The sequence below is a fragment of the Serratia sp. CY52157 genome (assembly GCF_052168495.1).
Classification (GTDB): Bacteria; Pseudomonadota; Gammaproteobacteria; order Enterobacterales; family Enterobacteriaceae; genus Serratia; species Serratia ureilytica.
In genome coordinates, this window is the sequence record NZ_JBJNMO010000001.1 from 56,329 (window position 1) to 113,999 (window position 57,671).

Genomic DNA, 57,671 nt, shown 5'->3' on the forward strand with positions numbered 1-57,671 from the left:
GTTCTGGAAACCGACCGACAGCATGGACATCACGCCGCCGGTGTTGGAGAAAGAGCCGTACATCGTGGTGATGGTCGACGAATTCGCCGATCTGATCATGACGGTCGGCAAGAAGGTCGAAGAGCTGATCGCCCGTCTGGCGCAAAAAGCGCGTGCGGCGGGCATCCACCTGGTGCTGGCGACCCAGCGTCCGTCGGTGGATGTGATCACCGGCCTGATCAAGGCCAACATCCCGACGCGTATCGCCTTTACCGTGTCGAGCAAGATAGACTCCCGCACCATCCTCGATCAGGGGGGCGCCGAGTCCTTGCTGGGCATGGGTGATATGCTTTATCTGGCGCCGAACTCCTCGATCCCGGTGCGCGTACATGGCGCATTCGTGCGCGATCAGGAAGTGCACGCGGTGGTCAAGGATTGGAAAGCGCGCGAGCGGCCCCAATATAAAGAGGGCATTCTCAGCGGCGGTGAAGACGGCGAGGGCGGTGCCGGCGGCGGTATGGACGGTGACGAAGAGCTGGATCCGCTGTTTGACCAGGCGGTGGATTTCGTGGTGGATAAACGCCGCGCCTCCATCTCCGGCGTACAGCGCCAGTTCCGCATCGGCTATAACCGCGCCGCGCGCATCATCGAACAGATGGAAGCGCAGGGCATCGTCAGCGAGCAGGGGCACAACGGCAACCGCGAGGTGCTGGCGCCGCCGCGGCACGATTGATGGTCGTTTAGCCATTGCAACTCAATAAGAAAGGGCCGCTTAAGCGGCCCTTGTGCAAAGAAGCGTAAACCCGTTTCTTCTCGGAACATTGGCCTACCGGCCGTTCGCCGGCTTCGGGTAAAGTAACGGGGTAAAGGGTTGATTTGACCCGCACGGCGCCGCCTTGCGGTTAACGCATTTCATAAGGTATCTGGAATAATGAAAAAACTGTTAGTTGCCTGCTGTCTGCTTTCGGGATTCGCTTCTACCTCCGTGCTGGCCGACGCCGCACAGGATCTGCAAAGTCGCCTGGCGAAGGTGAACAGTTTCCACGCCAGCTTCTCGCAAACCGTGACCAGCGCCGACGGCGCCGCGGTGCAACAGGGTGAAGGCGAGCTGTGGGTGAAGCGGCCGAACCTGTTCAACTGGCACATGACGTCACCCGATGAGAGCGTGCTGGTCTCCGATGGCCAAACCCTGTGGTTCTATAACCCGTTCGTTGAGCAGGTGACGGCGACCTGGCTGAAGAACGCCACCGGCAATACGCCGTTTATGCTGATCACCCGCAACAATGCCAGCGACTGGAAGCAGTACAACGTGAAGCAAAAGGGCGATGATTTCGAGCTGACGCCGAAATCCGCCAGCGGCAACCTGAAGCAGTTCGCCATCAGCGTGACCAACAGCGGCACCATCCGCAGCTTCGCCGCGGTGGAGCAGGACGGCCAGCGCAGCGCTTATACGCTGAAAAGCCAGCAGAACGTCACCGCCGATCCGGCCAAATTCAAATTTACCCCGCCGAAGGGGGTGACGCTGGACGACCAGCGCCAGTGAGGTGCAAGTGAGTAATAATCTGTCGCTCGATTTTTCCCAGAACGAGTTCCAGCCGTTGGCCGCGCGTATGCGGCCGAGCACGCTGGCGCAGTATATCGGCCAGCAGCACCTGCTGGCCGCCGGCAAGCCGCTGCCGCGCGCCATCGAGGCCGGGCAGCTGCACTCGATGATTCTATGGGGGCCGCCGGGCACAGGGAAGACGACGTTGGCAGAGCTGATCGGCCGTTATGGTCAGGCGGACGTCGAACGGATCTCCGCCGTGACCTCCGGGATCAAGGAGATCCGCGAGGCGATCGAACGGGCGCGGCAAAACCGCGACGCCGGCCGCCGCACTATTCTGTTCGTCGATGAAGTGCACCGCTTCAACAAAAGTCAGCAGGACGCCTTCCTGCCGCACATTGAAGACGGCACCATCACCTTTATCGGCGCCACTACCGAAAACCCGTCGTTCGAACTGAACTCGGCGCTGCTGTCGCGCGCCCGCGTCTATTTGTTGAAGGCGCTGACCGCCGAAGACATCGGCCAGGTGCTGGATCAGGCGATGAACGACAAGGCGCGCGGTTTTGGCGGCCAGAACGTCGAGCTGCCGGCGGAAACGCGCCGCCTGCTGTCGGAGCTGGTGGGCGGCGATGCGCGCCGGGCGCTGAACAGCCTGGAAATGATGGCGGACATGGCGGAGCTCGACGCCAAAGGCGTGCGGGTGCTGACGCCGGAGCTGCTGAAGGAGGTGTCGGGCGAGCGCAGCGCGCGCTTCGACAACAAGGGCGACCGTTATTACGACCTGATTTCCGCGCTGCATAAATCGGTGCGCGGTTCGGCGCCGGACGCCGCGCTGTACTGGTATGCGCGCATCATTACCGCCGGCGGCGATCCGCTCTATGTGGCGCGCCGTCTGTTGGCGATTGCCTCTGAAGACGTGGGCAACGCCGATCCGCGCGGCATGCAGGTGGCGATCGCCGCCTGGGATTGTTTCACCCGCGTGGGGCCGGCGGAGGGCGAGCGCGCCATTGCGCAGGCGATTGTTTACCTGGCCTGCGCGCCGAAAAGCAACGCGGTTTACACCGCGTTCAAGGCCGCCATGCGCGACGCCAAAGAGCAGGCCGATTATGACGTGCCGGAGCATTTGCGCAACGCGCCGACCAAGCTGATGAAGGAAATGGGGCTGGGGGCGGAATACCGTTACGCTCACGACGAACCCAACGCCTATGCCGCCGGCGAGAACTACTTCCCGCCCGAAATGGCCAACACGCGCTACTACCAACCGACCTCGCGCGGGCTGGAAGGGAAAATCGGCGAAAAGTTGGCATGGCTGGCTGAGCAGGATCAAAATAGCCCGACAAAACGCTACCGCTAGCGTGGCCGTTGCGGTAAGGTTAGCGGGTATCACTCTTCTTTTATGCGGCTATAAATCAGCCGCATAGAACAACAACACTTCTTTCAATAACAACAAGCACAGGATTAGCATGCTCGATCCCAATCTGCTGCGTAATGAGCTAGACGCAGTCGCCGTCAAACTGGCTCGCCGAGGCTTTAAACTCGATCTGGATCTGCTGCGTTCGCAGGAAGAACGCCGCAAAGTTCTGCAGGTAGAAACTGAAACGCTGCAAGCGGAACGCAACTCCCGATCGAAATCCATCGGCGCGGCCAAAGCGCGTGGGGAAGACATCGAGCCGCTGCGTCGCGAAGTGAACGAGCTGGGTGACAAGCTGGATGCCGCCAAGGCGGAACTGGATGCGCTGCAGAGCGAGATCCGCGATTATGCCCTGACGCTGCCTAATTTGCCGGACGACGCCGTGCCGGACGGTAAAGACGACAGCGAAAACCTGGAAGTCACCCGCTGGGGTGAACCGCGCCAATACGACTTCGCGGTGCGCGATCATGTCGATCTGGGCGAAATGGCCGGCGGGCTGGATTTTGCCGCCGCGGTTAAGCTGACCGGTTCGCGCTTCGTGGTGATGAAAGGGCAAATCGCCCGCATGCACCGCGCGCTGTCCCAGTTCATGCTGGATCTGCACACCGAACAGCACGGCTACCTGGAGGCCTACGTGCCTTACCTGGTCAACCACGCCACGCTGTACGGCACCGGCCAACTGCCGAAGTTCGGCGAAGACCTGTTCCATACCCGCCCGCTGGAAGAAGAAGCCGACAGCAGCAACTACGCGCTGATCCCAACGGCGGAAGTGCCGCTGACCAACCTTGTGCGCGACGAGATCGTGGAAGAGGAAACTCTGCCGCTGAAGATGACCGCGCACACGCCATGCTTCCGTGCGGAAGCCGGTTCTTACGGCCGTGACACCCGCGGTTTGATCCGTATGCACCAGTTCGACAAGGTCGAAATGGTGCAGATAGTCCGTCCGGAAGATTCGATGGATGCCCTGGAAGAGCTGACCGGCCATGCGGAGAAAGTGCTGCAGCTGCTGAACCTGCCTTACCGCAAGGTGCTGCTGTGCACCGGCGACATGGGCTTCGGCGCCTGCAAGACCTACGATCTGGAAGTGTGGCTGCCGGCGCAGAACACCTACCGCGAGATCTCGTCCTGCTCCAACATGTGGGACTTCCAGGCGCGCCGCATGCAGGCTCGCTGCCGCAGCAAGGCCGACAAGAAGCCGCGTCTGGTCCACACGCTGAACGGCTCCGGCCTGGCGGTCGGCCGTACGCTGGTGGCGGTGCTGGAAAACTACCAGCAGGCCGACGGTCGCATTCAGGTGCCTGAAGTGCTGCGTCCTTATATGGGCGGCCTGGAATACATCGGTTAAACGGCAAAGCATTTGAAAAAAGCGCCTGCGGGCGCTTTTTTTATGTCGGAAATTCAGTCTGTCGCCAGTGCGTAGGCCTGTTTAATGTAGTCCGCCAGGTGCTTGCTTTTCACTTCGGCGGGCGTGTGGAGCTTGATGTGCCGCCGATATTGGCCGTTGCCTTCAAGTTGCTGATAGCGATCTTCCAGTCGGTGCCCTTGGCCGAATTCCACCGTGACGTGACTGCGGTAGGCGAAAACGCCGCAGAAAAATTGAGTATGCGAGAACATGATGCCGCCGTATTTGACCGATTCGGTGACGCCACTGCCGCTCGCCGTGGCGACCCGGCGCACCTGTTGTACGATCTCCAGCAGCTCGCCGTGCGTGCTGCCGATGTCTGCCAGCAAGGTCTCGACCGCCGCATTATTTGCCTGACTCATCTCGCTTCTCCGTCGTTAAATCCGCTCTGCGCTGAGCATAGCGCTTTTTCAGCCGCTTAGCCGGAAACAAATCGTGCGCTGGAATGATAAGAGGCGATTGACTTTTTTATCGCCAGTGGCATGATGCGCGCACTCTCAATGCGCGTTCGGTCACAATTTCACTATGTCCGCTTACTCCCGCCCGGTGCTCTTATTGCTCTGCGGCCTTTTGCTGCTTACGGTATCCATTGCCGTTTTGAATACGTTAGTGCCGCTTTGGTTAACCCATGCTCAGCTGTCGACCTGGCAAGTGGGTATGGTCAGCTCCTCTTATTTCAGCGGCAACCTGTTGGGCACGTTGGTAGCGGGCAAACTGATCCAGCGCGTCGGCTTCACCCGCAGCTATCATCTCTCTTGTTTGCTGTTCGCCGCCGCGACCGCCGGCATGGTGCTGTCGATCGATTTCTGGAGCTGGCTGGGCTGGCGCTTCTTCGCCGGCGTCGGTTGCGCCTGGATCTGGGTGATCGTGGAGAGCGCGCTTTTGCGCAGCGGCAATTTGAGCAACCGTGGCCAGCTGCTGGCGGCCTATATGATTGTCTATTACCTCGGTACGGTGACCGGCCAATTACTGTTGAGCATGACCTCGACCGAATTGCTGCATGTGGTGCCGTGGGTGACCGCGATCGTGATCAGCGCCATGTTGCCGATGTTGTTCGCGCGGGTAAACCGCCATGAAGACGAGCCGCAGCAGGCGGCGGTATGGACAATGTTGAGACGCCGCAGCGCGCGCCTGGGCATCAACGGCTGCATCATCTCCGGCATTGTGCTCGGTTCGCTGTATGGCCTGATGCCGCTGTATCTCTCTCATCAGGGCATGAGCGACGCTAACGTCGGTTACTGGATGGCGCTGTTGGTCAGCTCCGGCATCGTCGGCCAATGGCCTGTCGGGCGCCTGGCCGATCGTTACGGGCGCCTGCTGGTGCTGCGCATTCAGGTGTTTGTGGTGATCCTCGCCAGCGTGGCGATGCTCGGCAACTACGCCATGGCGCCTTCACTGTTCATCCTCGGCTGCGCCGGCTTTACCCTGTATCCGGTGGCGATGTCCTGGGCCTGTGAGAAGGCAATGCCGCACGAACTGGTGGCGATGAACCAGGCGCTGCTGATGAGTTACACCATCGGCAGCTTGCTGGGCCCATCGATGACGGCGCTGCTGATGCAGAACTATTCCGACCGAGTGCTGTTCGTGATGATAGCCGCCGTGGCGCTGGTTTACCTGCTGATGCTGCTGAAAAAGCAGAAGCCGGATCGCCATCACACGCCGTTCGCCGCCGCCTGAGCATAAAAAAACCGGCCATGAGCCGGTTTTTTCTTTGGCGCTGCGTCAGTCAGTAAATCACTTTGTGGCCGTAGCTTTCCAGGATGCCTTTGACGCGATCCATGGTCTCGGCCTTCGGCGGATGCACGCCGTCCAGTTTGTACTCTTCCCCCATCGCTATCCATTTGTGCTTGCCCAGCTCGTGGTAAGGCAGCAGCTCGATTTTCTCGATGTTGGTCATGTCTTTGGTGAACTCGCCCAGCAGGTGCGCCGATTTATCGTCGTCTGACCAGCCCGGCACCACCACGTAACGGATCCAGGTGCGCTGGTTGCGTTTCGCCAGATAGCGGGCGAATTCCAGCGTGCGGTGGTTGGAGACGCCGACCAGATTCTGGTGGATCTCGTCGTTCATCTGTTTCAGATCCAGCATCACCAGATCGGTGGTGTCCAGCAATTCGTCGATCACCGGATCGTAGCGGCGCACGAAGCCATTGGTGTCCAGGCAGGTGTTGATGCCTTCGGCATGGCAGGCGCGGAACCAGTCGCGCACGAATTCAGCCTGCAGGATCGCCTCGCCGCCGGACGCGGTCACGCCGCCGCCGGAAGCGTTCATGAAGTGGCGGTAGGCCACCGCGTCTTTCATCAGCTCTTCGACGGTCACTTCTTTGCCGCCGTGGGTGTCCCAGGTGTCGCGGTTATGGCAATAGAGGCAGCGCATCAGGCAGCCCTGGAAGAAGACGATAAAGCGGATCCCGGGCCCATCGACGGTGCCGCAGGATTCGAAGGAGTGGATGCGACCAGTTACTGACATTGCGGGGTTTTCTCCAATATGGACTGTCAAACGCAGTCTAAAAATAGGCGCGTGGCCGCCGGCCAGGTATCTGCGATGCAGCGGCGGGGGATCCGCCACCGGGGGTAATGATGCCTGTCGGCCGGTCAGTTGCCGGATAACTGTTTTGCCGGCTATCCATTCAGTATAGATATCCGGCAAAACAGACTCGCACAGAGTCAGGGGAGAGCGGTGGGAGAAAAGGGCCGGCAGAACCGGCCCCGACGTTGGCACCGGGCGGTTTCCCGCCCGGTCGGCGTTATTACATCGTTTGAGTGAAGGTACGAGTAATGACGTCCTGCTGTTGCTCTTTGGTCAGCGAGTTGAAGCGCACGGCGTAACCGGAGACGCGGATGGTCAGCTGAGGGTATTTCTCAGGATTTTCCATCGCGTCCAGCAGCATTTCGCGGTTCATTACGTTGACGTTCAGATGCTGACCGCCTTCGATGGAGGCTTCATGGTGGAAGTAACCATCCATCAGGCCCGCCAGGTTGGCTTTACGCACGTCGTCGTCTTTACCCAGCGCGTTAGGCACGATGGAGAAGGTGTAGGAGATCCCGTCTTTCGCGTAGGCAAACGGCAGTTTGGCTACCGAGGTCAGGGAGGCGACTGCACCTTTCTGGTCACGGCCGTGCATCGGGTTGGCACCTGGGCCGAACGGTGCGCCTGCGCGGCGGCCATCCGGGGTGTTACCGGTTTTCTTACCGTACACCACGTTGGAGGTGATGGTCAGTACGGACTGAGTCGGTACCGCGTTGCGGTAGGTGCGCAGTTTCTGAATTTTCTTCATGAAACGTTCCACCAGGTCGCAGGCGATGTCATCGACGCGGGCGTCGTTGTTACCGAACTGCGGATACTCGCCTTCCACTTTAAAGTCGATAGCCAGGCCGTCTTCGTCGCGAATGGTGGTGACTTTCGCGTACTTGATGGCGGACAGGGAATCGGCCGCAACGGACAGACCGGCGATGCCGCAAGCCATGGTGCGATAAACGTCACGGTCATGCAGCGCCATCAGCGCAGCTTCGTAGCTGTACTTGTCGTGCATGTAGTGAATGATGTTCAGCGCGGTCACGTACTGCTTGGCCAGCCAATCCATAAAGTGGTCCATGCGGGCCATGACTTTGTCATAGTCCAGCACTTCGTCCATCATCGGCGCTTCTTTCGGGCCGACCTGCATTTTCAGTTTCTCGTCAACGCCGCCGTTGATGGCGTACAGCATGGTTTTCGCCAGGTTGGCGCGGGCGCCGAAGAACTGCATTTGCTTACCGACGATCATCGGGCTGACGCAACAGGCGATGGCGTAGTCATCGTTGTTGAAGTCAGGACGCATAAGGTCGTCGTTTTCGTACTGTACGGAAGAGGTGTCGATGGACACTTTCGCCGCGAATTTCTTGAAGTTCAGCGGCAGCTTCTCAGACCACAGGATGGTCATGTTCGGCTCCGGAGACGGCCCCATGGTGTACAGGGTGTTCAGGAAGCGGAAGCTGTTTTTGGTGACCAGGGTACGGCCGTCGACGCCCATACCGGCCAGGGATTCAGTCGCCCAGATTGGGTCACCGGAGAACAGTTCATCGTACTCAGGGGTACGCAGGAAGCGCACCATACGCAGTTTCATCACCAGGTGGTCGATCAGTTCCTGCGCTTGCTCTTCGGTCAGTTTGCCCGCCTTGATGTCGCGTTCGATGAACACGTCGAGGAAGGTAGACACGCGGCCGAAGGACATGGCGGCGCCGTTCTGGGATTTCACCGCGGCCAGGTAGCCGAAGTAGGTCCACTGCACTGCTTCTTGGGCGCTGGTGGCCGGGCCGGAGATGTCGTAACCGTATTTGGCGGCCATCTCTTTGATCTGAGCCAGAGCGCGATGCTGTTCAGCGATCTCTTCGCGCAGCTGGATGGTCATTTCCAGGTCTTCGCCGTTTTCCAGTTTTTCCTGCAGCGATTTGAACTGGTTCAGCTTGTCGGCCATCAGGAAGTCGATGCCGTACAGCGCCACGCGGCGGTAGTCGCCGATGATGCGGCCACGGCCGTAAGCGTCTGGCAGACCGGTCAGCACGCCGGATTTACGGCAGTTCAGGATGTCTTTGGTGTAAACGTCGAATACGCCCTGGTTGTGGGTTTTACGGTATTCGGTGAACACTTTTTTCAGCTGCGGATCCAGTTCGCGGCCGTACACTTTGCACGAACCTTCGACCATTTTGATGCCGCCGAACGGGATCAGCGCGCGTTTCAGAGGGGCGTCGGTCTGCAGACCCACGATGGTTTCCAGCTCTTTGGCGATGTAACCCGCGTCGTGAGAAACGATGGTTGAAGCAACGTTGGTGTCGAAATCAACCGGCGCATGAGTGCGGTTTTCCAGTTTGATCCCTTCCATAACCTTGTCCCACAAGGTGGTGGTGGCTTGAGTTGCGCCAGCCAGGAAGGATTCGTCACCTTCATAAGGCGTGTAGTTTTTCTGGATGAAGTCACGAACGTTGACTTCATTCTGCCAGTCACCCTTGCTGAAACCTTCCCAAGCGTTGGCTAATTTCTCGTTAAGTTCGGTCATTGTACACCTACCTTTGATTGTGGATTTCTAACTCTGCACGCGGTAACTCACAGCTTAGTGCTGTTCGCGGCCCCCGCGCAGATAAATTACCCAGTAAGTCAACCCAACCAGCAGACCGCCGCCGATGATGTTACCAATGGTGACCGGAATCAGGTTGTCGATGATGAAGTTGCTTACTGTCAGATGAGCGAATTGCTCAGGTACCGCCCCTACGGCTTGCCAGAATTCCGGCGTGGCGAAGTGTTTGACCACGATGCCCATAGGGATCATAAACATGTTGGCGATGCTGTGTTCGAAGCCGCTGGCGACAAACATACCGACCGGCAGCACCATGGCGAGCATCTTGTCGGTCAGGGTACGGCCGGAGTAGCTCATCCAGACCGCCAGGCAGACCATCAGGTTAGCCAGAATGCCAAGGCAGACGGCTTCGATAAAGGTGTGATGCAGCTTGTGGTCCGCGGTTTGCAGAACATTCAGGCCCCACTGGCCGTTGGCGACCATATACTCGCCGGAGAACCAGATCAGCGCCACGAAGAACAGCGCGCCGACCAGGTTGCCGAGATAAACGTTCAGCCAGTTGGCGCCCAGTTGGCCCCAGCTGATGCGGCCGCTGGCCTTGGCGATGACGATAAGCACGGTAGAGGTGAACAGGTCGGCGCCCGACACCACTACCAGCATTAACCCGAGAGAGAAGCAGATGCCGCCGACCAGTTTCGCCAGCCCGAAAGGCACGCCGGCGGTGCCGGTGGTCGCCGTAATGTAGAAAACGAAGGCGATGGAAATGAAGACACCGGCGGTGATCGCCAAATAAAACGTTTTCAGCGGATGTTTGGTGGCTTTATACACGCCGGCATCTTCAGCGATTTTCGCCGTTGCCGCAGGTAAAATCAGATCGAATGGGCTGTCAGTTTTCAAACTAACTCTCGCTCTTAAGGGTTAAAACAACGCAATGAGATACTAGCAAAGCAGTATAGGGGAAAATTTGATTTGGATCATAAGGCGGGGAAGTAGAGCGCCAAAATGGCATGTTTTCTGTGTGGTTTTTATGGTTAATTTATTGAATTTAAACAAAAAACAATTTTTTAATGTTTGCAATTTTTTTTGAATTCACCCGATGTGCCGAGGGTGTCAAAGTTAAATTTTTAGGCGTTTTGTCGCCGTTCGTCGCTGAAAGTTTAATTATCGGTTAATTATTATTTCACCGTCCGGCAACAATCGCCGGTTTATTTATTCTTATGCTCGTTTAACCGCCTATTTTCCTGCGGGAAAATAAAACAGAATGCGTTGAAATAAACCGCAAAATGAAAACGCCGCAGCGGAGTGCGGCGTTTGACCGGGGAGGGTACCCCAAAAGTGGCGGTACCCCCAATGGCGATTAGGCCTTGGCCCAGTGACGGCGCTTGGCCGCCTGCAGTTTCTCGTAGGCCGCCAGCAGCGCCTGATGGGCCGGCAACGCCTTCAAATCGGCATCGACGGCGAACAGCCCGTTGAAGCGCTCTTCACCGCTGATGGCGGCCGAGGCCGCGTCCACCGCTTCCTGGCCGTACATTTTCACGAACGCGGTATAGTATTGCGCCGCTTCGCGCTCAGGCTCCTGTGCCAGCAGCAACAGCGTTTGCAGGCAACGGTAGTAGTTGCTGCGCGCCGGGCTCAGCACCGAGGCGTTGAAGTCCTGCGTCCATTCGGTCCAAATCAGCGCCTGATCCAGATCGCCGCCCGCCAGCGCCAGCATCGACTTCAGCTCGCCCACGCGCAGGGTATACCAGGCGTTGTCTTTGCCGCTGGCAATGCCCAGCAGTTCGCGTACGCGGGTGAAATCGTCCAGCCCTTCGTCGTCCAACTGCTCGATCAGCGCCAGGTATTCTTCCGGCTCCCACTCGCTGCCCGGCAACGCCAGCAGCGTATCGCGCAGGTGCGCGCCCATGCTGTTGTTGGCCAGCAGCAGGTCTTCCGCCGGGTAGATATCGGACATGCCCGGCACGATGATGCGGCAAGCGTAGACGCCCAGGTGTTCGTAGTCGGCGATGTACACTTCCGCGTCTTCTTTGTCGAAGATGCTCATCAGGGTGGCGAACTCTTCCTGCGTGCTGCCGCTGAAGCTCCAGTCAACGAACGGATAGTCCGCGTCCTGCTTGAACAGATCCCACGAGATCAGGCCGCTGGAGTCGATGAAGTGCGTTTCCAGGTTGGTGTGTTCCGCCACTTCTTCGTCATCGAAGGTCGGCGCGGTGAACACGTCGAGATCTTTCAGGCTGCGGCCCTGAAGCAGTTCGGTCACCGTGCGCTCCAGCGCCACGCCGAAGTCCGGGTGCGCGCCGAACGAGGCGAAGCAGGTGCCGTTGGTCGGGTTGAACAGCACCACGCAGATCACCGGGTAGTTGCCGCCCAGCGAGGCGTCGTAGGAGAGGATTGGGAAACCTTCCTCTTCCAGCTTGGCGATGGCTTCCACCACGCCCGGGTAGCGGTTCAGCACCTCTTCCGGGATCGCCGGCAGGCTGATGGATTCGGCGATAATGCGGTTTTTCACATAGCGCTCGAACACTTCCGACAGGCCCTGCACGCGCGCTTCGTTGGCGGTGTTGCCGGCGGACATGCCGTTGGAAACATACAGGTTGCCGATGATGTTCATCGGAATGTACACCGTTTGCTGATCGGACTGACGGGTGAACGGCAGCGCGCAGATGCCGCGATCGGCATTGCCGGACTGCAGATCGACAAGATCGCTGGCGCTCAGCTCTTGTTGCGGATCGTAGAAGGCGTGCAGACGCTCGTCGAGGATGCCGGCCGGCAGCGCATCGTCCGCCGGGATCGGGAACCATTTCTCATTCGGGTAGTGCACGAAGTCGCCTTCGGCGATCTGCTTGCCCAGATAGAAATCGGCGAAGAAGTAGTTGGTGGACAGGCGCTCGAAATATTCACCCAGCGCAGAGGCCAACGCGGCTTTTTTGCTGGCGCCTTTGCCGTTGGTGAAGCACAGCGGACAATCGCGATCGCGAATGTGCACCGACCATACGTGCGGCACCGGGTTCAGCCAGGAGGCTTCTTCGATGTTGAAACCGAGATCGCTCAGTTTCTGCTGGAAACGGGCGATGGAATCTTCCAGGGCGGCGTCTTTACCGGGGATAAAAGTTTGCGTCATTGTCTTCACTTTTTGCGCGTACTAAAAACGCGCAATGATACGGGGTTTTACGCTGGAGCTCCACGTATTCCTAAAGCGGCGGCAAAGTCACAGTTTTTTTAAGGATAAAGGCCATAATTCAGCGAGTTATCTGTCACGGAGAAATCTAATGAAATCAGTGAAACTCAGCGTGTTAACCCTTTTGTTGACCGGCGTCAGCGCCTCGGCGCTGGCGCTGCCCAACATCACCCTGCTGGCGACCGGCGGCACCATCGCCGGCGGCGGCGATTCGGCGACGAAATCCAACTATACCGCGGGCAAACTGGGCGTCGAGGCGCTGGTCGATGCGGTGCCGGCGCTGAAGAACATCGCCAACGTGCAGGGGGAGCAGGTGGTTAACATCGGCTCGCAGGACATGAACGATCAGGTCTGGCTGACGTTGGCGAAGAAAATTGACGCCGACTGCGGCAAAACCGACGGCTTCGTCATCACCCACGGCACCGATACGCTGGAAGAGACGGCCTATTTCCTCGATCTGACGGTGAAGTGCGACAAGCCGGTAGTGCTGGTCGGGGCGATGCGGCCGGCGACGGCGATGAGCGCCGACGGCCCGTTCAATCTGTATAACGCGGTGGTGACGGCGGCGGATCCGCAATCGGCCAACCGCGGGGTGCTGGTGGCGATGAACGACAGCGTGCTGGACGCACGAGATGTCACTAAAACCAGCACCACCGCCGTGCAAACCTTCCAGTCGCCGAACTTCGGCCCGCTGGGATACATCCACAACGGCAAGATCGATTATCAGCGTTCGCCGCAGCGCAAGCACACCCGGGAGACGCCGTTCGACGTCAGCAAGCTGAACGAACTGCCGAAGGTCGGCATCATTTACAACTACGCTAACGCCTCCGATGCGCCGGCCAAGGCGCTAATCGCCGAAGGGTACCAGGGTATCGTCAGCGCCGGGGTCGGCAACGGCAACCTGTATAAAACCGTGTTCGACACTCTGGCGACGGCGGCGCACAACGGCGTGGCGGTGGTGCGTTCTTCGCGCGTGCCGACCGGCGCGACCACCGAGGATGCGGAAGTGGACGACGCCAAATACGGTTTCGTGGCCGCCGGCACGCTGAATCCGCAAAAAGCGCGCATTCTGCTGCAGCTGGCGCTGACGCAAACCAAAGACGCGAAGCAGATCCAGCAAATGTTCAATCAGTACTGATCGTTTTCTCTCCTGCGGGGGCCGTCCGGGCTCCCGCAGCCATCTCGGCTGAATACAGCATAAAACACCGCGTTAACCCGCTGAATTTCCCCATGTCGCAGGGTTTTATCGTCCAAAAAAACGCGCCGGCCGCAGAGCCTGTCATAACCCGGCGCGCCTGTTTGCCGCCGGCGGGCGAATAAGCGTTGCAGCCATGGGGCGTGAGTGATAAAACCGAAGGGTTGGTTAACGCGAGCGTTAGCTTCGGGCATCTTTTCGACAGGTCGCTTTTCTGCGGCGAACAGTGAATGTGGTGAGGGGAAATGACTCAGGTTTATAATTTTAGCTCTGGCCCGGCGATGCTGCCGGTGGAAGTGTTGCGTCGTGCGGAACAGGAACTGTGCAATTGGCACGGCCTGGGCACGTCAGTGATGGAGATCAGTCACCGCAGCAAAGAATTCATCGCCGTTGCCGAGCAGGCGGAACAGGATCTGCGCGATCTGCTGAAAGTCCCCTCCAACTATAAAGTGCTGTTTTGCCACGGCGGCGCCCGCGCGCAATTCGCCGCGCTGCCGCTGAACCTGCTGGGCGACAAGGCCACCGCCGACTACATCGACGGCGGCTATTGGGCGCACAGCGCCATCAAGGAAGCGGAAAAGTATTGCACCCCGAACGTCATCGACGTGAAAACCCGCATCGACGGCCTGAGCGGCATCAAGCCGATGAAAGAGTGGCAGCTGAGCAACGACGCGGCTTACGTGCATTATTGCCCGAATGAGACCATCGACGGCGTAGCCATCGATGAAACGCCGGACTTCGGCGACAAAGTGGTGATCGGCGATTACTCCTCGACCATTCTGTCCCGCCCGCTCGACGTCAGCCGCTTCGGCGTGATTTACGCCGGCGCGCAGAAAAATATCGGCCCGGCCGGTCTGACGCTGGTGATCGTGCGTGACGATCTGTTGGGCAAGGCGCGTAAAGAAGTGCCGTCGATCCTCGATTACACCGTGTTGGCCGAGAACGATTCGATGTTCAACACCCCGCCAACCTTCGCCTGGTACTTGTCCGGGCTGGTGTTCAAATGGCTGAAAGAGCAGGGCGGCCTGGTGGAGATGCAAAAACGCAATCAGGCCAAGGCCGAGCTGCTGTACGCGACCATCGATAAATCCGACTTCTACCGCAGCCAGGTTGCCATCGCCAACCGCTCGTGGATGAACGTGCCGTTCCAGCTGGCCGATGCGGCGCTGGACAAGGTGTTCCTCAGCGAAGCCGAGGCCATTGGCCTGCAGGCGCTGAAAGGTCACCGCGTAGTTGGCGGCATGCGCGCTTCTATTTACAATGCGATGCCGCTGGCCGGCGTACAGGCGCTGACCGACTTTATGACCGATTTCGAGCGTCGTCACGGTTGATTCCGTCAGCTCGCCGGGCGCGGGCTGACCAGGCTGTTGTCCTTTTGCATTAAAGCGGCTCCGGCATTATTCCGGAGCCGTTTCGTTTATCAGAATTGGAGAGTTTTGTTCACATGGTGGATTCCCTGACGTTACAACCGGTCGCCCTGGTCAATGGCACCGTCAACTTACCCGGCTCGAAGAGCGTTTCTAACCGCGCTCTGCTGCTGGCGGCGCTGGCGGAGGGAACGACCCGGCTGACCAACCTGCTGGACAGCGACGATGTGCGTCATATGCTGAATGCGCTGCAGGCGTTGGGCGTGAACTACCAGCTTTCCGCCGACCGCACCGTGTGTGAAGTGACCGGCGTGGCCGGGCCGCTGGTGGCCGACCAGCCGCTGGAACTGTTCCTCGGCAATGCCGGCACCGCGATGCGCCCACTGGCGGCGGCGCTGTGCCTTGGTGAAGGTGATGTGGTGCTGACCGGGGAACCCCGCATGAAAGAACGCCCGATCGGCCATCTGGTGGACGCGTTGCGCCAGGGCAGGGCGCAGATTGATTACCTCGAGCAGACCGATTACCCGCCGATTCGCCTGCGCGGCGGTTTCCAGGGCGGCGACGTCACCGTTGACGGCAGCGTCTCCAGCCAGTTCCTGACCGCGTTGCTGATGACTGCGCCGCTGGCGCCGCAGGATACGCAAATCCACATCAAAGGCGAGCTGGTTTCCAAGCCGTACATCGACATCACGCTGCACCTGATGCGCACCTTCGGCGTATCGGTGAGCCACGACAATTACCGGGTGTTCCATATTCAGGGGCACCAGACGTATATCGCGCCGGGCGACTATCTGGTTGAAGGCGACGCTTCTTCTGCGTCCTACTTCCTGGCGGCGGCGGCGATCAAAGGCGGCACCGTGCGCGTGACCGGCATCGGTCGCAAAAGCGTGCAGGGTGACACCAAATTCGCCGATGTGTTGGAGAAGATGGGGGCGCGCATCACTTGGGGCGACGATTTTATCGAGTGCAGCCGCGGTGAACTGCGCGGCATCGATATGGACATGAACCACATTCCGGATGCGGCGATGACCATCGCCACCGCGGCGCTGTTCGCCGAGGGGCCGACCACCATCCGCAATATCTACAACTGGCGGGTGAAGGAAACTGACCGTCTGGCGGCGATGGCCACCGAGCTGCGTAAAGTGGGGGCGGAAGTTGACGAGGGCGAAGACTACATTCACGTCGTGCCGCCGGCCAAACTGCAGTTCGCCGAGATCGGCACCTACAACGATCACCGCATGGCGATGTGCTTCTCGCTGGTGGCGCTGTCGGATACCCCGGTCACGATCCTCGATCCGAAATGCACCGCGAAAACCTTCCCGGACTATTTCGAGCAGTTAGCGCGCATCAGCCAGCCGGCGTAACCGTCAGATCATTTCTTTTAAGGCCCCTTTGCGGGCCTTTATCGTTTTTAACCCCCGGCGACCGGCGTTTCTTCTATACTTTTTCGCGGTTGTGCGCTTATTTTCAACAACCGGACAGTTCCAGGGTAACAGATCGCCGTAGGGCAGCGTATAATACGCCACCGTATTTGCCCCTGATTGGGCAGGTGACAGAGCGCCCGGGCTTCGAGTCGAAGCGCGCCGTGTCTCTGTGAGGTTTTCTACCTGAAGGAGAGAGAAATGACGGCTACAGCCCCGGTGATAACCGTTGATGGACCAAGTGGCGCAGGCAAAGGCACGCTGTGTAAAGCGTTGGCCGAGTCCCTTGGTTGGCGTTTGCTGGATTCCGGCGCGATCTATCGCGTGCTGGCGCTGGCGGCGTTGCATCATCAGGTGGATATCACTTCTGAGGAAGCGCTGGTTCCGCTGGCCGCACATCTCGATGTTCGCTTCGTTGCCCAGGACGGCAAGCTGCAAGTGATTTTGGAAGGTGAGGACGTCAGCAATGAGATCCGCACCGAAACCGTCGGCAACACCGCGTCGCAAGCGGCGGCGTTTCCGCGCGTGCGCGAGGCGTTGCTGCGCCGCCAGCGCGCTTTTCGCGAGGCGCCCGGCCTGATTGCCGATGGCCGCGACATGGGCACGGTGGTGTTCCCGGACGCGCCGGTCAAGATTTTCCTCGACGCCAGCTCGGAGGAGCGCGCGCACCGCCGCATGCTGCAGTTGCAGGAAAAGGGCTTTAATGTTAACTTTGAACGTCTTTTAGCCGAGATAAAGGAACGGGACGACCGTGACCGTAATCGGCCTATCGCGCCTCTGGTGCCCGCTTCTGACGCCCTCGTGCTGGATTCTACCAGCATGTCGATCGAAGAAGTGATCCGGCAGGCGTTGACGTATGCACAGAAAGTGTTGGCGTTGCCGCAGCAATAAGCGCGGCGGCGCTATTGGCTTTTTGTCATATTTGTCATAGCGGTATCGCAATATATCGGGTAAAATTTTACCCCTGTAACCTTAAACCCTGTCGGCATGGAGCCAATGGCGGGGTATGTGAAACAACCCCATTCGGCGGGACGCTAAATGGACGTTAAACTAAAGAACCCTGAAGATTAACAACATGACTGAATCTTTCGCTCAACTCTTTGAAGAATCCTTAAAAGAAATCGAAACCCGCCCGGGTTCCATCGTTCGTGGCGTCGTTGTTGCTATCGACAAAGATATCGTACTGGTTGACGCCGGTCTGAAATCTGAGTCTGCCATCCCGGCTGAGCAATTCAAAAACGCCCAGGGCGAGCTGGAAATCCAGGTTGGTGACGAAGTTGACGTTGCTCTGGATGCTGTTGAAGACGGCTTCGGTGAAACCCTGCTGTCCCGTGAGAAAGCTAAGCGTCACGAAGCTTGGATCACGCTGGAAAAAGCCTACGAAGAAGCTGAGACTGTAACCGGTGTTATCAACGGCAAAGTGAAGGGTGGCTTCACCGTCGAGCTGAACGGCATCCGCGCGTTCCTGCCAGGTTCCCTGGTTGACGTGCGTCCGGTACGTGACACTCTGCACCTGGAAGGCAAAGAGCTTGAGTTCAAAGTCATCAAGCTGGATCAGAAGCGCAACAACGTTGTCGTTTCTCGCCGTGCGGTTATCGAATCCGAGAACAGCGCTGAGCGCGATCAACTGCTGGAAAACCTGCAGGAAGGCATGGAGGTTAAAGGTATCGTTAAGAACCTCACTGACTACGGTGCATTCGTTGATCTGGGCGGCGTAGACGGCCTGCTGCACATCACTGACATGGCTTGGAAACGCGTTAAGCATCCAAGCGAAATCGTCAACGTTGGCGATGAAATCACTGTTAAAGTGCTGAAGTTCGACCGCGAGCGTACTCGTGTATCCCTGGGCCTGAAACAGCTGGGCGAAGATCCATGGGTTGCTATCGCGAAACGTTACCCAGAAGGCACCAAGCTGACTGGCCGTGTAACCAACCTGACTGATTACGGCTGCTTCGTGGAAATCGAAGAAGGCGTTGAAGGTCTGGTACACGTTTCTGAAATGGATTGGACCAACAAAAACATCCATCCGTCCAAAGTTGTTAACGTGGGCGACGTAGTGGAAGTGATGGTTCTGGACATCGATGAAGAACGTCGTCGTATCTCCCTGGGCCTGAAGCAGTGCAAATCCAACCCATGGCAGCAGTTCGCAGAGACCCACAACAAGGGCGACCGCGTTGAAGGTAAAATCAAGTCTATCACTGACTTCGGTATCTTCATCGGCCTGGACGGCGGCATCGACGGCCTGGTTCACCTGTCTGACATCTCCTGGAACGTTGCAGGCGAAGAAGCAGTACGTGAATACAAGAAAGGCGACGAAATCGCTGCGGTTGTTCTGCAAGTTGACGCAGAGCGCGAGCGTATCTCCCTGGGCGTGAAGCAACTGGCTGAAGACCCGTTCAATAACTACCTGTCTATGAACAAGAAAGGTGCTATTGTTACTGGTAAAGTCACTGCAGTTGACGCCAAAGGTGCTACAGTTGAATTGGCAGGCGGCGTAGAAGGTTACCTGCGTGCATCTGAAGCCTCTCGCGACCGCATTGAAGATGCAACTCTGGTTCTGAACGTAGGTGACGAAGTTGAAGCTAAATTCACCGGCGTTGACCGTAAGAACCGCGTTGTAAGCCTGTCCGTACGTGCTAAGGACGAAGCTGACGAGAAAGACGCCATCGCAACTGTTAACAACAAACAGGAAGAAGGCAACTTCTCTAACGCAATGGCTGAAGCTTTCAAAGCGGCTAAAGGCGAGTAATGACGGGGGGCGGTCTCTGACCGCCCCGATACGGTAGTTTAGCTGCAAAGCTTGGAGGTACTATGACCAAGTCTGAACTTATTGAAAGACTTGCTGGCCAGCAATCTCATATTCCGGCGAAGGCCGTTGAGGATGCAGTGAAAGAGATGCTTGAGCACATGGCCGCTACGCTGGCCGAGGGCGAACGCATTGAGATCCGCGGATTCGGCAGTTTTTCTCTTCACTACCGTGCCCCGCGTGTAGGTCGCAACCCGAAAACCGGTGACAAAGTTGAGCTGGACGGCAAGTACGTTCCTCACTTCAAACCAGGCAAAGAGTTGCGTGACCGCGCCAATATCTATGGCTAGTCGCTGACTGCTCATAGCGTTGTTGCTTGAAAAGAATATAAAACGGTGCCTGTAAGGCGCCGTTTTTTTTCGCCTGCAATTCTCCGCGATACGCTCGCGAGTTGCGTACTGCGCCGCATTGACGATGTGGCTCCTGCAAAGATCTCTCTTATCCTGCCATGTTCAGCGCATCTTCGTTAAAGCCCGCTGGCGGCGACATGTCGCCTGAATGATCCTGCTTGCTTGCCGTGACGCGTCTTTGCTCATGGCGGAGCCGATGGGAGAAAAGCGATCAAAATTTCGCTGGATCTGGCGATATTCGCCGTTATCTGCGGCATCCTGCCGCTGTTGGTTTTACCGCAGTTGCCTGAGCAATGGCTGCTGTGGCCGCTTTTGCTTTTTGTCTGTTTACTGCTGCGCAGGCCATTCTGCCGTTATTTGGCCTGCCTGGGGTTGGGGGTCGCGTGGGCGGTTTTCAATGCCGGAAGCCTGATCGGGCAAATGGAGCGTTTGAGCCGCGGGCCGGAAGTGACGGCGGTGGTGCAGGTAAGCAGCATCGCGTTGAATCCGGCCGTCAGCAAGCAGACGCTGATGCGTATCGAGCGGATCGATGGCCATTGGCTGGCGCCTGCATTGATGTTTACCACACTATGGGCCCCGGAACAGCAGCGGCTGTGCGCCGGGCAGCGTTGGCAATTGAAACTGCGCTTGCGGCCGGTGCACGGCAAGCTCAATGAAGGGGGCTTCGACAGCCAACGTTGGGCGATCGCACAGCGCCAGCCGTTGACGGGCCTGGTCAGGCAGGCCCGTTTGCTGGATGGCGATTGTAGCCTGCGTCAGCGCATAATCAGCCATGCGGAAACCAACATCGGTGAGCTGCGTTACAAGGCGGTATTGTTGGCGCTGGCGTTTGGGGAGCGAACCGCGCTGGAACAGCCTTTACGCACGCTGATGTTGAAAACCGGCATTGCGCATTTAATGGCCATTTCAGGGCTTCATGTGGCGATGGTCGCCATTTTGTTCTGGGCTACGCTGCGGGCGCTGCAGTTTTTTCTGCCCTCCCATCTGATTGGCTATCGTTTTCCCCTGGTCGCGGGCTGGGTGGCGACGCTGATCTATGTCTGGTTGGTGGGCGCCCAGCCGCCGGCGGTGCGTACCGTGTTGGCCATGACATTGTGGATGTTGCTGCGCCTGCGCGGCGTTCATTGTTCTTCCTGGCAGGTGTGGCTATGGTGTATCGGGCTGATTTTGCTGTGCGATCCGCTGGCGGTATTGTCAGACAGTTTCTGGCTATCGGTGCTGGCGGTAGGTTGCCTGATTTTTTGGTTTGAATGGGCGCCGCTCGGTGAGCGATTCCGGTCGGCCTGGTATTGGGCACCGGTGCGCTGGCTGCATATTCAGCTCGGCATGACGCTGCTCTTGGTGCCGATGCAGGCCGCGCTGTTTCTGGGCCTGACGCTGACCTCGCTACCCGCCAATCTGTGGGCGGTACCTATTGTCTCATTGGTGACGGTGCCGCTGATTTTGCTGGCGGTGATATTTGGCTTCTTTCCCTCGTTAAGCTACGGGCTATGGTGGCTGGCGGACTTCACGCTGTACTGGGTGTTTGTGCCGCTGCATTACCTGCAACGCGGTTGGGTGGATCTGGGGGCTGCCTCGCTGCTGGCCAGCGCGGCGGGGTGGCTCATCGTCGTCTGTTGGCGCTTTCATTGGTGGCGGCGTTATGCACCGGGGCTGGCGACGATAGCGATATGCTGTGTGCTGTGGCGGGAAAAAGAGCCGGGATACCGCTGGCGAGTCGATATGCTCGATGTCGGGCACGGTTTAGCGGTGGTCATTGAGCGAAACGGCAAGGGAATACTGTACGATACCGGCGATCGTTGGCCGGGCGGCAGCGCCGCCGAACGGCATATTTTGCCAATGTTGAACTGGCGGGGGATTGAATTGGAACAGATCATTATCAGCCATGATCATCTCGATCATACCGGTGGCCTGCCGACGGTGCGACGGGCGTTTCCAGGGGCTACGATACGCAGCCCGATACGCGGGGAGGGGCACTTGCCCTGCGTCGCCGGTGAGCGCTGGCGCTGGCAGGGGTTGCAATTCGAAGTGCTGTGGCCGCCGAAAACGCGTAAAAAGCCGGGCAATGACGACTCTTGCGTGATCCGTATCGACGACGGGAAACACAGTCTGCTGCTGACCGGCGACGCGGAAAAAAAGGCGGAGGCGCAGCTGCTTCGATTGCGGCGCGATCGCTTGGCGGCGACGGTGTTGCAGGTGGGGCATCATGGCAGCAAAACCTCTTCCACGCCGCCGTTTCTGCGTGCGGTCAATCCTCAGGCGGCATTGGCGTCAGCATCTCGTTACAACAAATGGCGTTTGCCGGCGCGTAAAGTGGTCGCCAGATACCGGGCAAATGGCATTATATGGCGCGATACGACGCGCTCCGGCCAGTTATCGGTACTTTTTTTCGACAACGATTGGCAAATTAAAGGCTTTCGCGAACAATTAATGCCCCGTTGGTACCATCAGCGGTTTGGCGTAGAGGGTGATAATGAGTAAAATAGGCCGCTATTTCTTCCGATGCTGGTATTTGCATGATGAATGATAAAGATCTCTCGACCTGGCAGACATTCCGTCGACTCTGGCCGATGATCACTCCTTTTAAGACCGGGCTGATTGTAGCCGCCATTGCGTTGATTATGAACGCAGCGGGGGACACGCTGATGCTGTCTCTGCTTAAACCGCTATTGGACGATGGGTTTGGAAAAACCGACAGCAGCGTGCTGGTGTGGATGCCGTTGGCCGTCATCGCGCTGATGTTGATGCGCGGCGTAACCAGCTTTGTTTCAAGCTACTGCATTTCCTGGGTTTCCGGCATGGTGGTGATGCAGATGCGCCGCCGCCTGTTTGGCCACATGATGAGAATGCCGGTGGCCTTCTTCGATCAACAGTCCACCGGGACCCTGTTGTCGCGCATTACCTATGATTCCGAACAGGTGGCTTCCTCCTCTTCCAGCGCGCTGGTGACCGTGGTGCGCGAAGGGGCTTCGATCATTGGCCTGTTCATCATGATGTTCTATTACAGCTGGCAGCTGTCGGTGATCCTGATCGTGCTGGCGCCGATCGTCTCCATTGCCATTCGCCTGGTGTCCAAGCGTTTCCGCAACATCAGCAAAAACATGCAGAACACGATGGGGCAGGTGACCACCAGCGCCGAACAGATGCTGAAAGGCCATAAAGAAGTGCTGATCTTCGGCGGCCAGCAGGTGGAAACCGAGCGCTTTAATTCGGTCAGCAACCGCATGCGTCAGCAAGGCATGAAGCTGGTTTCCGCGTCTTCGATTTCCGATCCGATCATTCAGCTGATCGCTTCGCTGGCGCTGGCGTTCGTGCTGTTTGCCGCCAGCTTCCCAAGCGTGATGGAAACCCTGACCGCCGGTACCATTACCGTGGTGTTCTCGTCGATGATTGCGCTGATGCGTCCGCTGAAGTCGCTGACCAACGTCAATGCCCAGTTCCAACGCGGGATGGCGGCTTGCCAGACGCTGTTCTCCATTTTGGATATGGAACAGGAAAAAGATACCGGCACCCGCGAAGTGAAGCGCGCGAAAGGCGATATCGAATTCCGCAATGTCACCTTCTACTACCCGTCGAAGGAAACGCCGGCGCTGCGTGATATCAACCTGAACATCGCCGAAGGCAAGACCGTAGCGCTGGTGGGCCGTTCCGGTTCGGGGAAATCGACCATCGCCAACCTGTTGACGCGTTTCTATGATATTCAGGAAGGCGAAATTCTGATGGATGGCCACGATCTGCGCGAATACACCCTGGCCTCACTGCGTAATCAGGTGGCCCTGGTTTCGCAAAACGTGCACCTGTTCAACGACACCATCGCCAACAATATCGCCTATGCGCGTGAGAGCGAATACAGCCGCGAGCAGATCGAGAAAGCGGCCGAAATGGCGTACGCGATGGACTTCATCAACAAGATGGAAAACGGCCTGGATACGGTGATCGGTGAAAACGGCGTCATGCTGTCCGGCGGCCAACGCCAGCGCATCGCCATCGCGCGCGCGCTGCTGCGTGACTGCCCGATCCTCATCCTGGATGAGGCGACCTCTGCGCTGGATACCGAGTCCGAGCGGGCCATTCAGGCCGCGCTGGACGAACTGCAGAAAGACCGAACTTCACTGGTGATCGCGCACCGTCTGTCGACCATTGAAAAGGCGGACGAGATCCTGGTGGTGGAAGACGGCCGCATCGTCGAACGCGGTGAGCACGCCGAGTTGCTTGAGCGGCAGGGCGCCTATGCGCAGCTGCACCGCATGCAGTTTGGTCAATAATGATTGAGCGCATCTGGTCCGGCGGTTCGCTGCTTTATCTGGCGCTATTGCCGCTCTCGTGGCTGTATGGCTTGTTCAGTTGGCTGATCCGCCTCAGTTACCGCTGCGGCCTGCGTAAAAGTTGGCGTTCGCCGGTGCCGGTCGTGGTGGTGGGTAACCTCACCGCCGGCGGCAACGGCAAAACGCCGATGGTGATCTGGCTGGTGGAGCACCTGCAGCAACGGGGCTACCGCGTTGGGGTGGTGTCGCGCGGCTACGGCGGCAAGTCGGCGGTCTATCCTCTGGTGCTGGGTCAGAATACGTCGACCCGCGAGGCGGGTGATGAGCCGGTGCTGATTTATCAGCGTACCGGGGCGCCCGTGGCGATCGCGCCCAAGCGCGCCGAGGCGGTGCAGGCTCTGCTGCAACAACAGCAGCTGGATGTGATCATCACCGACGATGGCTTGCAGCACTACGCTTTACAGCGTGACTTCGAGCTGGTGGTCATCGACGGTGTGCGTCGTTTCGGTAACGGCTGGTGGTTGCCGGCCGGGCCGATGCGCGAGCGCGCTGCGCGGCTTGGCAGTGTCGATGCGCGTGTCGCCAATGGCGGCGTGGCGCAGGCCGGGGAAATTGCCATGCGTCTGCAGGCGCGTGATGCGGTGAACCTGCTGAGCGGTGAACGTCGCCCGGTGGCCGAGCTGCCGCGCGTGGTGGCGATGGCGGGTATCGGCCATCCGCCGCGTTTCTTCGCGACGTTGGAAAAGTTGAACGTCGAAGTCGTGCAGGAAGTGGCGTTTGCCGATCATCAGGAATATCAGCAGGCGCAGCTGGCGGCGTTGGTTAATGCAGATCAAACGCTGTTGATGACGGAGAAGGACGCGGTGAAGTGTCGCGCCTTTGCCCAGCCCAATTGGTGGTATCTACCGGTTGATGCGGTGCTACCGTCCGCTCAGGCTGAGCAACTGCTGCAGGATATCGAGTCCCTGCTGTCTAAGTAATCTCAGGATGCCAGCGTGACAAGCCCCAAGGCTTGCGCGCAGGCTTCCAGCGAGCGCTGCTGGGTTTGCTGATACAGCGCCAGCTCGTCGATCACCTCACTGCCCAATGCTTGTTCAAACGCTGCCCGGCTTGACGCCGCATTGTACTGTGCATGGCGGCTGTCCCCCAGATTCGATTGGAAAATCCCCGCCGCGCTGACCGGCAGAAAATCTTCATATACCAGTGGCTGGAAGCGAACGTGTTCTTTCTCGATCAGTTGCTCCAGGGTGCTGTGCTTATCCAGTGATTCTTTGGCCGCCAGGCCGCATTCGGTCGGGAAATAGCGGAACCAGGCCAGCTGTTGCTCGCGCAGCGTGGCGTAATCATCCGGAAACGCCCGGAAGTTTTCTTCCAGCAGCTGATAATAGCGTTCGGCATTTTTCTCGCTCGGCGGCGCCTGCAGCGCATCGTTGGTGGCCTTCAGCAGACGGTCGTAGAGTTCTCTTCCTTTAGTCGTCAGCGCCACACCGCGCTGTTCAATCTCGCCGAAGCGCGCGGTATGATGGCCGGCGACGACGCGGCCGTCATGCTCGACGAAATCGACGCGTTCTTCCAACGCCTTGAAGCTGGTCTGGCGCAGCAGGATCGCGCGACGGCGACGCGGCGGGCCCTCGATGACCGCCTTGGGCGTAATGCCGCGGGCGGGCATCGCCTGCTGAACGCGATCGATATCCAGCGTGCGCGGTGTCAGATGATTGATATGCGGCCCTTTAAACGCCACCACGTCGGCGATCAGGCGATGCTGATCGTGCAACTGCCGGTATTCTTCGGCGCTGACCGTCGCCTGGTTGTGCCAGCGGAAGGTTTCCAGCGCTTGTTCGACAAATTCTTGCGCCTGCACTTCATTCAGCCCGCCTTGCGCTTCCTGCAGCGCGATCAGTTCCAACGCGCGATCGGTAAAGATGCGGCGGCGCGCCAGCAAGCGCTCGGCCAGCTCACGCAGCGCGGGATCTTCTATCAGCTCCAGGCGCAGCAGGGAGGTAAACACGCGGAACGGACTGATTTGCAGGGCGTCTTCGTGTACGGCGCGAAAGGCGGTCGAGTGGACGGGAACGCCCGCCACCGACAGATCATAGTAACCGACCGGCGCCATGCCCATCACCCGGAACAGACGGCGCAGGGTGGCCAGTTCGTCCGCCGTGCCGACCCGGATCGCACCGTGGCGCTCCATCGCAAGGCGTTCGATCTCGCCGGTGATTTGCAGTTGATGAGCCAGTGCGGCATCTTCGCGCAGAACCTGTCGGTTGGTTTCCGCCACCAGTTCCAGCAGATCGCCGTACAGCGGTACCTCTTTTTGGTACATGTCCGACATCGCGTGAGAGAATCTGGCGCGGATTTCATTAGGTGAAACGAACTGCTGGGCGGTCATGCGCATAGCTCCTTGATTCAGCATAATCTGAAAAATAGTGTTTTTAGCGGCAAAAGTGCTGGCGAAAAAGCCGTCTGCCTTGTTTTCCCCTCAAGTTTAGCCATCTGATTTGGGATTTGTTATAGACGTGGCAAGCATATTAGAGTTTTATGCGTTAGCTCTCATTTGCAGCGCACGGACGGACAAACGATGCCCCGGTGAGGAGAGGAACTCGATGAATCGGCCGCGGCGAGCGTTAAATTAAGTCATGCATATTCAGGGGGATAAAAATAAATTCGGCGTATTTATGAATTTAATGCAATAAACCCCTTGTGCATTCACCATTTTTATGAGTAAATGCAAGTCGGCCTGTGATCCAGACCTATTTATGTTCGAGTTTAGAGTTAAGCAGTTCCTCCAAAAACGTTATCATCCGATTCCGCTTCAAAGACGAACCTTCTAAGTACCTCCCATAAGTAATGTTTCTGAAATGGCCGCAATTGCCTCTTATGGCAGATTTTGTAAATATATTTAAAGGTAAAAGTAATGTCTAAGAAGACGGGTCAAGTTAAGTGGTTCAACGAAAGCAAAGGTTTTGGTTTCATTGAGCAGCACGATGGCGGCAAAGATGTATTCGTACACTTCTCCGCAATCATGACAGACGGTTTCAAGACCCTGGCTGAAGGCCAGCGCGTCGAGTACACCATCCAGGACAGCCCGCGCGGGCCGGCTGCCGCCAACGTAGTTGCTCTGTAAGAAGACAGGGAACGCGTATAAAGAGATCTTAATACAACCATGGTGACGCTTCAGCGCTGAGTCATGCGGAAGATATTAAGTTCAACAAGCCCGCCTTAGTGCGGGTTTTTTAATTTTTGCTCACGAGAGGTTTGTTACGAAAAACTTTAGGATGGGCTGGTAGCGTCCAGACAATATAAAAAATGACGTTGTCAAGGATGCTCAAGTAAAAGGATATAAGTTATGTTTAAAAATACTGTGTTAAAAATGGGCCGTGTGAAATGGTTTAATCAGGCCGAAGGCTATGGTTTTATTTCACCGGTAGATGGCAGCGACGAAATCTATGTCAATCGCAACGCTATCGCCAACACCAAAAATAAGTCGTTGAACGAAGGTCAGAACGTTGAGTTCTCGATCTATCGCAGCTCGCATGGGCTGTCCGCGGCAGACGTTATCGCGTTCTGATCGCATCCTCCTTCCTCGCCAGTGCCGGTGTCGCCACCCGCAAGCACTGGCGAAGATAAATCCCGCGATATCCACTATTATCAGGCCATTGCCTACTCGCCACGGATATCAGGATGACCACCCCGACCATTTCCCTTACCGCCGCTCGCGCGCTGCACCTCGCCGCCCAGGGGCTGCTTTCTCCGCTTAAACGCCAGGCTCGGCCCGATGACGTCGTGAGTGCGATCCAGCGCATGGGGCTGTTACAAATCGATACCATTAGCGTCGTTGCTCGCAGCCCGTATCTGGTGCTGTTCAGCCGTTTGGGAGCCTATCAGCCGGAGTGGCTTGAGCAGGCGCTCGCCGGCCGCAAGCTGTTCGAGTATTGGGCGCACGAGGCCTGTTTCCTGCCGATCGAAGATTTTGGTCTGCTGCGCCACCGCATGCTGGCGCCGCATGATATGGGCTGGAAATACTCCGCCGACTGGGTGCAGCAGCACCAGGCGGCGATGGACAGCTTGCTGCGGCACATCGAACAACAGGGGCCGGTGCGCTCCGCGGATTTCAGCGCCGAGAAGAAGGGCAACAGCGGGTGGTGGGACTGGAAACCGGAGAAACGGCATCTGGAGATCCTGTTTACCGCCGGCAAGCTGATGGTGGCCGAACGTCGCAACTTCCACCGGGTTTACGATCTGACCGAAAGGCTGCTGCCGGCCTGGGACGATGCGCGGCATGCGCTGCCCGTGGAGCAGGCGCGCCGGCAGATGCTGTGCCGCACCTGCCGCTATCTGGGCATTTTCCGCGCCGAGTGGTTGGCGGACTACTATCGGCTGAAGCGCGTGGCGCCAAAAGCCTTGCTGGCAGCGCTGCAGGAGCAGGGCGAGATTACGCCGGTGCGGGTCGAGGGGCTGGAAGGGCCGTTTTATGTGCATGAATCACTGGCGGAACTGCTGCCGCTGGCGGAGCAGGGCAAACTCAAATCGACGGTCACCAGCCTGTTGTCGCCTTTTGATCCGGTGGTGTGGGATCGTCGTCGGGCGCTGGAGCTGTTCAACTTTGACTATCGGCTGGAGTGTTACACGCCGAAAGAAAAACGCCGCTACGGTTACTTCACGTTGCCGGTGCTGCATCGGGGCGACCTGGTGGGGCGGATTGATGCCAAGGCGCACCGACGCCAGGGCATCTTCGAGATCATCAGTTTCCATGCGGAGCCGCAGGTGCGCTTCGGCAAACAGCGAACGCAGGATATCCGGCAAGCCATCGCGCGCACGGCTCATTGGCACGGCGCGCAACGCGTTGCGCTGGGCGACATTCCGGCGGCGTTGGCCGCTGAATGGGGAGCCGGCTGGGAAGTGGGATAACGAGCGACGCCGTCGGTGGGGTAAAACGAAGTTAAGCGCCGCTCGTTACAAAGGGGGCTCAGTGGCTGAAGTTAGCGAACAGAGCGATGATTTTATGCAGACGTTTGATCACGTATTACGGTCTTTTTTGTGATTTTCATCACAAAATTCTACGCCGTGTGGCGCCGCAGTTCAAGCCGTTGCGCGGGCGCCATGAGGAAATATCGGCGGCTTGGCGCCGCCGATGATTAACCTGAGGCCGGGCGTTATGCTATCCTCACAGCCTTCCCAGATGACCTATCCCCTTGCGGAGGATGCATGGACCACCGTTTACTCGAAATCGTTGCCTGCCCGGTATGCAACGGCAAACTCTATTTCAATAAAGAAAACCAGGAGCTGGTGTGCAAAGCGGACGGGTTGGCTTACCCGCTGCGCGACGGCATTCCGGTGCTGTTGGAAAATGAAGCGCGTGCGCTGTCGCTGGACGAGAAGCACGCATGAGTTTTATCGCTATTATTCCCGCCCGCTACGCCTCAACCCGTTTGCCGGGCAAACCGCTGGCCGATATTCACGGCAAGCCGATGGTGGTGCACGTGATGGAACGCGCCCGTGAGTCCGGCGCCAGCCGGGTCATCGTGGCGACCGATCACCCTGAAGTCGCCAAAGCGGTAGAAGCCGCCGGCGGCGAAGTGTGCATGACCAGCCCGGATCACCATTCCGGCACCGAGCGTTTGGCGGAAGTGATCGCGCACTACGGCTTTGCCGACGACCAGATCATCGTTAACGTGCAGGGCGATGAGCCGCTGATCCCACCCGTTATCGTGCGGCAGGTGGCGGAAAACCTGGCGGGCAGCCAGGCCGGCATGGCGACGTTGGCGGTGCCGATCGACAGCGCCGAAGAGGCATTCAACCCCAATGCGGTGAAGGTCGTGATGGACGCGCAGGGTTACGCGCTCTACTTCTCGCGCGCCACCATTCCCTGGGATCGCGAGCGTTTCGCCGCATCGAAGGAGAGCATCGGCGACAGCCTGCTGCGCCACATCGGCATCTATGCGTACCGCGCCGGTTTCGTGCGCCGCTACGTCAGCTGGGCGCCGAGCCAGTTGGAGCAGATCGAGCTGTTGGAACAGCTGCGCGTGCTGTGGTACGGTGAAAAAATCCACGTGGCGGTCGCGAAAGCGGTCCCGAGCGTGGGGGTCGATACGCCGGAAGATCTCCAGCGCGTGCGCGACAGCATTCAACCCTGAGCCTGATTTCGTCGGCGCGGCGCGCAACGCGCCGACGATGCAATACCTCCCATTATTGATCCCCGTTTTGTTGATCTGCGTTGAAGAATTTTTCCGCTCACCGTTCGATGATGTTACGCATACCCCCCTTATTAGCCTGAGGTGAATGCCTTATGGAGCAGTTACGCGCCGAACTGAGCATCGTGCTGGGTGAGTCCGTCAGCCGGCTGGAACGGGTGAGCGAACAGCCTTATGCGCACATGTATTCACTGTACGATCGCCAGGGCAACGCCATCCCGCTGATGGCGAAAAGTTTTATCTGCCAGGGCATCGCCCAGCAGGAGGCGTACAAGCTGTCGATGCTGGCGCGCGACGGGGATATCCGCCTGCCCACGGTGTACGGCGTGGTATGCACCCACCAGGCGCCGTATACGGAAATCCTGCTGATCGAGCGTCTGCGCGGCGTGTCGGCCGAAGCGCCAACGCGTTCGCCGGATCGCTGGAACATGTTGATGGAGCAGATCGTTGACGGGATGTTGGCCTGGCACCGCATCGACAGCCATGGCAGCGTCGGCACCGTTGACAGTACGCAGGAGAATGACTGGTTTTGCTGGTATCAACAGCGGGTCGAAGTGCTGTGGGCGACGGTGGTCAATCTCACAACCCCACAGCTGACTATGGCAGATCGGCGTTTGCTGTACCGCACGCGCGAAGCGCTGACCCATTTCTTCGTCGGTTTCGACGATCCCTGTGTCCTGGTGCACGGTAACCTGTCGCTGCGCAGCATGTTGAAAGATCCCAAAAGCGATCAGCTGTTGGCGATGCTTAATCCCGGTGTGGTGCTGTGGGCGCCGCGCGAATACGATCTTTTCCGCCTCTGCGAAGCGGGCATGCCCAGCCAACTGTTGTTCAGCTATCTGCAGCGGGCGCCGGTCGCCGACGCTTTCCTGGCGCGGCGCTGGCTGTACGTGGTGTGGGAAGCGGTAGGGCGTTTAATCCATACCGGCAAGCTGGAGCGGCAGCCGTTCGACTATGCATCGCAACAGCTGCTGCCCTGGCTGGCCGGTTGAACGGGGCCTTATTCGGCGCTGGCGCTATCCGCGCCTTTCAGCCGCTGCCACAGGCTGCCCAGCGTTTCATACCAGGCGCGCTCGGTATGGCCGAGGAACATGGACGACGGCGTGGCGCGATCCCAGATATTCAGCGGCGAGTCGATCGCCAATTGGTTGGCCGGGGCCGGGATCGGGTGCAGGCCCTTAGCCTCGAAGAAACGCATGGCGCGCGGCAGATGGTTGGCGGAAGTCACCAGAAGGAAGGGATGTTCGCCGACCAACTTGGCTACCTGAGCGGCTTCTTCCTCGGTATCGCGCGGTTCCCCCAGGATCACCATGTCGCTGCGCGGCACGCCCAGGCTTTCCGCTACCAGCGCTGCCGTGGCGGCGTTGCTCTGCATGCGCCCGCCGGGCGCGCCGGTAAACACCATCCTGGCGCCAGGGTGTGCCAGATAGAGCCGCACGCCCTCCGTCACGCGAGGCAGACTGTTGCCGAGCAGGTTCGAGCTGGGTGCCCAGTCGGGATTGTAGGTATAGCCTCCGCCCAACACCACGATATAGCTGACCGCATCGTTGCCGCGATATGTCTGGTATTCGGCTTCGATCGGCCGCAGCAGGCGGTCGGCCACCGGTTGCAGGCTGAAAAGCAGTAAAAACAGCCAGCTCAGCGTGAAAATCGTCTTACCGCTTTTTTGCCAGCGGGTGAACCACAGCAGCAGCAGCGCCAGCCCCATCAGCAGCATCAGCAGCGGCAGCGGCATCAGCAGAGCGCCAAAGAACTTTTTCAGGTTGAACAGCATCGAAAATCAGATCCTTTTGAGTGAAAAAACGGCATCCAGGCATAAACAGGCCGCAAGAAGATACATTCTAAGCCAGTCTGTGCCAAAATAGCAGGTTTGAATGGGCGTGCGCTTTGCCGCCGACAAGACTGAGATCAGCGGAGCCGTTGTCCATGCAGGATCGTAATTTTGACGATATTGCTGAAAAATTTGCGCGTAATATCTACGGCACCACGAAAGGAAAAATCCGCCAGGCGGTGGTTTGGCAGGATCTTACCGGGCTGCTGGCCCAGTTGCCGCAGCGGCCGCTGCGCATCCTCGATGCCGGGGGCGGTGAAGGCCATATGGCTTGCCAACTGGCAGAATTAGGACATCAGGTGTTGTTGTGCGATCTTTCTGGTGAGATGATCCAGCGCGCCGCGCAGCTGGCGGAGCAGAAAGGTGTGAGCCAGAACATGCAATTCGTACAAAGTTCTGCGCAGGATATCGCTCAACATTTGGAACAGCCGGTTGATCTGATATTGTTTCATGCAGTGCTTGAATGGATCGCTGAACCCGTGGCGGCGCTGCAGGCGTTGTGCGATTGTCTGACGCCGGGCGGCGCACTGTCGCTGATGTTCTTCAACGCCAACGGTCTCTTGATGCGTAACGTGGTGTTGGGTAACTTCCAATTGGTGGATCCCGAGGTCAGACGGCGCCGCAAGCGTTCGCTGTCGCCGCAATATCCGCACGATCCGCTATTGGTCTACGGCTGGCTGGAACAGCTGGGCATGCGCATCAGCGGCAAAACCGGCGTGCGGGTGTTCCACGACTATCTGCAGAGCAGACAGCTGCAAACCCAAAAATTTGAAGAGTTACTGGCGCTTGAACAGCACTATTGCCGGCAGGAGCCGTACGTGAGTTTGGGGCGCTATATTCACGTCATGGCGCATAAACCAAACCTGAAGGACGAACTATGAGTGAATTTTCCCAGACAGTACCCGAACTGGTCGCCTGGGCACGGAAAAATGATTTCTCTATTTCGCTCCCTACGGAGCGTCTCGCATTTCTGCTCGCTATCGCCACCCTGAATGGCGAACGGCTGGACGGCGAGATGAGCGAAGGTGAGCTGGTTGATGCATTTCGCCATGTCAGCAAGGGTTTTGAACAGACGCATGAAACGGTGGCGATGCGCGCCAACAATGCGATCAACGACATGGTGCGCCAGCGCCTGTTGAACCGCTTTACCAGCGAACTGGCGGACGGTAACGCGATTTACCGCCTGACGCCGCTGGGTATCGGCATTACCGATTACTATATTCGCCAACGCGAATTCTCCACGCTGCGTCTGTCGATGCAGCTGTCGATCGTGGCGCAGGAACTGAAGCGCGCCGCCGATGCCGCCGACGAGGGCGGCGACGATTTCCATTGGCACCGTAACGTGTTCGCGCCGTTGAAATATTCGGTGGCGGAAATCTTCGACAGCATCGACATGACGCAACGCGTGATGGACGAGCAGCAGCAGAGCGTGAAAAATGACATCGCGGCGCTGCTGAGCAAAGACTGGCGGGCGGCGATCTCCAGCTGCGAAATGCTGCTGTCGGAAACCTCAGGCACCCTGCGCGAACTGCAGGATACGCTGGATGCGGCGGGCGACAAGCTGCAGGCCAATCTGCTGCGCATCCAGGACGCAACCCTCGGCAACGTGGAGCTCGGCTTCGTCGACAAGCTGGTGTTCGATCTGCAGAGCAAGCTGGATCGCATCATCAGCTGGGGCCAGCAGGCGATCGACCTGTGGATCGGCTACGATCGTCACGTGCACAAATTTATCCGTACCGCTATCGATATGGATAAAAACCGCGTGTTCGCCCAACGCCTGCGCCAGTCGGTGCAAACCTATTTCGACCACCCGTGGGCGCTGACTCATGCCAATGCCGATCGTCTGCTGGACATGCGCGACGAAGAACTGGCGCTGCGCAGCGAGGAAGTGACCGGGGAACTGCCGCCTGATCTGGAGTTCGAAGAGTTCAGCGAGATTCGCGAACAGCTGGCGGCGATGATCGAAGAGGCGTTGAAGGTGTACCAGGAACAGCAGATGCCGCTCAACCTTGCAGCGGTGATGCGCGATTACCTGGCGCAATATCCGCGTGCGCGTCATTTCGACGTGGCACGTTTAGTGGTCGACCAGGCAGTGCGCCTCGGTGTGGCTGAAGCAGATTTCTCAGGGTTGCCGGCGGAATGGCAGGCAATCAATGATTACGGAGCCAAGGTCCAGGCCCATGTCATCGACAAATATTGAACAAGTAATGCCAGTCAAGCTGGCCAAAGCGTTGTCCAACTCGCTGTTCCCGGCGCTGGACAGCCAACTGCGCGCGGGTCGTCACATCGGTATCGATGAGCTGGACAACCACGCCTTTTTAATGGATTTCCAGGATGAGCTGGAAGAGTTTTACAACCGTTACAGCGTCGAGCTGATTCGGGCGCCGGAAGGTTTCTTCTATTTGCGCCCGCGCTCCACCACGCTGATCCCGCGTTCGGTGCTGTCCGAGCTGGATATGATGGTCGGCAAGATCTTGTGTTACCTGTATCTCAGCCCCGAGCGCCTGGCGCACGAAGGCATTTTCAGCCATCAGGAGCTGTACGATGAACTGCTGAGCCTGGCGGATGAGAACAAGCTGCTCAAGTTCGTCAACCAGCGCTCTACCGGTTCGGATCTCGATCGGCAGAAGCTGCACGAGAAGGTGCGCACCTCGCTCAACCGCCTGCGCCGCCTCGGCATGGTCTATTTCATGGGCAATGACAGCAGCAAGTTCCGCATTACCGAGGCGGTGTTCCGCTTCGGCGCCGACGTGCGCAGCGGCGACGATCCGCGTGAAGCGCAGCTGCGCATGATTCGCGACGGCGAGGCGATGCCGGTTGAAACCAGCCTGTCGCTTAACGATGAGAATGACGCTGAGGATCAGCAGGTTGATAACGCTCCTGACGGTGCAGAGGATGAACAGGAATGATTGAACGCGGTAAATTTCGCTCGCTGACGCTGGTTAACTGGAACGGCTTCTTTGCCCGCACCTTTGATCTCGATGAGCTGGTGACCACGCTGTCCGGCGGGAACGGGGCGGGGAAATCCACCACCATGGCGGCCTTCGTCACCGCACTGATCCCCGATCTGACGCTGCTGCACTTCCGTAACACCACCGAAGCGGGCGCCACCAGCGGTTCGCGCGACAAGGGCCTGCACGGCAAGCTGCGCGCCGGCGTATGTTACTCCACCCTCGACGTCGTCAACTCGCGCCACCAGCGCGTGGTGGTTGGCGTGCGTCTGCAGCAGGTGGCGGGACGCGATCGCAAGGTCGATATCAAACCTTTCACCATCCAGGGTCTGCCGACCGCGGTACAGCCGACTGAATTGCTGACCCAGACCGTGGGTGAGCGCCAGGCGCGCGTGCTGTCGCTGCAAGAGTTGAAAGAGCGCGTGGAAGAGATGGAAGGCGTGCAGTTCAAGCAGTTCAACTCGATCACCGATTACCACTCGCTGATGTTCGATCTGGGCGTGATCCCGAAACGCCTGCGTTCGTCCGCCGATCGCAGCAAATTCTATCGTCTGATTGAAGCGTCGCTGTACGGCGGCATCTCCAGCGCCATCACCCGCTCGCTGCGCGACTACCTGTTGCCGGAAAACAGCGGCGTGCGCAAGGCGTTCCAGGACATGGAAGCGGCGCTGCGCGAAAACCGCATGACGCTGGAAGCGATCCGCGTTACCCAGTCGGATCGCGACCTGTTCAAGCATTTGATCTCCGAGGCCACCTCCTATGTGGCGGCGGACTATATGCGCCATGCCAACGAACGCCGCATCCACCTGGACGGCGCGCTGGCGCTGCGCAGCGATCTGTTGGGCAGCCGCAAGCAGCTGGCCGCCGAACAGTATCGCCATGTGGAAATGGCGCGTGAGCTGAGCGAGCAGAGCGGCGCCGAATCCGATCTGGAAACCGATTACCAGGCCGCCAGCGACCACCTGAACCTGGTGCAGACGGCGATGCGTCAGCAGGAGAAGATCGAACGCTATGAAGCCGATCTGGAAGAGCTGACCTACCGTCTGGAAGAGCAGAACGAAGTGGTGGCCGAGGCGAGCGAGCAGCAGGCCGAGAACGAAGCGCGCGCCGAAGCGGCCGAGCTGGAAGTGGACGAGCTGAAGAGCCAGCTGGCCGACTACCAGCAGGCGCTTGACGTGCAGCAGACCCGCGCCATTCAGTACCAACAGGCGCTGCAGGCGTTGGAGCGCGCGCGCGCGCTGTGCCAACTGCCGGACCTGACCGCCGACAACGCTGAACAGTGGCTGGACACCTTCCAGGCTCGCGAGCAGGAGGCGACCGAAGCGCTGCTGATGCTGGAGCAGAAGCTGAGCGTGGCCGACGCCGCGCACGGCCAGTTCGAGCAGGCCTATCAGCTGGTGGGTAAAATCGCCGGCCAGGTCAGCCGCAGCGAAGCCTGGCAGTGCGCGCGCGAATTGCTGCGCGACTGGCCTTCGCAGCAACACCTCGCCGAGCGCGTTCAGCCGCTGCGTTTGCGCCTGAGCGAACTGGAACAGCGCCTGCGCTCGCAGCAGGACGCCGAGCGGCTGCTGCAAGAATTTTGCAAACGCCATGGTCAGGAGTACCAGCCGGACGATCTCGACATGCTGCAGCAGGAGCTGGAAGAGCGCCTGGAAGCGCTGTCGCAGAACGTCAGCGAAGCCGGTGAACGCCGCATGGAGATGCGCCAGGAGCTGGAGCAGATCCAGCAGCGCATCCGTGAACTGACGGCGCGTGCGCCGGTGTGGCTGGCGGCGCAGGACGCCCTGAGCCAGCTCAGCGATCAGAGCGGAGAGCCGCTAGAAAACAGCCAGCAGGTGACCGAATACATGCAGCAGCTGCTGGAGCGTGAGCGTGAAACCACCGTCGAGCGCGACGAGGTGGCGGCCCGCAAGCGCGAAGTGGAAGCGCAGATCGAACGTCTCAGCCAGCCGGGCGGCGCGGAAGATCAACGCCTGGTCACCTTGGCCGAACGTTTCGGCGGCGTGTTGCTGTCGGAAATTTACGATGATGTCACCATCGACGACGCGCCTTACTTCTCGGCGCTGTACGGCCCTTCGCGCCACGCCATCGTGGTGCCGGATCTGTCGCTGGTGCGCGAGATGCTGGAAGGGCTGGAAGATTGCCCGGAAGATCTTTACCTGATCGAAGGGGATCCGCAGTCGTTCGATGACAGCGTATTCGCCGTCGAAGAGCAGGACAAAGCGGTGGTGGTGAAGATCGCCGATCGCCAGTGGCGTTATTCCCGCTACCCGGAAGTGCCGTTGTTCGGCCGCGCGGCGCGCGAAAACCGTCTGGAAGTGCTGCATGCCGAGCGTGAAACGCTGGCGGAGCGCTATGCCACGCTGTCGTTCGACGTGCAGAAAACCCAGCGTTCGCATCAGGCCTTCAGCCGCTTTATCGGCACCCATCTGGCGGTGGCGTTCGACGCTGACCCGGAAGCGGAGATCCGCAATCTGAACGCCCGTCGCGGCGAGATCGAACGTGCGCTGAACAATCACGAAGCGCAGAATCAGCAGCAGCGCCAGCAGTACGATCAGGCCAAAGAGGGCATTTCCGCGCTCAACCGCCTGATGCCGCTGGTGTCGTTGCTGAACGATGAAACGCTGCAGGATCGCGTCGACGAGATCCGTGAAGAGCTGGAAGAAGCGCAGGACGCCGCGCGCCACATTCAACAGCACGGGGTGTCGCTGACCAAACTGGAGCCGCTGCTGTCGGTGCTGCAGAGCGATCCGCAGCAGCATGAACAGCTGCAGCAGGACTACGCGCAGGCGCAAAGCGTGCAGCGTCAGGCCAAACAGCAGGCGTTCGCGTTGACAGAGGTGGTGCAGCGTCGCGCGCACTTCAGCTATACCGACTCCGCCGGTATGCAGAATGCCAACAACGATCTCAACGACAAGCTGCGCCAGCGTCTGGAACAGGCGGAAGCCGAACGCGCCCGCGCCCGTGAGCAGCTGCGTCAATATCAAACCCAGTTCACCCAATACAGCCAGGTGCTGGCCTCGCTGAAAAGCTCGTATGACGCCAAGCGCGACATGCTGAAAGAGCTGAGCCAGGAGCTGGTGGATATCGGCGTGCAGGCCGACGCCAACGCGGAAGCGCGCGCGCGTCAGCGCCGAGACGAGCTGCATGCGGCGCTGAGCAACAACCGCGCTCGCCGCAATCAGTTGGAGAAACAGCTGACCTTCTGCGAAGCCGAAATGGATGGCCTGCAGAAGAAACTGCGCAAGCTGGAACGCGACTACCATCAGCTGCGCGAGCAGGTGGTGACCGCCAAGGCGGGCTGGTGCGCGGTGATGCGTCTGGTGAAAGACAACGGCGTGGAACGCCGCCTGCACCGCCGCGAGCTGGCGTATATGGATGGCGACGAGCTGCGCTCGATGTCGGATAAGGCGCTCGGCGCGCTGCGTCTGGCGGTGGCGGACAACGAACACCTGCGCGACGTGCTGCGTCTGTCGGAAGATCCGAAGCGGCCGGAGCGTAAGATTCAGTTCTATATCGCGGTGTACCAACACCTGCGTGAGCGTATCCGCCAGGACATCATCCGTACCGATGATCCGGTCGAGGCCATCGAGCAGATGGAGATTGAGCTGGGCCGTCTGACCGAAGAACTGACCGCGCGCGAGCAGAAGCTGGCGATCAGTTCGAAAAGCGTGGCCAACATCATTCGCAAAACCATTCAGCGCGAGCAGAACCGCATTCGCATGCTGAACCAGGGGTTGCAGGCCGTTGCTTTCGGCCAGGTGAAGAGTGTCCGTCTGAACGTCAACGTGCGCGAAGCGCACGCCACCCTGCTGGACGTGCTCTCCGAGCAACAGGAACAGCATCAGGATCTGTTCAACAGCAACCGCCTGACCTTCTCCGAAGCGTTGGCCAAGCTGTATCAGCGTCTGAATCCGCAGATCGATATGGGGCAGCGCACGCCGCAAACCATCGGTGAGGAGTTGCTGGACTACCGCAACTACCTGGAGATGGAAGTGGAAGTGTACCGTGGCTCCGACGGCTGGCTGCGTGCGGAAAGCGGCGCCTTGTCTACCGGTGAAGCCATCGGTACCGGGATGTCAATTCTGGTGATGGTGGTGCAGAGCTGGGAAGAAGAATCCCGCCGCCTGCGCGGTAAAGATATCTCGCCATGTCGCCTGCTGTTCCTCGATGAAGCGGCGCGTCTGGATGCTAAATCGATCGCCACGCTGTTCGAGTTGTGTGACCGTCTTGAGATGCAGCTGATTATCGCGGCGCCGGAAAACATCAGTCCTGAGAAGGGCACCACCTATAAACTGGTGCGTAAGGTGTTCCAGAACCACGAGCATGTGCACGTGGTGGGGCTGCGCGGTTTCGCCAGCGAGCCGCCGGCGCTGGGCACTGCGCCGGTCGAAACGCCGTAACGCAGAAAAACGCCCTAAAAATCTGAAAATAGCCGCCGCAGGGTGGCTATTTTTTTGTGCGCGTGGATGATAGTCCTGCTTTTTTATCCGTTGAAAAGCGGTTAGTTTAATCAGATAAACAGTAATTCGACGTCCGCAGGGCGAAACGGCCTTTCTGTTTGTATACTGAAGCTATATGCAGTTTTTTGACGTTTTTTTTGTGAGCATACAGGGGGCAAGGGATGTTGCTTAAAAAGGGAAACTCTCTACGACGTTTGGCGCTGAGTGGCGCTATCGCCTGTAGTCTTGTGTCGTCGTTTTCCGCATTGGCCACCGTAACGGCGTTACCGGTGGCATCAGCAGGCATGTCCGTTGCGCAGAGCCGTTCTGAACTGCTGGCCGCGTTGCCGCGCGGCATGGATTTGCACTACCTTTCCACGCTGGCGCCGCTGTATGCGGCGAATCATATGCAGCCGATGTGGCAGGATCGCGAGGCCGTTCAGCAGTTTCAACAGCAGCTGGCCGAGCTGGCGATGTCCGGCGTGCAGCCGCAGTTCACCCAATGGGTGAAGATGTTGACCAATCCGGCGCTCAATGACGTAGGCCGCGATGTGGTGCTGTCCGATGCGATGTTGGGCTATTTGCAGTTCGTGTCCGCTATCGGCGCCAACGGCACCAGTTGGCTGTACAGCAATATTCCCTACAAGCTTGGCTTGCCGCCCACTGCGGTGATCAACCAATGGCAGCTGGCGGTGCGTCAGGCGCGCACGCTGAGCTACGTGAATTCGCTCGCGCCGCAGCACCCGCAATACGCCAAGATGCATCAGGCGCTGCGCGATATGTTGGCGGATAACCGCCCCTGGCCACAGGTGGGCAGCGGCCCGAGCCTGCGCCCAGGACAAATGAGCAACGATATTCCTGCGCTGCGTGAAATCCTGACGCGCACTGGCATGCTGGCCGCTTCGGCGCCGGAGGCCGAGCCGGAGCCGGCGGTCGTCTCGGCGAAGAGCAATGAGCCTGATGACGGCGGGCTGACGGTAGACGAAGAGAAGGGGCGTGTGACGGTCAGTCCGTCGGCGGCGCCGGTGACGGAGTTGACCGCTGAACAGACGCCGCCGCAGGTCGGCAGCGTGGTGAGCGACAACCTCTATACCAACGAGCTGGTGGAGGGCGTCAAACGTTTCCAGAAATGGCAGGGGCTGACGGCGGACGGCGTGATCGGCGTGCGCACTCGCGAGTGGCTCAACGTGTCACCGAAAACCCGCGCCGCGCTGCTGGCGCTGAATATCCAACGTCTGCGAATTTTACCGGGGCATGTCGGCACCGGCATTATGGTGAATATTCCCAACTACTCGCTGACCTACTACCAGAACGGCAACGAAGTGCTGTCCTCCCGCGTTATCGTCGGGCGACCGAGCCGCAAGACACCGCTGATGAGCAGCGCGTTGAACAACGTGGTGGTCAACCCGCCTTGGAACGTACCGACTACGCTGGTGCGTGAGGATATCGTGCCGAAGGCGATGCGCGACGGTAACTATTTCCAGAAACACGGCTATACCGTGCTGTCTGGTTGGAGCAACGATGCGGAGGTGATCAACCCGGCGATGATCGACTGGAGCATGGTCTCTGCGCGCAACTTCCCGTATCGCGTGCGCCAGGCGCCGGGCGCCACTAACTCGCTGGGGCGTTTCAAGTTCAATATGCCGAGTTCGGACGCGATCTACCTGCACGATACCCCGAACCACAGCCTGTTCCAGAAAGACATTCGCGCGCTTAGCTCCGGCTGCGTGCGGGTGAACAAGGCTTCCGATTTGGCGAATATGCTGCTGCAGGATGCCGGCTGGAACAATAGCCGCGTTTCCTCCACGCTGAAAGAAGGGAATACCACTTATGTGAATATTCGCCAGCGTATTCCCGTAAAACTGTATTATCTGACCGCCTGGGTTTCGGATGACGGCCAACCGCAATTCCGTACAGATATTTACAATTATGATAATACGGTGAGATCGGGCGCACAAATTTTGGCTCAGGCCAAAAAATTAATGCAGTAAATGCAGTAATTATAAATAAATAACGGTCAGAATGTTTGGCTATACCGCAGGCCCTCTTACCTGGGGGCCTGTAAACCTAGGCGTATCGCGGGTTGACTCAGCATACGCAGGCGGTTATGGTTCGGACAGTGCGCTGCTTTGTGCATTTATTTTGACATTCTTGCCGGGTTTAACAGAGTCATGGACAAAATTGATCATCATCGCCGTAAATGGCTGGCGCTAGGCGGCGCAGCTATGGGCATAGCGCTGCTTCCAGGGCAGGCGTTTGCCAGTCTTTCCACCGCTCGACCGCGTATTTTAGTGTTGAATAACCTGAATACCGGTGAATCTATTAAAGCCGAGTTCTTTGACGGCAAAGGCTACAATAAAGAAGAGTTGGTTCGGCTAAATCATCTGTTCCGCGATTATCGCGCCAACAAGGTTAAATCGATCGATCCCAGTTTGTTTGATCACCTCTATCGCCTGCAGGGGCTGCTGGGTACCAGCAAGCCGGTGCAGCTGATCTCCGGTTACCGTTCCGTAGATACCAACAACGAATTGCGCGCGCACAGCCGTGGTGTGGCCAAGCACAGCTACCATACCAAGGGCCAGGCGATGGATTTCCATATTGAAGGTATCCAATTGAGTAATATCCGTAAAGCGGCGTTAAAAATGCGCGCTGGTGGTGTAGGATATTATCCACGTAGCAACTTCGTGCACATCGATACCGGCCCGGTTCGGAGCTGGTAATCGCGGTGCCCTCAGTGAATAACGCCGCTCCTTGCGGAGGCGGCGTTATTGTCGTTGGAGCCTTATGAAATACCATCTTATTCCCGTTACCGCTTTTAGCCAGAATTGCAGCCTGATCTGGTGTGAAAACACGCAGCAGGCGGCGTTGGTCGATCCCGGCGGCGAAGCGGAAAAAATCAAAGCGGAAGTGGCGAAGCAGGGTGTGACAATCACGCAGATTTTGCTGACGCACGGCCATTTGGATCACGTCGGCGCGGCGGCGGAGCTGGCGGAACATTATCAGGTGCCGATTTACGGCCCGGATAAAGAGGACGCTTTTTGGCTGGATGGTTTGCCGGCGCAGAGCCGGATGTTCGGGCTGGAAGAGTGTGCGCCGCTGACCCCGACCCGTTGGTTGTCGGAAGGCGATGAGATGCAGGTGGGCGAGATGAAGCTCAAGGTGTTGCATTGTCCTGGGCACACACCGGGCCACATCGTCTTTATCAATGAGCAGGCGCGTTTGGCGCTGGTGGGTGACGTGCTGTTTAACGGCGGCGTGGGACGCAGCGACTTCCCGCGCGGTGACCATCAGGCGCTGATCGCCTCTATTCGCACCAAGCTGTTGCCGTTAGGCGACGACATGCGCTTTATTCCCGGCCACGGTCCAATGTCGACCTTCGGTCACGAGCGCCAGACCAACCCGTTCCTGCGCGAAGAGCCGGCGGTGTGGTAACGATCATTTCCCGGCAGAAATAATTAAGGGGCGCATAGCGCGCCCCTTCAAACTGGTGGCTTTCGCCGACGCGCTTAGAGCACGGCGACGATGGCTTCACACAGCGGCGCCATATTGTCCGGCGTCATGCCCGCCACGTTCACCCGGCCCGAGTTCACAGCGTAAACGCCAAACTCTTCACGCAGACGCAGCACCTGCTCTTTGGTCAGGCCGCTGAACGAGAACATGCCGTTCTGCTGGATGATGAAGCTGAAGTCCTGCTGCGCGCCTTTCTCCTGCAGGGTGTTCACAAACAGCTGACGCATGCGGTGAATGCGTTGGCGCATATCGGTCAGCTCTTGTTCCCACATCGCGCGCAGCGCATCGTTGCCCAGAATGGTGGCGACAACGGCGGCGCCGTGTGACGGCGGGTTGGAGTAGTTGGCGCGAATGGCCGCTTTCACCTGGCTGAAGGCGCGATCGGCGGTTTCGGCATCGGCGGCTACAATAGTGCAAGCGCCGACGCGCTCATTGTACAGACCGAAGTTTTTCGAATAGGAACTGGCGACGATCAGTTCTTTATGTTTGGCGGCGAAAATACGCAGGCCCTGCGCATCTTCTTCCAGGCCGTTGGCGAAGCCCTGATAAGCGAAGTCGAACAGCGGCAACCACCCGTTGGCGACGGAAAGTTCAGCCAGCTGCGCCCACTGTTCCGGCGTTGGATCGATACCGGTCGGGTTATGGCAGCAACCGTGGAACAGCACGACATCGCCGGCCTGCGCCTGTTTCAGGCTGTTCAGCAGGCCGTCAAAATCCAACGCGTGGTTGGCGGCGTCATAGTAGGCGTATTCCAGCACTTCCAGGCCCACGGCGCTAAAGACGTTCTTGTGGTTCGGCCAGCTTGGGTTGCTGATCCAGATGCGTTTGGCGCTGGTCTGGTTGGCGATAAAGTCTGCCGCCACGCGCAGGCCGCCGGTGCCGCCAGGCGTCTGTGCGGTGCGCGCGCGGCGATCGGCGACGATCGGGCTCTCTTTACCGAACAGCAGCTCTTGCGTGCAGCTGGCGAACGCCGGGATGCCCTCAATGCCGAGATAGTTTTTGGTGGTCTCATTTTCCAACAGATACTGTTCAGCTTTCTTTACGCTGGTCAGCACCGGGGTTTTACCGGTTTCGTCTTTATAAACGCCAATGCCTAAATTGATTTTATTCGGGCGGGCGTCGGCGCGGAAAATGTCGGTCAGGCCCAGGATCGGGTCGGCGGGTGCGGCGGTGATTTTTTCAAACATGTCAGGTGCTTCCAAATCTCGGAGTTAAGCAGACAGAAGCATCAGGGTAGCGCCAGTTATCGGCTTTGCCAACCGTTTGCGATAAAAACACCGCGATCTTATGAACGTGAAGGATTCGACAGAAAAAATGATGGGGAAGGGGGAATCGGCAGGATAAAAAGTTACCGGCTGATACAAACAAAAACAGGGCCGAAGCCCTGTTTTTTAACTTAGCCGACGGTGAACCGCCGATAAGCGAGACAACTTAGAACTGGTATACCAGACCAACGCCTACGATATCGTCAGTTGCGATGCCGTTAGCTTTGGTGAAGTCGTTGTCATCCAGCAGGTTGATTTTGTAATCAACGTAGGTGGACATGTTTTTGTTGAAGTAGTAGGTGGTACCAACAGAAACATATTTAACCAGGTCAGCGTCGCCGCCGTTGAAGCGAGCGCCGTGCGCGGTGCGGCCAGCCAGATCCTTGCCTTTAGACTGCAGGTAAGACACTTCTGGGCGCAGACCGAAGTCGAACTGGTACTGAGCGGTCACTTCGAAGTTCTGAGTTTTGTTAGCGATAGTCAAGTCAGACTCGCCGTATGGGGTCATGTTGCGAGTTTCTGCATACATCGCCGCCAGGTAGACGTTGTTGGCGTCGTATTTCGCGCCCACGGTCCATGCGTCAGCTTTGTCGCCTTTAGCGGTAGCGTTAAGCTTCTGATCGTCGGTACGGTTGGAGGACGCATAGGCAGCGCCGAAGCTTACGCCTTCGCCGATGTCATAAGTAGAGGAGAGGCCCCAGCCGTCGCCGTTCTGTTTTTTCAGAGCACGGCTGTCGTTCTGGTTTTTACCCTGGTACTGAACGGCGAAGTTCAGACCGTCAACCAGACCGAAGAAGTTGTTGTTACGATAGGTCGCAACGCCGTTGGTACGGCCGGTCATGAAGTTGTCGGAGTAGGTGTAAGTATCGCCACCGAACTCTGGCAGCATATCGGTCCAGCCTTCCACGTCGTACAGTACGCCGTAGTTACGGCCGTAGTCGAAGGAGCCGTAGTCAGCGAATTTCAGACCGGCGAAGCCCAGACGGGTTTTGGTGCCTTCGGTGCCCTGAGATTCGGCGTGGTTGGACTGAACGTTGTATTCCCACTGGCCGTAACCGGTCAGTTGGTCAGTAATCTGGGTTTCACCTTTGAAGCCGAAACGAACATAGGTCTGATCGCCGTCATTACCTTTGTCTTTGGAGAAGTAGTGCAGACCGTCAACTTTGCCGTACAGATCCAGCTTGTTGCCGTCTTTGTTGTAGATTTCAGCTGCGTTTGCTGCACCAGCAGCCAACAGAGCCGGGATTACCACTGCAAGAATGTTGCGCTTCATCATTATTACCCTCATTGGTGTTATTCGGACACCTTTGCCACTGCCGCCAATAATTCTTTGGGAACTATTGTTGATAGATTGGTGTCGTCCTGTGTCTGAACGCAGTGTTCCATTCACAGGCGGGTTAATCTAGGACGAAAATGATACCAATGTCCCAATCAGGTTGCAAAAGGAAAGTATGTGTAACCAAATGTAATTTTTCGGGAACTTTGTGACGTGCGTCAATATTAAAAAATGCGAAAGGCCAGCGATGCTGGCCTTTGTTTTGTAACGAAATCGTTTAAAAAACGTGTGATCGTATAAATTAGAAGCTTGCGTTACGCGGCGTGCGCGGGAATGGAATCACATCGCGCACGTTTTGCACGCCGGTGACATAGGCGATTAAACGTTCAAAGCCCAGGCCGAAACCGGAATGCGGCACGGTGCCGTAGCGGCGCAGATCGCGATACCACCAGTAGTCTTCTTTATTCAGCCCCATCTCTTCCAGACGCTGATCGAGCACGTCGAGGCGTTCTTCACGCTGCGAGCCGCCGATGATTTCGCCGATGCCCGGCGCCAGCACGTCCATGGCCGCGACGGTCTTGCCGTCTTCGTTCATGCGCATGTAGAACGCTTTGATGTCTTTCGGGTAGTTTTTCACCACCACCGGCGCCTGGAAGTGTTTCTCCGCCAGGTAACGTTCATGCTCGGAAGAGAGATCGATGCCCCAGGAAACCGGGTTTTCGAAGGTTTGGCCCGAGGCCAGCAGGATCTCAATGGCGTCGGTGTAGTCCACCTGGGCGAAATCGGAAGACACGAAGCGCTCCAGACGAGCGATAGCGTCTTTATCCACGCGCTCGGCGAAGAATTTCAGATCGTCGGCACGTTCATCCAGCACCGCCTGGAACACATACTTCAGCATGCTTTCGGCGAGGCCGGCGACGTCGTCCAGCGTAGCGAAGGCCACTTCCGGTTCGATCATCCAGAACTCCGCCAGGTGGCGGCTGGTGTTGGAGTTTTCGGCGCGGAAGGTTGGGCCGAAGGTGTAAACCTTCGACAGCGCGCAAGCGTAGGTTTCGCCGTTCAGCTGGCCGGAAACGGTGAGGAAGGCTTCCTTACCGAAGAAGTCTTCGCTGAAATCGACGGTGCCTTTGTCGGTGCGCGGCAGGTTTTCCAGATCCAGCGTGGACACGCGGAACATCTCGCCGGCGCCTTCGGTATCGGAGGCGGTGATCAGCGGAGTAGAGACCCAGAAATACCCATTTTCATGGAAGAAGCGGTGGATCGCCTGCGCCAGAGTATGACGTACGCGCGCCACGGCGCCGATCAGGTTGGTGCGCGGGCGCAGGTGAGCCACTTCGCGCAGGTATTCGATGCTGTGGCGCTTGGCCGCCATCGGGTAAGTGTCCGGATCGTCGACCCAGCCGACCACTTTGATTGCGGTAGCCTGCAGTTCGAAGCTCTGGCCTTCGCCCGGTGAAGCGACGACTTTGCCGGTGACTTCAACCGAACAACCGGTGGTCAGATGCAGCACTTCATCCTGATAATTCGGCAGAGAATTATTAACGACGGCCTGTAACGGATCAAAGCAGGAACCGTCATAGACGGCCAGGAAGGAGATACCAGCTTTTGAATCTCTCCGGGTACGTACCCAGCCGCGTACGGTGACTTCACTGTCAACCGCAGCACGACCTTGCAGTACGTCGACTACAGGCACTACGCTCATAGATTTCTCTCTTTAATAATTTGGTTTAGAAATAGCTTACAACCCAAGAATATGGGGGTAATGGCTATGTTACTTGCCGCGGTGCAGAGCACAAGCAGAAATCATCGGATTGGCGCAACATTTATCGCGGCTGACTGAAAAGAGGGCGTTCGGGATAAAAACAAAAAAGCCGGCGCGTAAACCGGGCCGGCTTTCTTTCTCTCTATATAGAGAAGGTTCAGCTGGCTTTCTTCACCAGCGGCAGATCGAAGGCCTTGCGCAAGGCCCGCACGAATGCCTGGTCCTGGCAGATGGTCTTGCCGGGGCTGTCGGAGAGCTTAGCCACCGGTTTGCCTTTGCATTCGACCAGCTTGATCACGATATTCAACGGTTTAACGCCCGGAATATCACAGGTCAGGCGCGTGCCGATACCGAAGCTGAGATTGATGCGCTGATAGAAGTGGCGATAGAGCGCCAGCGCTTTTTCCAGATCCAGGTTGTCCGAGAACACCAGCGTTTTGCTCATGGGGTCGATGCCCAGTTTCTGATAGTGGGCAATGGCTTTCTCACCCCACTCGACGGGATCGCCCGAATCGTGGCGCAGCCCCTGATAACGCTCGGCGAACTGCGGGCCGAAGTCGCGCAGGAAAGCATCCATGGTAATGCAGTCGGTGAGCGCGATGCCAAGCTGATCCGGGTATTCATCCAGCCAGGCCTGCAATGCGGCGCGCTGGCTGTTGGCCAGCACCGGGCTTATCTGCTGATGCGCCTGGAACCATTCATGCGCCTGCGTGCCGACCGGCGCCAGGCCGAGCTGATGCGCCAGATCGTAATTGCTGGTGCCCGACAGGTACGGGAATTCGGCCTGCAAGGTGCTGACGATGGCCTGTTGTACGCCCTGGGAGAAACGGCGACGGGTGCCGAAGTCCATCAGCTTGAAGCGTGAAAGATCCAAATCGCCCGCCAGCGTCTTGAACTGCGCCAACTTGGTTTGCAGGTGGGCTACCGCCTGTTCCGGCGTCGCCAGCGGAGAACGCCGGCGGTGCACCACTTCGCTGATCACCGCCAGCAGCGGCACTTCCCACATGATCACTTCACGCCACGGCCCGGCGATGCGGATTTGCAGCTTGCCGTCGCGGTTGTCGATGGTCACCTGCTGCGGATCGTATCGGAACGTGCGCAGCCAGCTCAGGTAATCTTGACGGAAGAAAGGCAGGCCCGAAAGGTAAGCGAATTCGGCGTCGGTCAGCGCCAGCTGGCTCATCAGGGCGACCTGCGCGCGGATCTCGTCGGCATATTCGCCCAGCAGTTCGTCGCCGCGGCAGCGGAATTCCGCCGCCACGCTGATCGCGGGATAGCGATGGAACACTGCTTGCTGCATATGAAGCTTGTAAGCATCGGTATCAAGCAGTGATGTCAAAATCGGGGAAGCGTATTGAGTCATAGCGCGTTACAGCATCCTCGTCAGGCGCGTGTCCAAATCCGGATAATCATAAAAGTGGGGGTGGAGTATACCCGGATTATCCTGTTATTGAAGCTGCATCACACCATAAATCACCGAAGCGGGTCGAGGATTAAACGTGCCTTTATGGCGGGCTGGCGACGGCGGCGGGGGAAAAAAGCCAGATATGCCTGTAAGGTGAATGACTTAGCCTAATTAGTCATAAAAATTATAATGTTAATTATTTTAAACAACAAATCAGATAAACCCGGCCTGGGTGTGCACGCTGACCCGATCCTTGCCGTTCTTTTTGCAAAAATAAAGCGCTTCGTCCGCCTGTTTGATCGCCGCCTGCAGCGCAGTGAACGCGTTGACCGGCGCAATGCCGCAGCTGGTGGTGAAACGCACTTGCCGCCCGTCGGCCAGATTCAGCGTCAGGCGATGGGTGCGGGCGCGCAATTGCTCCATGATGTCCCGCGCGTTGTCCAACGAACAGTTGCCCAGCAGCACCGCGAACTCTTCACCACCGTAGCGGCAGAAGATGTCGCTGGCGCGAAACGCGCGTTGCAACAGATGGCCGAATTCCACCAGCGCCCGGTCACCGACATCGTGGCCGTAGCTGTCGTTGAGCTGTTTGAAGTTGTCGATATCGATCAGGCAAAAGGCCTGCGGGTAGCTACCGTCGCCCAATAGCTGGCATTCGAGGAAGAATTTACGGCGGTTATAAATGTTGGTGAGCGGATCGAGGAAGGAAGAGGCCTCAAGCTCTTTAATCAGCAGCTGTTTCTCGCTTTCCAGCGAGACCTTGTCCAACTGATATTGTCTGAGCTGTTGAATGGCGTCGCTGATGGCGATCAGTTCCCGGCTGTAGAAGGCGTCGTTGCGATCGATATTCATCTCGCCGCGCGACAGCCGCACGATATTGTTGTGGGTTTTGGTCAACCAGCGGTTGATGTTGGTGCAGAACACCAGCGCCGGCAAAATGAACAGCAGCACCCCCAGACCGGCGAGCGCGATCATGCCGTAAATGGTGGTCTGGCTGTCATAAATCTTGTGACGCGAAGCGACGGTTTCCAGCTCGAAACTGCGTTGATACAGCGTCTGAGAAAGCCCGCTCAACTCGTCGACATAGCGCGAGATCAGCGCGGCGGGATAAGGCTTTTGGGTATTGATGGCGGTGTATAGCCCATCGGTAATCTGCTTGAGGCGTTCGGTAGACACCTGGGTGAGCAACTGATTGACGATGCTGGTGGTTTGCACGTCGTCGTAGTTGAGCTTCATGAAGATCAACCGGGTGCTCAGCGCGTTCAGGACGCCGGTCAACTGAATGGACTTCAGATAGGCGTCTTTGCGATCGAGCGGGCTGACGTTGACGTCGATAATCTGATCGCTTAACTCCGTCAGTGACATATTCAGCCGGTTGTTGAGGCGAATGGCCTCGAGAAACATAAAGGAGTCGGTATCCACCATTCGGGTATCGTAGGTGTAGCGGTAATAGCTCTTGCTGGTTTGCGAGATGTAGTAGGCGCTGTTGATGTTGAACAGGTTGGCGTTGGCGTTGTTGACCTGCGAAAGCTGCAGGTTGTCGTTATCCAGCAACTGTTCCATCAGGCCGATCATCGACAGCGCGGCGATTTTTTGCCGCACACCCAGCTCCCTGGCGACCGTGTCGTTCAGATGCTCGCGGATCCGGGCGATTTTCTCGCGCGCCACCCGATCGGCGGCCAGACACTGCGCGCGAGTGATTTGCGGATCGATCAGGCTCAAGCGTTTGAGACGGTGAGCCTGCAGCGAAGCCTGAAAGGCCTCGGAGATTTCTTTGGCGCGATCGATCTTATACAGGTTGAGCTGGTTATCGCGGTACTCGGTATGGGCTTCGAGCAGTTCCTCGACGATGAACAGCGAGAAGGAGGTCATCAGGCACAGGGTGAAAAAATAGATAGCGTATTTGATTTTCATAGTGCGAGTCATCCCTGAGCCTGATTCGGCAATTATACCATCATGCCGCCTGTGCCGCCTCAACAATGCCGGAGCGCCGCGAAGGCGGTTTTTTAGCATTAAATGCTGATTTTTATTTAGCCATTGGTCACCCGTGCTGCCATCTGGTGGGTGAACTATGATTTGCCTCTGATTTCTTTATCGCGCTTGCCCGGCGGATCTGGGCTTTTCAGCCAGCTGTGATACAGTTTATTCACAATCAGGTTCGCCGAGCGCCGCAGGGGAAATCTCCAGCGACGGCGCGGAGGAGAAGAGCGGCCTGGCACCTATAACTCACTGAGACGTTTAAGGGTTTTTATGACACAACAGCCACAGGCAAAATATCGCCACGATTATCGCGCGCCCGATTACACCACGACCGACATCGATTTGGACTTCAGTCTGGACGCGGAAACCACGCGCGTGACCGCCGTCAGTAAAATCAAACGTCAGGGCGCGGCCGGCGCACCGCTGGTGCTGGATGGCGAGGATCTGACGCTGGTGAGCATTCAGGTCGACGGTCAACCGTGGAGCGCCTATCGTCAGCAGGATAACCAGCTGATCGTCGAAGCGTTGCCGGCACAATTCACTCTGACCATCGTCAACGATATTCATCCGGCGAAAAACACCGCGCTGGAAGGGCTGTATCTGTCCGGCGATGCGCTGTGCACGCAATGCGAAGCCGAAGGCTTCCATCATATTACCTATTACCAGGATCGCCCGGACGTGCTGGCGCGCTTTACCACCCGCATCGTGGCCGACAAGGCGCGCTATCCGTTCCTGCTGTCGAACGGCAACCGTATTGGCCAGGGTGAATTGGCCGATGGTCGCCACTGGGTGCAATGGCAGGATCCGTTCCCGAAACCTTGCTACCTGTTCGCATTGGTGGCGGGGGACTTCGACGTGCTGCGCGACAGCTTCACCACCCGTTCCGGCCGTAAGGTCGCGCTGGAGCTGTTTGTCGATCGCGGCAACCTGGATCGCGCCGACTGGGCGATGACCTCGTTGAAAAACTCGATGAAGTGGGACGAGACCCGCTTCGGTCTGGAATACGATCTCGACATTTATATGATCGTGGCGGTCGATTTCTTCAATATGGGCGCGATGGAGAACAAAGGGTTAAATATCTTTAACTCCAAATACGTGTTGGCGAAGGCGGAAACCGCCACCGACAAAGATTACCTGAACATCGAAGCGGTGATTGGCCACGAATACTTCCACAACTGGACCGGCAACCGCGTCACCTGCCGCGACTGGTTCCAGCTCAGCCTGAAAGAGGGGCTGACGGTGTTCCGCGATCAAGAGTTCAGTTCCGATCTGGGCTCGCGTTCGGTCAACCGCATCGATAACGTGCGCGTGATGCGCGGCGCGCAGTTCGCCGAAGACGCCAGCCCGATGGCGCATGCCATTCGTCCGGATAAAGTCATCGAGATGAACAACTTTTACACCCTGACGGTGTATGAGAAAGGTTCTGAAGTGATCCGCATGATGCACACCCTGCTGGGGGAAGAGAACTTCCAGAAAGGGATGCAGCTCTATTTCGAACGCCACGACGGCAGCGCCGCCACCTGCGATGACTTCGTACAGGCGATGGAGGACGCGTCCAACGTGGATCTGTCGCGCTTCCGCCGTTGGTATAGCCAGTCCGGCACGCCGCTGTTGACGGTGCGCGACGAGTACGATGCGGAAACTCAGCAATATCGCCTGCATGTCAGCCAGAAAACCTCGCCGACCGCCGATCAGCCTGAGAAGTTGCCGCTGCATATTCCGCTGGATATCGAGCTGTACGACAGCGAAGGTAACGTCATCGCGCTGCAGAAGGGTGGCCTGCCGGTCAACAACGTGCTGAACGTCACCGAAGCGGAGCAGACCTTCGTGTTCGACGGCGTGGCGCACAAGCCGGTGCCGTCGCTGCTGCGTGAATTCTCTGCGCCGGTGAAACTGGATTATCCGTACAGCGATCAGCAACTGACCTTCCTGATGCAGCACGCGCGCAATGAGTTTGCGCGTTGGGATGCGGCGCAGAGCCTGCTTGCGACCTACATCAAACTGAACGTGGCGCGGCACCAGCAGAAGCAGCCGTTGTCGCTGCCGCTGCACGTGGCCGACGCGTTCCGTGCGGTGTTGCTGAACGAGACGCTGGATCCGGCGCTGGCGGCGCAGATCCTGACGCTGCCGTCGGAGAACGAAATCGCTGAACTGTTCGCCACCATCGATCCGGAAGCGATCGCCGCGGTGCACGAAGCGATCGTTCGCTGCCTGGCGCGGGAGTTGGCCGATGAGTGGCTGGCGGTGTATCACGCCAACAAGACCGACGGCTACCGCGTGGAGCACGCCGACATCGCCAAGCGCGCCTTGCGCAATGTGTGCCTGGGTTATCTGGCGTTCGGCGAAGATGCGGCGCTGGCGGACCAACTGGTGAGCGAACAGTATCGCCAGGCGGATAACATGACCGACTCGCTGGCGGCGCTGTCCGCTGCGGTTGCGGCCCAGTTGCCGTGTCGCGATGCGCTGTTGGCGGCGTTCGACGAGCGCTGGCATCAGGATGGCCTGGTGATGGACAAATGGTTCGTGCTGCAGGGGAGCAGCCCGTCGGCGGATGTGTTGAGCAAGGTGCGTGCGCTGCTGCAACACCGCTCGTTCAGCCTGAGCAACCCGAACCGCACCCGCTCGCTGATCGGCGGCTTCGCTTCCGGCAACCCGGCGGCGTTCCATGCGGCGGATGGCAGCGGTTATCAATTCCTGGTGGAGATCCTCAGCGATCTCAACCAGCGCAACCCGCAAATCGCCGCGCGCCTGATCGAACCGCTGATTCGCCTGAAGCGTTACGACGCCGGTCGCCAGGCGCTGATGCGCAAAGCGTTGGAACAGCTGAAAGGGTTGGAAAACCTGTCCGGCGATCTGTACGAGAAGATCAGCAAGGCGCTCGACGCCTAATCTTCTCACCGTGAATACCCAAAGGGACGGCCTGCGCCGTCCCTTTTTTCGTTCAATTCGCCGCCTGGCGTGGGCTGGCCGCGGTGACCGGCGGCGATAACACCCGCTCCAGCACTTCAGCTTCCAGTTCCGCCAGCCTGGCCGAGCCTTTGCGGCGTGGCCGCGGCAGATCGATGCTCAGATCCAGTCCGATGTGGCCCTCTTCAATCAGGATCACCCGATCCGCCAGCGCGATGGCTTCGCTGACGTCGTGCGTCACCAGCAGTACGGTAAAACCGTGCTGTTGCCACAGCGATTCTATCAGCCCTTGCATCTCGATGCGCGTCAGGGCATCCAGCGCCCCGAGCGGTTCGTCCAGCAGCAGCAGGCGGGGGCGGTGGATCAACGCGCGCGCCAGGGCGACCCGCTGCTTTTGTCCGCCGGACAGCGCCGCCGGCCAGTCGCGGGCGCGATCCGCCAAACCGACCGCGGCCAGCGCCTGCAGCGCCGCGTCGCGCCAGTGGCCGCGCAGCCCCAACCCCACGTTGTCGATCACCGTTTTCCACGGCAACAGGCGCGCATCCTGAAACATCAGCCGGGTATCCTCTTTGGCGGCGGCAAGCGGTGCATTGCCGCTGAGCAGCGCGCCGCTGCTGGCCTGTTCCAGGGCGGCCAACAGACGCAGCAGGGTGCTCTTGCCGCAGCCGCTGCGGCCGACCACCGCCACGAACTGCCCGGCGGAGATGCGCAGCTGAATGTTATCCAGCACGGTGCGGTTGCCGTAACGTTTGCCGATGGACTCCAGCGTCACCGGCGTGCCTTGCGCAAGGCGAGCGGGAAGGGTCATAGCGCTTCTCCCTGTTTCAGTTGATAGGCCGGATGCCAGCGCAGCCAGACGCGTTCCAGCAGTTGTGCGCCCACGTCTGCCAGCTTGCCGAGCAGGGCGTACAGCACGATCGCCACCACCACCACGTCGGTTTGCAGAAATTCACGCGCGTTCATCGCCAGATAACCGATGCCGGAGTTGGCCGAGATGGTTTCGGCGACGATCAGCGTCAACCACATGAACCCGAGGGCGAAACGCACGCCGACCATAATCGACGGCAACGCGCCCGGCAGCACTACCTGCGTGAACAGGCGAAAACCGCTCAGACCGTAGCTGCGCGCCATCTCCAGCAGGCCGCGATCGATGTTTTTGATGCCGTGATAGGTATTGAGATAAATCGGGAACAACGTGCCGAGCGCCACCAGAAAGATCTTGGCGGATTCATCGATGCCGAACCACAGGATCACCAGTGGGATTAGCGCCAGGTGCGGCACGTTGCGGATCATTTGCACCGAACTGTCCAACAGGCGTTCACCCCAGCGCGACAGCCCGGTAATAAAGCCGAGAATCAGTCCGATGCTGCCGCCGATGCCAAAGCCGATCAACGCGCGCTGGCTGCTGATGCTCAGGTGCTGCCACAGTTCGCCGCTTTGGCTCAGGCGCCAGAAGGCGGCCAGCACCGCACTCGGCGCCGGCAAAATGCGGTTGGACAGCCAGCCGGTTTCGACGGCGACTTGCCAGATGATCACCAGCGCCAGCGGCAGCGCCCAAGGGGCCAGCCGGTACAGGATGCGTTGCGCGTTCTTTGCCATCGGGGCGCTCCTCAGCTCTGCGACACTTTTTGCGGAACATAGATGTTGGCCACCACTTCGCCCTGCGGGCGCACCGGTTGAAGGCGCGCGGGCGTTTCCTCCTGCGCCAGATCGAGGTGAGGAAACAGCAGTTCGCCGACGCGGTAGGCCTCTTCCAGATGCGGATAGCCGGAGAGAATAAAGGTGTCGATGCCCAGATCGGCGTATTCCTGCATGCGCGCCGCGACCGTCGGGCCATCGCCCACCAGCGCGGTGCCGGCACCGCCGCGCACCAGGCCGATGCCGGCCCACAGGTTCGGGCTGATCTCCAGATTATCCTTCTTGCCGCCGTGCAGCGCCGCCATGCGCCGTTGGCCGACGGAGTCGAAGCGGGCAAAGGCCTGCTGCGCGTTGGCGATGGTTTCCTCATCGAGGTGAGCGATCAGCCGATCGGCGGCGCGCCAGGCCTCTTCGGTAGTTTCCCGCACGATGACGTGCAGACGGATGCCGAAGCGTACCTGCCGGCCCTTCGCCGTCGCTTTGGCGCGCACCTCTTCGATCTTCTCTTTGACCTGCGCCGGCGGCTCTCCCCAGGTGAGGTACATTTCTACCTGCTCGGCGGCCAGATCCTGCGCGGCGGCGGAGGATCCGCCGAAATAGAGCGGCGGGCGCGGTTGCTGCACCGGCGGGAACAGCAGTTTGGCGCCTTTCACCTGAATATGCTTGCCGTGGAAATCGACGGTTTCACCTTCCAGCACCCGGCGCCAGATATGAGTGAACTCGGTCGAGGCTTCGTAACGCTCTTCATGACTGAGATGCAACCCCTCCGCCGCCAGCTCTTCCGGATCGCCGCCGGTGACCAGATTGAACAGGGCGCGGCCGTTGGACAGGCGATCCAGCGTCGCCGCCTGACGCGCCGCCAGCGTAGGGGAGATGATACCCGGCCGCAGCGCGACCAAAAATTTCAGCCGCTGGGTGACCGGGATCAGCGAGGCGGCCACCAGCCAGGAGTCTTCGCAAGAGCGACCGGTGGGGATCAGCACGCCGCCGAATCCCAGCCGGTCCGCCGCTTGGGCGATTTGTTGCAAGTAACCGTGATCGACGCTGCGAGCGCCCTGTGCGCTGCCAAGATAGTGGCCGTCGCCGTGGGTGGGTAAAAACCAGAAAACGTTCAGGCTCATCGTCAATGCTCTCCCGTATTTATTGCGCGCTTGGGCGCCAGATGCGTTGCGAGATGTCGACCTTCACCGGCACCAGCCGGTTGGCGTAAAACAGGTCGGCGGTTTGCTGCTGCGCAGCGATCGTATGCGCATCGAGCGGTGTGATGGCGGTCGGGGGACGGTGATCCAGATAGCTGGCGATCACCGGTTCCGGCAGCCCCATGGCGTTGGCCAGCAAGGTCACGCTTTGCGCCCGGTCGCTGCGGGTGAGCGCATCGGCCTGGGTCAGCACCGTCAGGACCTGGCTGATAAAGGCGCCATTGGCTTCGACATAAGGGCGCGCCGCCAGATAGAAGGAACCAGTCTGGTTCAGATCGGTGCCGTCGCCGAGCACCCGAACGCCGCCCTGCAGCAGCGCGGCGGAATAATAAGGATCCCAGATAGCCCAGGCATCGACGTTGCCCTGCTGGAATGCGGCGCGCGCATCGGCGGGGGTCAGGTAGGCGGGTTGGATATCCGTAAATTTCAGGCCGGCTTTTTGCAGCGATCGCAGCAGCAGGTTGTGTGAGCTGGATCCTTTCTGAAATGCGACCTTATGGCCTTTCAGATCGGCGACGGTTTTGATCGGGCTGTTTTCCGGCACCAGGATCACTTCCGCCTTCGGTTTGGGAGGCTCAACGCCGACATACAGCAGATCCGCCCCGGCGGCCTGCGCGAAGATCGGCGGAATATCACCGGTGCTGCCCAGATCGATGCTGCCGACGTTCAAGGCTTCCAGCATCTGCGGGCCGGCAGGAAATTCAATCCAACTGATGCGGGTGGCGGGGAAGCGTTCCTCCAGCAGCCGGTGGCTTTTCGCCAGCACCAGACTCACCGATCCTTTCTGGTAACCGATGCGAAATTGCGCCGGATCCTGCGCGACGGCGGCGTTGGCCCAGACCAGCGACAGCAGGCCGGTGAAGGCCGCTGCGTTCAGCCAACGTCGCAAAGCGTTGCGTTGTTTCATTCAGGCTCTCCTTTTCCAGGCATTTCAGGCGGTTTGACGCGCCGTCAGCGGCGAGGCGACGCGCAGCGCGGGCGGTTTGCGGCGCCCAAGCGCCAGATAGAAACTGGCGAGCGCTTCTTCCAACCGGGCGGCCACGGCGTCGGTGAGCGTGGCGCTTTCGCCGGTCAGCTGGATCTGACTGTCGTCGGCGAACACGCCGTGCAGCACCTCTTGCGCTTTCAGCGCCGCCAGCACTGGTTTCAGCGCATAGTCCACCGCCAGCATGTGGCCGACAGACCCCCCGGTCGCCAGCGGCAGCACCACTTTATGGTCCAGCGCGCGTTCCGGCAGCAGGTCCAGCAGGGTTTTCAGCGCGCCGGAGAACGACGCTTTATAAACCGGCGTGGAAATCAGCAGGCCGTCGGCCTGCGCCAGCTGGTCGGCAAACGCCTTGATCGCCGGA

45 protein-coding genes (2 of these 45 only partly in view) are annotated in these 57,671 nt (G+C 58.7%); 28 read left to right on the plus strand and 17 right to left on the minus strand.

Annotation, left to right across the window (positions count from 1 at the left end):
• The 4 genes from ACJ8IP_RS00270 to serS all read left to right on the plus strand — a co-directional run.
• Positions 1-712, plus strand: the 3' end of a protein-coding gene (locus tag ACJ8IP_RS00270) for a DNA translocase FtsK 4TM domain-containing protein (RefSeq protein WP_164106152.1). 2,915 nt of this gene lie to the left of the window's left edge; only the last 712 of its 3,627 coding nucleotides appear in the window; its start codon lies off the left edge, out of view; the stop codon is at positions 710-712.
• A 198-nt stretch (positions 713-910) separates the two neighbouring features.
• Positions 911-1,522, plus strand: coding sequence for an outer membrane lipoprotein chaperone LolA (gene lolA, locus ACJ8IP_RS00275; protein WP_033642555.1), 612 nt, complete (start codon positions 911-913; stop codon positions 1,520-1,522).
• A gap of 67 nt (positions 1,523-1,589) precedes the next feature.
• Complete coding sequence (locus ACJ8IP_RS00280) at positions 1,590-2,876, plus strand: replication-associated recombination protein A (protein WP_159085292.1); 1,287 nt, start codon at positions 1,590-1,592, stop codon at positions 2,874-2,876.
• 109 nt (positions 2,877-2,985) lie between these two features.
• Positions 2,986-4,278: a serine--tRNA ligase gene (serS, locus tag ACJ8IP_RS00285; RefSeq protein WP_033642556.1), complete on the plus strand. Its 1,293-nt coding sequence runs from the start codon at positions 2,986-2,988 to the stop codon at positions 4,276-4,278.
• 53 nt (positions 4,279-4,331) lie between these two features.
• On the opposite strand, the gene ACJ8IP_RS00290 is transcribed toward serS, so the two are convergent.
• On the minus strand, positions 4,332-4,697 hold the full coding sequence (locus tag ACJ8IP_RS00290; protein ID WP_033650668.1) for a DUF1801 domain-containing protein: 366 nt from the start codon (positions 4,695-4,697) through the stop codon (positions 4,332-4,334).
• A gap of 163 nt (positions 4,698-4,860) precedes the next feature.
• On the opposite strand from ACJ8IP_RS00290, the gene ACJ8IP_RS00295 reads away from it, so the two are divergent.
• Entirely contained in the window at positions 4,861-6,012 is a 1,152-nt protein-coding gene (locus ACJ8IP_RS00295; protein WP_033642558.1) for an MFS transporter, read from the plus strand.
• Between the two features lie 49 nt (positions 6,013-6,061).
• Here ACJ8IP_RS00295 and pflA read toward each other — a convergent pair whose 3' ends face one another.
• The 4 genes from pflA to ycaO form a co-directional block, all read right to left on the minus strand.
• The gene (gene pflA / locus ACJ8IP_RS00300) at positions 6,062-6,802 is read right to left on the minus strand and encodes a pyruvate formate lyase 1-activating protein (protein WP_031299859.1); all 741 of its coding nucleotides are present in this window, start codon (positions 6,800-6,802) and stop codon (positions 6,062-6,064) included.
• A 280-nt stretch (positions 6,803-7,082) separates the two neighbouring features.
• Positions 7,083-9,365, minus strand: coding sequence for a formate C-acetyltransferase (gene pflB / locus ACJ8IP_RS00305; protein ID WP_004928286.1), 2,283 nt, complete (start codon positions 9,363-9,365; stop codon positions 7,083-7,085).
• Between the two features lie 54 nt (positions 9,366-9,419).
• Positions 9,420-10,280, minus strand: coding sequence for a formate transporter FocA (gene focA, locus ACJ8IP_RS00310; RefSeq protein WP_019454548.1), 861 nt, complete (start codon positions 10,278-10,280; stop codon positions 9,420-9,422).
• 460 nt (positions 10,281-10,740) lie between these two features.
• Positions 10,741-12,504 carry a 30S ribosomal protein S12 methylthiotransferase accessory factor YcaO gene (gene ycaO, locus ACJ8IP_RS00315; protein ID WP_164106151.1) on the minus strand — a complete coding sequence of 588 codons (1,764 nt, stop codon included), beginning with the start codon at positions 12,502-12,504 and terminating at the stop codon, positions 10,741-10,743.
• A gap of 148 nt (positions 12,505-12,652) precedes the next feature.
• Here ycaO and ansB point away from each other — a divergent pair, with 148 nt between their 5' ends.
• The 9 genes from ansB (at position 12,653) to lpxK (ending at position 24,945) form a co-directional block, all read left to right on the plus strand.
• Positions 12,653-13,699: an L-asparaginase 2 gene (gene ansB, locus ACJ8IP_RS00320; protein ID WP_033650671.1), complete on the plus strand. Its 1,047-nt coding sequence runs from the start codon at positions 12,653-12,655 to the stop codon at positions 13,697-13,699.
• A 302-nt stretch (positions 13,700-14,001) separates the two neighbouring features.
• A complete protein-coding gene (serC, locus tag ACJ8IP_RS00325) occupies positions 14,002-15,087 on the plus strand; it encodes a 3-phosphoserine/phosphohydroxythreonine transaminase (RefSeq protein WP_028127991.1) in 1,086 nt (361 codons plus the stop codon).
• Positions 15,088-15,200: 113 nt separating this feature from the next.
• A complete protein-coding gene (gene aroA, locus ACJ8IP_RS00330) occupies positions 15,201-16,487 on the plus strand; it encodes a 3-phosphoshikimate 1-carboxyvinyltransferase (protein ID WP_442524269.1) in 1,287 nt (428 codons plus the stop codon).
• A 258-nt stretch (positions 16,488-16,745) separates the two neighbouring features.
• Complete coding sequence (cmk, locus tag ACJ8IP_RS00335) at positions 16,746-17,435, plus strand: (d)CMP kinase (protein ID WP_004928270.1); 690 nt, start codon at positions 16,746-16,748, stop codon at positions 17,433-17,435.
• A 184-nt stretch (positions 17,436-17,619) separates the two neighbouring features.
• Positions 17,620-19,293 carry a 30S ribosomal protein S1 gene (gene rpsA, locus ACJ8IP_RS00340; protein WP_004928267.1) on the plus strand — a complete coding sequence of 558 codons (1,674 nt, stop codon included), beginning with the start codon at positions 17,620-17,622 and terminating at the stop codon, positions 19,291-19,293.
• Between the two features lie 62 nt (positions 19,294-19,355).
• The gene (ihfB, locus tag ACJ8IP_RS00345) at positions 19,356-19,640 is read left to right on the plus strand and encodes an integration host factor subunit beta (RefSeq protein WP_004928264.1); all 285 of its coding nucleotides are present in this window, start codon (positions 19,356-19,358) and stop codon (positions 19,638-19,640) included.
• Between the two features lie 315 nt (positions 19,641-19,955).
• Complete coding sequence (locus ACJ8IP_RS00350) at positions 19,956-22,181, plus strand: ComEC family protein (RefSeq protein WP_416153074.1); 2,226 nt, start codon at positions 19,956-19,958, stop codon at positions 22,179-22,181.
• Between the two features lie 35 nt (positions 22,182-22,216).
• Complete coding sequence (msbA, locus tag ACJ8IP_RS00355) at positions 22,217-23,965, plus strand: lipid A ABC transporter ATP-binding protein/permease MsbA (RefSeq protein WP_033642563.1); 1,749 nt, start codon at positions 22,217-22,219, stop codon at positions 23,963-23,965.
• Complete coding sequence (gene lpxK / locus ACJ8IP_RS00360; protein WP_164106150.1) at positions 23,965-24,945, plus strand: tetraacyldisaccharide 4'-kinase; 981 nt, start codon at positions 23,965-23,967, stop codon at positions 24,943-24,945. Before msbA ends, lpxK begins: the two co-directional genes overlap by 1 nt.
• 2 nt (positions 24,946-24,947) lie before the next feature.
• On the opposite strand, the gene hglS is transcribed toward lpxK, so the two are convergent.
• Complete coding sequence (gene hglS / locus ACJ8IP_RS00365) at positions 24,948-26,354, minus strand: 2-oxoadipate dioxygenase/decarboxylase HglS (protein ID WP_163964873.1); 1,407 nt, start codon at positions 26,352-26,354, stop codon at positions 24,948-24,950.
• A gap of 525 nt (positions 26,355-26,879) precedes the next feature.
• Here hglS and cspE point away from each other — a divergent pair.
• The 6 genes from cspE to ACJ8IP_RS00395 all read left to right on the plus strand — a co-directional run bounded on the left by cspE (position 26,880) and on the right by ACJ8IP_RS00395 (position 31,148).
• Positions 26,880-27,089: a transcription antiterminator/RNA stability regulator CspE gene (gene cspE, locus ACJ8IP_RS00370; RefSeq protein WP_004928244.1), complete on the plus strand. Its 210-nt coding sequence runs from the start codon at positions 26,880-26,882 to the stop codon at positions 27,087-27,089.
• A 222-nt stretch (positions 27,090-27,311) separates the two neighbouring features.
• Positions 27,312-27,533, plus strand: coding sequence for a cold-shock protein (locus tag ACJ8IP_RS00375; protein ID WP_004928241.1), 222 nt, complete (start codon positions 27,312-27,314; stop codon positions 27,531-27,533).
• A 113-nt stretch (positions 27,534-27,646) separates the two neighbouring features.
• Positions 27,647-28,873, plus strand: coding sequence for a winged helix-turn-helix domain-containing protein (locus ACJ8IP_RS00380; protein ID WP_108680398.1), 1,227 nt, complete (start codon positions 27,647-27,649; stop codon positions 28,871-28,873).
• 297 nt (positions 28,874-29,170) lie between these two features.
• Positions 29,171-29,353, plus strand: a complete 183-nt coding sequence (locus tag ACJ8IP_RS00385) for a Trm112 family protein (RefSeq protein WP_004928237.1) — start codon at positions 29,171-29,173, stop codon at positions 29,351-29,353.
• Entirely contained in the window at positions 29,350-30,099 is a 750-nt protein-coding gene (gene kdsB, locus ACJ8IP_RS00390; protein WP_033642567.1) for a 3-deoxy-manno-octulosonate cytidylyltransferase, read from the plus strand. Before ACJ8IP_RS00385 ends, kdsB begins: the two co-directional genes overlap by 4 nt.
• A 152-nt stretch (positions 30,100-30,251) precedes the next feature.
• Positions 30,252-31,148, plus strand: a complete 897-nt coding sequence (locus tag ACJ8IP_RS00395) for a YcbJ family phosphotransferase (protein ID WP_033642568.1) — start codon at positions 30,252-30,254, stop codon at positions 31,146-31,148.
• Positions 31,149-31,156: 8 nt separating this feature from the next.
• On the opposite strand, the gene elyC is transcribed toward ACJ8IP_RS00395, so the two are convergent.
• On the minus strand, positions 31,157-31,930 hold the full coding sequence (gene elyC / locus ACJ8IP_RS00400; protein ID WP_164106149.1) for an envelope biogenesis factor ElyC: 774 nt from the start codon (positions 31,928-31,930) through the stop codon (positions 31,157-31,159).
• Between the two features lie 152 nt (positions 31,931-32,082).
• Here elyC and cmoM point away from each other — a divergent pair, with 152 nt between their 5' ends.
• The 7 genes from cmoM (at position 32,083) to ACJ8IP_RS00435 (ending at position 42,812) form a co-directional block, all read left to right on the plus strand.
• Positions 32,083-32,868, plus strand: coding sequence for a tRNA uridine 5-oxyacetic acid(34) methyltransferase CmoM (gene cmoM / locus ACJ8IP_RS00405; protein WP_033642570.1), 786 nt, complete (start codon positions 32,083-32,085; stop codon positions 32,866-32,868).
• The gene (gene mukF / locus ACJ8IP_RS00410) at positions 32,865-34,187 is read left to right on the plus strand and encodes a chromosome partition protein MukF (RefSeq protein WP_004928228.1); all 1,323 of its coding nucleotides are present in this window, start codon (positions 32,865-32,867) and stop codon (positions 34,185-34,187) included. The genes cmoM and mukF overlap by 4 nt, the downstream gene beginning before the upstream one ends.
• Positions 34,168-34,896, plus strand: coding sequence for a chromosome partition protein MukE (mukE, locus tag ACJ8IP_RS00415; RefSeq protein WP_004928226.1), 729 nt, complete (start codon positions 34,168-34,170; stop codon positions 34,894-34,896). Before mukF ends, mukE begins: the two co-directional genes overlap by 20 nt.
• A complete protein-coding gene (gene mukB, locus ACJ8IP_RS00420) occupies positions 34,893-39,341 on the plus strand; it encodes a chromosome partition protein MukB (protein ID WP_033642571.1) in 4,449 nt (1,482 codons plus the stop codon). The genes mukE and mukB overlap by 4 nt, the downstream gene beginning before the upstream one ends.
• Before the next feature lie 221 nt (positions 39,342-39,562).
• Entirely contained in the window at positions 39,563-41,371 is a 1,809-nt protein-coding gene (gene ldtD, locus ACJ8IP_RS00425; protein WP_071991639.1) for a L,D-transpeptidase, read from the plus strand.
• A 180-nt stretch (positions 41,372-41,551) separates the two neighbouring features.
• Positions 41,552-42,100 carry a YcbK family protein gene (locus ACJ8IP_RS00430; protein WP_004928217.1) on the plus strand — a complete coding sequence of 183 codons (549 nt, stop codon included), beginning with the start codon at positions 41,552-41,554 and terminating at the stop codon, positions 42,098-42,100.
• Positions 42,101-42,164: 64 nt separating this feature from the next.
• A complete protein-coding gene (locus ACJ8IP_RS00435) occupies positions 42,165-42,812 on the plus strand; it encodes an MBL fold metallo-hydrolase (protein WP_033642573.1) in 648 nt (215 codons plus the stop codon).
• A gap of 74 nt (positions 42,813-42,886) precedes the next feature.
• On the opposite strand, the gene ACJ8IP_RS00440 is transcribed toward ACJ8IP_RS00435, so the two are convergent.
• The 5 genes from ACJ8IP_RS00440 to ACJ8IP_RS00460 form a co-directional block, all read right to left on the minus strand.
• Positions 42,887-44,077 carry an amino acid aminotransferase gene (locus ACJ8IP_RS00440; protein WP_033642574.1) on the minus strand — a complete coding sequence of 397 codons (1,191 nt, stop codon included), beginning with the start codon at positions 44,075-44,077 and terminating at the stop codon, positions 42,887-42,889.
• 244 nt (positions 44,078-44,321) lie between these two features.
• Positions 44,322-45,431 carry a porin OmpC gene (ompC, locus tag ACJ8IP_RS00445; RefSeq protein WP_269474401.1) on the minus strand — a complete coding sequence of 370 codons (1,110 nt, stop codon included), beginning with the start codon at positions 45,429-45,431 and terminating at the stop codon, positions 44,322-44,324.
• A 301-nt stretch (positions 45,432-45,732) separates the two neighbouring features.
• A complete protein-coding gene (gene asnS / locus ACJ8IP_RS00450) occupies positions 45,733-47,133 on the minus strand; it encodes an asparagine--tRNA ligase (RefSeq protein WP_033642576.1) in 1,401 nt (466 codons plus the stop codon).
• A 217-nt stretch (positions 47,134-47,350) separates the two neighbouring features.
• Positions 47,351-48,556 carry a nicotinate phosphoribosyltransferase gene (pncB, locus tag ACJ8IP_RS00455; protein WP_033642577.1) on the minus strand — a complete coding sequence of 402 codons (1,206 nt, stop codon included), beginning with the start codon at positions 48,554-48,556 and terminating at the stop codon, positions 47,351-47,353.
• Between the two features lie 255 nt (positions 48,557-48,811).
• Positions 48,812-50,512 (minus strand): GGDEF domain-containing protein, encoded by a 1,701-nt coding sequence (locus tag ACJ8IP_RS00460; protein ID WP_042784121.1) that lies wholly within the window; start codon positions 50,510-50,512, stop codon positions 48,812-48,814.
• A 336-nt stretch (positions 50,513-50,848) separates the two neighbouring features.
• Here ACJ8IP_RS00460 and pepN point away from each other — a divergent pair, with 336 nt between their 5' ends.
• Positions 50,849-53,467: an aminopeptidase N gene (gene pepN, locus ACJ8IP_RS00465; RefSeq protein WP_442524270.1), complete on the plus strand. Its 2,619-nt coding sequence runs from the start codon at positions 50,849-50,851 to the stop codon at positions 53,465-53,467.
• 52 nt (positions 53,468-53,519) lie between these two features.
• Here pepN and ssuB read toward each other — a convergent pair whose 3' ends face one another.
• The 5 genes in view from ssuB to ssuE are tightly spaced (at most 24 nt apart) and all read right to left on the minus strand, a layout consistent with a single transcriptional unit that may run on beyond the window.
• Positions 53,520-54,293 (minus strand): aliphatic sulfonates ABC transporter ATP-binding protein, encoded by a 774-nt coding sequence (ssuB, locus tag ACJ8IP_RS00470; protein WP_442524271.1) that lies wholly within the window; start codon positions 54,291-54,293, stop codon positions 53,520-53,522.
• Positions 54,290-55,084, minus strand: a complete 795-nt coding sequence (gene ssuC, locus ACJ8IP_RS00475; protein WP_033650683.1) for an aliphatic sulfonate ABC transporter permease SsuC — start codon at positions 55,082-55,084, stop codon at positions 54,290-54,292. Before ssuC ends, ssuB begins: the two co-directional genes overlap by 4 nt.
• An 11-nt stretch (positions 55,085-55,095) precedes the next feature.
• A complete protein-coding gene (ssuD, locus tag ACJ8IP_RS00480) occupies positions 55,096-56,244 on the minus strand; it encodes an FMNH2-dependent alkanesulfonate monooxygenase (protein WP_164106146.1) in 1,149 nt (382 codons plus the stop codon).
• A 19-nt stretch (positions 56,245-56,263) separates the two neighbouring features.
• A complete protein-coding gene (locus ACJ8IP_RS00485) occupies positions 56,264-57,229 on the minus strand; it encodes a sulfonate ABC transporter substrate-binding protein (RefSeq protein ID WP_033642582.1) in 966 nt (321 codons plus the stop codon).
• Between the two features lie 24 nt (positions 57,230-57,253).
• On the minus strand, positions 57,254-57,671 hold the 3' portion of the coding sequence (ssuE, locus tag ACJ8IP_RS00490) for an NADPH-dependent FMN reductase (protein ID WP_033642583.1). The gene runs 161 nt beyond the window's last position; 418 of the gene's 579 nt are visible here — the last part of the coding sequence; its start codon lies beyond the right edge, outside the window — the gene reads right to left on this strand; the stop codon is at positions 57,254-57,256.

Excerpts from the sequence above, each read along its gene's own strand:
- lolA (WP_033642555.1), top strand. The coding sequence starts at position 911 with ATGAAAAAACTGTTAGTTGCCTGCTGTCTGCTTTCGGGATTCGCTTCT.
- kdsB (WP_033642567.1), top strand. The coding sequence starts at position 29,350 with ATGAGTTTTATCGCTATTATTCCCGCCCGCTACGCCTCAACCCGTTTG.
- lpxK (WP_164106150.1), top strand. The coding sequence starts at position 23,965 with ATGATTGAGCGCATCTGGTCCGGCGGTTCGCTGCTTTATCTGGCGCTA.
- pflB (WP_004928286.1), bottom strand. The coding sequence starts at position 9,365 with ATGACCGAACTTAACGAGAAATTAGCCAACGCTTGGGAAGGTTTCAGC.
- msbA (WP_033642563.1), top strand. The coding sequence starts at position 22,217 with ATGATGAATGATAAAGATCTCTCGACCTGGCAGACATTCCGTCGACTC.
- mukF (WP_004928228.1), top strand. The coding sequence starts at position 32,865 with ATGAGTGAATTTTCCCAGACAGTACCCGAACTGGTCGCCTGGGCACGG.
- hglS (WP_163964873.1), bottom strand. The coding sequence starts at position 26,354 with ATGACCGCCCAGCAGTTCGTTTCACCTAATGAAATCCGCGCCAGATTC.
- ACJ8IP_RS00395 (WP_033642568.1), top strand. The coding sequence starts at position 30,252 with ATGGAGCAGTTACGCGCCGAACTGAGCATCGTGCTGGGTGAGTCCGTC.
- cspE (WP_004928244.1), top strand. The coding sequence starts at position 26,880 with ATGTCTAAGAAGACGGGTCAAGTTAAGTGGTTCAACGAAAGCAAAGGT.
- cmoM (WP_033642570.1), top strand. The coding sequence starts at position 32,083 with ATGCAGGATCGTAATTTTGACGATATTGCTGAAAAATTTGCGCGTAAT.
- serC (WP_028127991.1), top strand. The coding sequence starts at position 14,002 with ATGACTCAGGTTTATAATTTTAGCTCTGGCCCGGCGATGCTGCCGGTG.
- pncB (WP_033642577.1), bottom strand. The coding sequence starts at position 48,556 with ATGACTCAATACGCTTCCCCGATTTTGACATCACTGCTTGATACCGAT.
- pflA (WP_031299859.1), bottom strand. The coding sequence starts at position 6,802 with ATGTCAGTAACTGGTCGCATCCACTCCTTCGAATCCTGCGGCACCGTC.
- rpsA (WP_004928267.1), top strand. The coding sequence starts at position 17,620 with ATGACTGAATCTTTCGCTCAACTCTTTGAAGAATCCTTAAAAGAAATC.
- ACJ8IP_RS00385 (WP_004928237.1), top strand. The coding sequence starts at position 29,171 with ATGGACCACCGTTTACTCGAAATCGTTGCCTGCCCGGTATGCAACGGC.
- ACJ8IP_RS00460 (WP_042784121.1), bottom strand. The coding sequence starts at position 50,512 with ATGAAAATCAAATACGCTATCTATTTTTTCACCCTGTGCCTGATGACC.
- ACJ8IP_RS00375 (WP_004928241.1), top strand. The coding sequence starts at position 27,312 with ATGTTTAAAAATACTGTGTTAAAAATGGGCCGTGTGAAATGGTTTAAT.
- ACJ8IP_RS00280 (WP_159085292.1), top strand. The coding sequence starts at position 1,590 with ATGCGGCCGAGCACGCTGGCGCAGTATATCGGCCAGCAGCACCTGCTG.
- ihfB (WP_004928264.1), top strand. The coding sequence starts at position 19,356 with ATGACCAAGTCTGAACTTATTGAAAGACTTGCTGGCCAGCAATCTCAT.
- ACJ8IP_RS00435 (WP_033642573.1), top strand. The coding sequence starts at position 42,165 with ATGAAATACCATCTTATTCCCGTTACCGCTTTTAGCCAGAATTGCAGC.
- elyC (WP_164106149.1), bottom strand. The coding sequence starts at position 31,930 with ATGCTGTTCAACCTGAAAAAGTTCTTTGGCGCTCTGCTGATGCCGCTG.
- aroA (WP_442524269.1), top strand. The coding sequence starts at position 15,201 with ATGGTGGATTCCCTGACGTTACAACCGGTCGCCCTGGTCAATGGCACC.
- ssuD (WP_164106146.1), bottom strand. The coding sequence starts at position 56,244 with ATGAGCCTGAACGTTTTCTGGTTTTTACCCACCCACGGCGACGGCCAC.
- ssuC (WP_033650683.1), bottom strand. The coding sequence starts at position 55,084 with ATGGCAAAGAACGCGCAACGCATCCTGTACCGGCTGGCCCCTTGGGCG.
- ACJ8IP_RS00430 (WP_004928217.1), top strand. The coding sequence starts at position 41,552 with ATGGACAAAATTGATCATCATCGCCGTAAATGGCTGGCGCTAGGCGGC.
- mukE (WP_004928226.1), top strand. The coding sequence starts at position 34,168 with ATGTCATCGACAAATATTGAACAAGTAATGCCAGTCAAGCTGGCCAAA.
- asnS (WP_033642576.1), bottom strand. The coding sequence starts at position 47,133 with ATGAGCGTAGTGCCTGTAGTCGACGTACTGCAAGGTCGTGCTGCGGTT.
- ldtD (WP_071991639.1), top strand. The coding sequence starts at position 39,563 with ATGTTGCTTAAAAAGGGAAACTCTCTACGACGTTTGGCGCTGAGTGGC.
- ACJ8IP_RS00440 (WP_033642574.1), bottom strand. The coding sequence starts at position 44,077 with ATGTTTGAAAAAATCACCGCCGCACCCGCCGACCCGATCCTGGGCCTG.
- ACJ8IP_RS00290 (WP_033650668.1), bottom strand. The coding sequence starts at position 4,697 with ATGAGTCAGGCAAATAATGCGGCGGTCGAGACCTTGCTGGCAGACATC.
- pepN (WP_442524270.1), top strand. The coding sequence starts at position 50,849 with ATGACACAACAGCCACAGGCAAAATATCGCCACGATTATCGCGCGCCC.
- serS (WP_033642556.1), top strand. The coding sequence starts at position 2,986 with ATGCTCGATCCCAATCTGCTGCGTAATGAGCTAGACGCAGTCGCCGTC.
- ssuB (WP_442524271.1), bottom strand. The coding sequence starts at position 54,293 with ATGACCCTTCCCGCTCGCCTTGCGCAAGGCACGCCGGTGACGCTGGAG.
- ycaO (WP_164106151.1), bottom strand. The coding sequence starts at position 12,504 with ATGACGCAAACTTTTATCCCCGGTAAAGACGCCGCCCTGGAAGATTCC.
- ACJ8IP_RS00485 (WP_033642582.1), bottom strand. The coding sequence starts at position 57,229 with ATGAAACAACGCAACGCTTTGCGACGTTGGCTGAACGCAGCGGCCTTC.
- mukB (WP_033642571.1), top strand. The coding sequence starts at position 34,893 with ATGATTGAACGCGGTAAATTTCGCTCGCTGACGCTGGTTAACTGGAAC.
- ACJ8IP_RS00295 (WP_033642558.1), top strand. The coding sequence starts at position 4,861 with ATGTCCGCTTACTCCCGCCCGGTGCTCTTATTGCTCTGCGGCCTTTTG.
- ACJ8IP_RS00380 (WP_108680398.1), top strand. The coding sequence starts at position 27,647 with ATGACCACCCCGACCATTTCCCTTACCGCCGCTCGCGCGCTGCACCTC.
- ompC (WP_269474401.1), bottom strand. The coding sequence starts at position 45,431 with ATGATGAAGCGCAACATTCTTGCAGTGGTAATCCCGGCTCTGTTGGCT.
- cmk (WP_004928270.1), top strand. The coding sequence starts at position 16,746 with ATGACGGCTACAGCCCCGGTGATAACCGTTGATGGACCAAGTGGCGCA.
- ansB (WP_033650671.1), top strand. The coding sequence starts at position 12,653 with ATGAAATCAGTGAAACTCAGCGTGTTAACCCTTTTGTTGACCGGCGTC.